The sequence below is a fragment of the Flavobacterium sp. ZE23DGlu08 genome, from assembly GCF_030505335.1.
GTDB classification, from domain to species: Bacteria; Bacteroidota; Bacteroidia; order Flavobacteriales; family Flavobacteriaceae; genus Flavobacterium; species Flavobacterium algoritolerans.
The window spans coordinates 3402068-3459380 of the sequence record NZ_CP130045.1; the positions used below are offsets into that span (position 1 = coordinate 3402068).

A 57313-nucleotide genomic window follows, 5' to 3' on the forward strand; every position below is an offset into this window, starting at 1 on the left:
GATTACAGTTAACTGATAGATCCATCAATAATGCCAGATTTACAATCGATAGGGATTTTGGTTTTCAAGTTCATAATATGAATGAATTCAAAGATAAATTTTCTTATAATTTAAAAACAGCTATATCCACAGGTGAAGGACGTAATATTACAGGAAATGCTGATGCTGGAGTTGCTGTAACCGGAAAAGTGGAGTTGTTGCCTTTTGGTTCATTTTCTAAAGATGGAACTTATTTTGAAGGAGATATTGTAAGAGAGAAAAAGCCAAAATTGATGCTTTCTGGAGCTTTTCAGCAAAATAATCATGCCAAAAGAGTGCAAGGGCAATTAGGAAACGATTTGTTTGAAGAACGCACTATGAAATCAGTTATGCTGGATGCTATGTTGAAATATAATGGCTGGGCCGCAATGTCAAGTTACATGTCTAGAACGACTTCCAGAAATGCTGTTACTGTAAATCCGGATGATATTACACAATCTAATTATGCTTATGTAGGGAACGGATTTGATCATCAGTTGAGTTATAATTTCCCTTCAAACTATGAAATTATTGGGCGATATTCCACTCAAAAAGTAGGAGAGGATATTAGGACTTTGGCTCCAAATTCTAAACAATATACTGTTGGTGTAACCAAGTATATTTGGGAACATACTTTTAAATTACAAAGCGAATTGACTTTTGATACTTTAAATTATTTTGACGGCAGAACCAAGAATAATTGGTATTTGCGTTTTCAGGTAGAAATAGGAATTTAAAAAAAAGCGGTGAAATAAATCACCGCTTTTTTTATGAAGTTTAATTATAAAATTTAGATAGCATTTACAATTGCTAAAAAATCATCTGCTTTTAGGGCAGCACCACCAATAAGACCACCGTCTACATCTGGTTTTGAGAATATTTCTTTAGCATTTTCAGGTTTTACACTTCCGCCATAAAGGATAGATACGTTTTCAGCGATTTCACTTCCAAAAGCTTTACGAACTGTTTCTCTGATAAATTCATGCATTTCTTGTGCTTGTTCCGGTGAAGCTGTTTCTCCAGTTCCAATTGCCCAAACTGGCTCGTAGGCCAAAACAATACTGTCCCAGTCTTTTGATTCAATATGAAATAAACCATCTCGCAATTGGTTTTCTACCACATTAAAATGATTTTTTGATTGACGGTCTTTTAATTCTTCTCCGAAGCAAAAAATAACCATCATATCATGTTCTAAAGCTGTATTTACTTTATTAGCAATCAAAGCATCCGATTCATGAAAAATAGCTCTGCGTTCTGAGTGTCCCAGAATTACAATATCAACACCAACACTTTTTAACATATCAGCTGAAATTTCGCCTGTAAAAGCACCGCTTTCCGCTTGATGTACGTTTTGTGCAGCAACATCGATATTAGTGAATTCCAAATGGTCAACTGCAGAAGCCAAGTTTACAAATGTTGGAGCAACAATTACTTGTGCTTTTGCGTCAGTTGGTATTTTTGCTATTAATTCATTCAATAAATCTTCAGTTTGCTCTGCATTTTTATGCATTTTCCAGTTTCCGGCAACAATCTTCTTTCTCATTTTAGTCGTATTATATTTAGTTTTTGGTTATGTTTTTCAATATTGCAATGAATTATTTTAAATTTTTAAGCGTTTCATTGATTTTATCAAAATCAGTTTCTATGGCGCGGTATAAAACAATTTTTCCGTTTTTGTCAACAACGATGTATCTTGGAATCCAATCCACATCAACGGCTTTTGCAAATACCCCTTTCATTTGGTCATTTGCCATGAAATGATCCCCTTTCAATTCGTGTTTTTCGATTCCGGCTTTCCATTTATCGGCAGTTTTATCCATTGAAATAAATAAGTAACCAACATCAGGATTATTAGCTTGTAATTCTTTTAGTTTTGGCATTGCTTTCACGCAATCCCCACACCAGGAAGCCCAAACTTCTATTACCAGGGTTTTTCCTTTGTGTTTTTGTAAAATGTCCTTAAAAGCAACTTGACTTCCATCAGTGGCTAAAAGGGTTTCAGATAAAGCTTCTTTGGAGAATTTAGTTTTTTGCGCATTTGATGTGCAAGACAATGTTACAACCGCAATAAGTAATACTATTATTTTTTTCATTATAGAAATGTTTTTAAACAAAGTTAAACAAACAATTTGAATGCGTTATACGGATTAAGAAATTTTGAAAGCATTATTCGAAAATGACAAAGCAATATCGTTATAGTTTAAAAATAATGGAATGATTTTGATCCGCCGATTTATTTAGAAAGCATTTATCATTCTTTTAAAGTAAAAAGTCGTAAAGTTTCCTGTTTCGGACTTTACGACTTTAAAGTTTTATAGTTTATTTAGAATTTTAAATCTGCAATATCATTGTGATGAACCTTTTGTTTTATTGTTCCTTTTTCAATTAGTACAATACTTGGATTGGCTCTTTCGATTGTTTTTACAGTTATAGCATCGCAAAAATAGAAATCAAATGTTAATCCGAATTGTTTTTTTGCAGCAGCTATTTCTTCTGGTGAAGAAGCTGTCATTGCAACTACTTTATATCCTTTGGCTTTAGCATCCTGACTCAGTTTTTCTAATTTTGCCATTCCACTGTGATCGGCTTTAACCAAATCATACGCTGTAATCAACATCAATTTTGGTTCTTCTAAAAACTCATCTTTGTAATCTGAACCGTCTTTTTCCATTGTAAAATCATGAATAGGAGGAACGTAACCTTCTGTGATAACCTTGTCTTTTCGGTCTACAAATACGGCACCTTCAGGAATTGACATCAAATCTTTTTCGGTAAACTCTTTATCGACACCACCAACTTTGTAAATAAATACCATTTCTACCACAGATTTTTCTGCTCCATCAGGGATTCGCATTCCTTTTTGAATATTATTCCCTACTTTATAAGGTCTGAAATCGATTAATGGCAAATGGTTTAAAACCCAAACTCCCATAAGTGATGATAAAACAATACTGGCATAAATAACTATGTTTTGTACGTTATTGCTAAACAACGGTTTTACCAATTTTTGATTAAAAAATAATATCAGAATAAAGAAAAGTAAAACAATATCCTTTGTAAAAGATTGCCAAGGTGTCAGTTTTAAAGCGTCTCCAAAACAACCACAGTCTTTTACCACATTAAAATAAGCGGAATAAAAAGTCAGGAAAGTAAACAGTACAATCAAGATTAATAAACTCCAGATAGTGAATTTGGTTTTGTAACCAATGAGCAACATAATACCTAAAACCACTTCAAGAATTACTAAAAACAAAGCAATTCCTAGTGCAAACGGAACGAAAAAGGGCATGTTGAAAACCGGCTCACTGAAATATTCAGCCAGTTTGTATGAAAACCCGATTGGGTCATTCAGTTTGATTAATCCGGAGATAATAAATAGGATTCCAACGAAAATTCTAGAAAATTGAGTAATTATATTTTTCATATGAAGATAATATTTGTTTTTTAATGGAATATGATATCGCCATTCTTGATTCCAGTTTGTGATTTTGGAATCCTGGCGATTTCATTTTTAGTTATTGCTTTTTATTATTTATTTCCAAAACCCATTAGAATCAAGGCAAAAATCGAATAATTAATCATATCCTGATAATTCGCATCGATTCCTTCAGAAACTAATGTTTTTCCTTTGTTGTCTTCAATTTGTTTGACACGAAGTAGTTTTTGTAAAATCAAATCTGTTAGTGAACTCACACGCATGTCGCGCCAAGCTTCACCGTAATCATGATTTTTATCTTCCATTAAATCTTTGGTCAGTTTAACTTTGGCATCGTATAATTCGGTTGCTTTTGCAACTTCTAAATCGGGTTGGTCAGCAACACCTAATTCCAATTGAATCAACGCCATGATAGAATAATTGATAATTCCGATGAATTCACCTGTTTCATCTTCATCAATTTTGCGGACTTCATTTTCTTGTAAGCTTCTAATTCTTTGGGCTTTTATATAGATTTGATCGGTCAACGAAGGCAGTCTTAAAATTCGCCAAGCACATCCGTAATCTTTCATTTTATTGATAAACAGCGTACGACAAGTCGCAATCACAGTATCGTATTCTTTTGAAGTATTCTTCATTATTGGTGTATATTTGTATTCAAATTTTTTCAAAAATAAGATAATTTTTTTGAATGTAGAATTTTGAAGTCTTTAAAACTGTAAACGAATGACTATTAACTGCAAAGGAATACTTGTTGACTTATCAACTCCCAAAGTTATGGGGATTTTGAATGTGACGCCCAACTCTTTTTTTGATGGTGGAAAGTATAAGAATGAAACCGAAATCCTTTCGCAAGTCGAAAAAATGGTACTTGAAGGAGCTACTTTTATAGATATTGGCGCTTATTCCAGTAAACCAAGTGCAGAATTTGTCTCGGAACAAGAAGAAATTGCGAGAATTGTTCCTGTTGTAGATTTGATTTTAAAACATTTTCCAGAAACGATAATTTCGATTGACACCTTTAGAAGTGAAGTGGCAAAAGCTTCGATAGAAAGCGGTGCAGCAATCATCAACGATATTGCAGCAGGAAATCTGGACGAAAAAATGTTTGAGATAATTGCAAAATACAATGTTCCTTATATTATGATGCACATGCGAGGCAATCCACAAACGATGCAAACACTCACGGATTACAATGATATTGTAAAAGAAATGTTGTTCTATTTTTCTGAAAAAGTTGCCAAGGCCAGAAGTTTTGGCATCAATGATTTGATTATCGATCCGGGCTTTGGCTTTGCCAAAACAATAGATCAAAATTATGAAGTTTTCCAGAAAATGGAATTGTTAAATATATTGGAACTGCCACTTCTTGTTGGAATTTCAAGAAAATCGATGATTTATAAAACGCTGAATACGACTATAGAAAATGCGTTAAACGGAACGACGGTTTTGAATACTTTGGCATTGACCAAAGGAACAAAAATCCTTCGTGTCCACGATGTAAAAGAAGCCATGGAATGTGTTGCATTATTCAATAAAATCAATTTATAACGATGAAATATTTCACTCTGATTGTTCTTTTTACTTTGTTTTCTTGTGGGAACAAAGAGGATATTTTATTACCAAAAGCCAATACAACAATTGTCAAAAATGTAGATGATCTCTCTCCAATCTATATTTTTTTTAGAACAAAAGGAAAAGATACGCTAGCTGAAGTAAACAGGAAAAACAGTATTATTTCAACTAATTGGATTCTAAATGTTGACAAACGTTTACCGTTGCGACTTGCCATTCCGGAAATCATGAAGTTGCAGGAGAAAAAGCGTACTGAGAAAGCACACAAGAATGAAAAGGCCGAAAATTATTATTCCTACGCAGATACGATTGGTAAAAATCTCGCTTTTATTCCTTTTACCAATGTGTATTACAAACTGGAAAAATCAAAGTCAGGAATAGTTGTCTTTTTTGCCAAAAACAATGAAATTTTAGTAGATTCTATTGAAGTGAAAAGAGAAGAATTATTAACGTATTTAAATAGATTACCAAGTAACACCTTAAACCAATATGTTTTTTGCTTTGATAAAAACCTAACTTTTGGAGGTTATATTCAAAATAAAATTTTTATTGAAAGTTTAAAAGTAGAAATGAAAAGCACTCAAGAATTTATTTATTAAACTTCAAACAGAACAATTATTGATGATGATACGGTTCATTTCTTAAAATCGTGAAACCACGATACAATTGTTCGATAAAAAACAACCGCACCATTTGATGCGAAAAAGTCATTAAAGACAGCGATATTTTTCCTTGCGCTTTGGCATAAACCGTTTCCGAAAAACCATAAGGACCACCAATTACGAAAACCAAAGTTTTTACTCCAGAGTTCATTTTCTTTTGTAATTCCTCTGAAAAACCTACACTGGAAAAATTTTTTCCGTTTTCGTCCAATAAAATAAGTTGGTCCGTTGGTGTAATTTTTGCCAAAATCAATTCGCCTTCTTTCTCTTTTTGTTGACTTTCAGATAAGTTTTTTACGTTCTTGATATCAGGAATGATATCCAAATCGAACTTGATATAAAAAGACAATCGCTTAGTATAATCGTCTATTAAAGATTGTAAGGCTTTGTTATCGGTTTTACCGATAGCAATCAATTTGATGTTCATTTTTGTTGGATTTCAGAGGCGCAAAGATAGAAAATTGACATTGTATTTGATTGAAGAAAAAGCTATTTAAGATTGTTTATTTAGAATTTTTGAGGAATTTTTTCTTTAACCTTTAAGCAATTAGCTGAAGTAATAGTTCTTAGTATTTATTCATTAAGCTCTTTTGGAAATCTGTCAAGAACTAAATTTAGCTGAATGTTGTGTTCCAAGTAGGCTTTTAAACCCGCTAAAACTAATGTAAATCCTTCAGTAGAATCCCGTATTTGTGAGATAATTTTTTCTGTTTCTCCATGAAATCCGGTATTAACGATGCTTACAAAAGTTCCAACTTCTCCTAAATTTTTAAATGTCCATTCCACCGTTGAAATTTCATCGAGGCTTCCCCATTCAATCACAATTTTTTTATTCAGTTCTACGGTTCTAGTATTAACCACAATAGAATGGTTGTACATTTCCCAAGTCCATTCTGTTTCTTTTCCTTCTTCAAGTTTTCCGGAGCTTTTAGTGAACCAAAATTTAGTCGTGATTTCGGGATTTATAAATGCTTGAAAAACAAGTTCAATGGGTTTTCTAATTAACATTTCGGCTTTTGCGAAGTATTTGGTTTCCATAGCCATAATCTTTATTTTCAAACGGATTTACACCAATTTTGCATGAATGCTTTTGTAATTCAAATTATGATTTAGGCAATGGCGCACCCACAGCAATATCACATCGGTGATTGGCTTGACCATGTGGTGGATTCATTCCTTCTGGAGTAGGTGTCGTAGCAACTGGTGTTGTCGTAGTTACAGTGGATGTAGGAACGGGTTGATTCTGTTGCTGAACAGCTGTTTTGTTTGTAGTTGCGGCTGGTGGAGAATTCAATGGAGCACCTACAGGAATATCACAACGGTGCGATGGCTGACCGTGCGCAGGATTCATTCCGGCAGCTACAGGACCGGAAGTAGCCACTGCATTATTTGGATTTATAGTATTTGTAGTTTGTTGAACCTGAGTTGCCGTCGAAGTTTCGCTCTTCATTTGTTTACCAACTTCAGTAAAGGGAACTACATTTGTAGGAGTTGCGGTATTTTGTGGTTCAACTTCTTTTTTGCAAGAAGTCATTAGTATCGAAGATACAAAAAGAAGGCTTAAAAAAGATTTCATAATCAGCGTTTTAGTTACTAGTTCAAATATAAGATTTTAAATAATACACCACAGTATAAAAGAATTGATTTTATTGGATGAAAATATAAGAATAGGTGTTAAATTAATAGTACCGATATTCTTATCTTAATTAAAATGTAATACTCTGTTAAAACACATTGATTTACCTCTTTTTTTCAAAGAACCAAGCATACATATTTTCAAATCCACAAAATAAATCTTACTTTAGCATTCCATAAATTTCCTATAAAATGATTAGCGACATACAGTTTAAAAACGAGTTAGACATACTAATACAAAATGCCATTCGGGAAGATGTAGGTCCTGGCGATTACAGTTCTTTAGCTTGTATTCCAGCTACAGCAAATGGAAAAGCGAAGTTGCTTGTAAAAGAAGATGGCATAATTGGAGGAGTGGCTTTCGCTAAAATGATTTTTGAATATGTAGACCCTAATTTGAAAATAGAAACTTTTATCGAGGATGGTACTCCAGTAAAAAAAGGAGATGTTGTTTTTCATGTTTCGGGGAGTTCACAATCCATTTTGAAATCGGAACGTGTCGTTTTGAATTCAATGCAGCGAATGTCAGCCATTGCCACTAAAACCAAGGAATACGTTCGTTTATTAGAAGGAACCAAAACTAAAATTCTCGACACTCGTAAAACCACACCGGGATTCAGAGCTTGTGAGAAATGGGCGGTGAAAATTGGCGGAGGCGAAAATCATCGTTTTGCTTTGTATGACATGATTATGCTCAAAGACAATCACAACGATTTTGCCGGCGGAATTACTTTGGCTATAGCCAAAACCAAAGCTTTCTTAAAAGAAAATAATCTGGATTTAAAAATTATTGTCGAAGCCAGAAACCTGGATGAAATCAAAGAAATATTGGAAAGTGAAGGTGTTTTTAGAATTTTAATAGACAATTTTAATTATGACGACACTAAAAAAGCAGTAGCTTTGATTGGCGATAAATGCCAAACAGAATCTTCGGGAAATATTAATGAAAACACCATTCGCCATTATGCAGAATGTGGCGTAGATTATATTTCATCAGGAGCATTGACACATTCTATTTATAACATGGATTTGAGCTTAAAAGCGATATGAGTAAAGAAATAGAAGTTAAATTACAAAGAATTCCAATAGTACGGAATCTGGTTAATGTGCTAAAAAAAATCGAGCTTCCTTGGTTACAAGGATTGTCGTTATATGATTTATTGGAATTATACGGCTTAGGAATTGTCGAAAGCGCTTTGACATATCATGCCAGTGCGATTGCATTTAGTTTCTTCATGGCTTTATTTCCTTTTGCGCTGTTCATTTTAAACCTTATTCCATACATTCCTATTGAAGGTTTTCAAGATGATTTTTTACTGTTTGTAAAGGAAGGTGTACCGCCCAATACGTATGATGCTATTTATAAAATCATCAATGATATTCTTAATAACAGTCACTCAGGATTAGTATCTTATGGGTTTTTATTGTCTATTTTGTTGATGGCAAACGGTTTAAACGGAATCCTTGGAGGATTTGAATTGTCCCGTCATGTTCTCATAAAAAGAGGGTTTATCAGGCAATATTTAGTGGCTTTGGGAATGTCCTTATTGTTGTCCTTTTTATTGATTGTAACTGTGGCAACAATAGTAGTTTTTGAAGTTTTTATTCAAAAAACAATACTGAGTGATCAAATAGCGTTAATTGTTTTAGGAAGATATGCATTTGTAATTTTAATGATTTTAGGAACAACGTCTATACTTTTCAAGTTTGGTACAAAACACGATAAAAACAGAGCATTTATATCGATAGGGTCCGTATTCACTACTATATTGATTCTTTTGGATTCGTATGCTTTTGGTATTTGGGTCATAAAATTTTCTAAGTACAATGAATTATATGGGTCGATAGGAACATTGTTGATTTTGATGTTTTACATTTGGATTAACTGCATGATATTGCTGTTGGGTTTCGAATTGAATGCTACAGTAAATAAATTGAAAGCAAAAAAAGAATGATTTTTTAAATCAAAATAGTTTCAAAATTAGGAGCTATTTCCTGCTATTCGTTCCTAGCAATGATTGGGTTACTACGTCTAACAGGGCTAAAAAATGACAACAATGAAAAATAGCATTACAATACTCGCATTATTTATTTCGATGGTTTTTTATGGTCAAAACCATACTGTTGTTGGCAAATGGAAAACTATTGATGATCAGAGTGGGAAAGCCAAATCGATCGTGGAAATCTACGAGCGTTCCGGAAAAATTTATGGAAAAATCATCGACATTTTAGATGCTGAAAAGAAAAAGAACTTATGCGTAAATTGTCCCGGTGACGAAAAAAACAAACCAGTTCTAGGTCTTGTCATTATTAAAGGACTGACAAAAGATGGCAATGAATACAATTCAGGAAAAATTCTTGACCCAACATCAGGTAAATTATACAAATGCTTTTTGGCTCTCGAAGGAAATGACAAGTTAAAAGTACGCGGATATATAGGTGTAGCATTATTTGGAAGAACACAAACCTGGAATAGAGTAAAATAATTATAAATTGTGAGTTATGAGTTCAAAGTAAAGAATCACCATAACTCAAAACTCATAATAAAATAAAAATGCATTTCGTCGAAGTAATTTTACCCCTTTCTTTAGCCAAAACCTTTACCTATAGCGTCTCTGAAGCGGAGTTCCATTATATAAAAATTGGAATGCGGTTGGCTGTTCCTTTTGGGAAAAGTAAAATTTACACGGCATTAGTTATTGAAATTCATCAAAACAAACCCACTTTATACGAAGCCAAGGAAATTCATCAAATTCTGGATGAAAAACCCATTGTGACTGAAATCCAAATTGCACACTGGCAATGGATTGCTTCCTATTATATGTGTGCTATTGGTGATGTATATCGTGGTGCCATGCCAAGTGCACTTTTGCTGGAAAGCGAAACCATAATTTCTCAAAAAACAGATTTGGTTATTGATGCAAGTCTGCTTTCGGATGATGAATTTTTGGTTTATGAAGCCTTGCAACAGCAAAGTTCCTTGAAAGTCCAGGATATAATGGCTATTTTAAATAAGAAGAATATCTTTCCTGTTATTCAAAAATTGATAGACAAAAACATATTAGTGCTTCAGGAAGAAATACAGGAAACCTACAAACCTAAGTTAGTGCGTTATGTTCGTTTGCATCCTAAATATGAATCAAACGAGGGATTGAGCGAATTACTCGAAACACTAAAAAGTGCCAACAAGCAAAAAGAAATCGTATTGAATTATTTTCAATTGAGTGCTGTGGAGAAAAAACCTATTACCGTAAAAAAACTGGTAGAAGCGGCTAATTCTTCTTCGGCAGTTGTAAAGGCTTTAATTGAAAAAGAAATATTCGAAGATTATTTTCTTCAGGAAGACCGAGTAAATTTTACAGGAAAAATACGCGAGGATCAATTGCAGTTGAGTTTGGCTCAGCAAAAAGCTTTTGAGGAAATCAAAGAAAGTTTTACTCAAAAAGAAGTGTGTTTGTTGCATGGTGTCACTTCGAGCGGAAAAACAGAAATCTATATCAAACTCATCGAAGAGTATTTGGAAACTGGAAAACAAATCTTGTATTTATTGCCGGAAATTGCTTTGACTACTCAATTAGTGGGGAGATTAAGGACTTATTTTGGAAATAAAGTAGCTGTTTTTCATTCGAAATATAATAATAATGAACGCATCGAAGTTTGGAATCAAGTTTTGGTGAATTCAGAAAAAGCGCAAGTGGTAATAGGGGCGAGGTCATCTTTGTTTTTACCATTTTATAATCTAGGATTCATAATTGTAGATGAAGAACATGAACAAACTTTTAAGCAAGTAGATCCTGCACCGCGTTATCATGCTCGCGATGCGGCTATAGTTTTGGCTCATTCGCATAAAGCAAAAGTACTTTTGGGTTCGGCTACGCCAAGTATTGAAACATATTTCAATGCCAAATCGGATAAATTTGGTTTAGTCGAAATTTCGGAGCGATTTGGAAATGTCATGATGCCGAATATTGAATTGGTGGATTTGAAAGATAAATACTTTCGCAAAAAAATGACGGGACATTTTAGTGATGTTTTAATTGAAGAAATCAATATTGCTTTGTCATTGGGTGAACAAGTCATTTTATTTCAAAACAGACGTGGGTATTCTCCGGTAATAGAATGTATGACTTGCGGCCACGTACCGCAATGTCAGCAGTGTGATGTGAGTTTGACCTATCATAAACATAAAAATCAGTTGCGCTGTCATTATTGTGGATATACAATGGCAAAACCTACTCATTGTCATTCCTGTTCCAGTGTTGATTTGACTACAAAAGGTTTTGGAACCGAACAAATTGAACAAGAGTTAGTATCTATTTTTCCAAATTCTAAAATTGGAAGAATGGATCAGGATACGACTCGAGGGAAATTTGGATTCGAAAAAATTATCGATAGCTTTAAGAATAGAGAAATGGATATTTTAGTAGGAACTCAGATGTTGGCCAAAGGATTGGATTTTGATAACGTGAGTTTGGTAGGAATCATGAATGCGGATAATATGTTGTATCATCCTGATTTTAGGGCCTTCGAAAGGAGTTTTCAAATGATGACTCAAGTTGCGGGAAGAGCTGGACGTTCAGAAAAACAAGGAAAAGTTGTTATCCAGACGTATAATCCGAATCATAATACAATACAGCAAGTTACTAATAATGATTATTTGGGCATGTATAAAGAACAATTGTATGACCGCCAGATATATAAATACCCGCCGTATTTCAGAATTATAAAGCTTACTTTGAAACAACGTGATTTTGATAAATTAAAAGAAGGTTCGATGTGGTTGTATCAAGTGATGAGCCAGAATCTTAATATGCCAGTGCTGGGACCTGAAGAGCCTGCAATCAGCAGAATTAGAAACGAATACATTCGTACGATTATAATAAAGATTCCTCAGAATGCATCAATTGTAAGCACAAAAAAAACTATCCAGAAAATGTTGAATAGTTTTGAAGCTGTTGCTCAATACAGAGCTATAAAAGTTACGTCAAACGTCGATTTTTACTAAAATTCAGTTGCCTATGAAAAGGCAAGTGCTTTTACTAAATCTTCTTTTTTATGTCGGCTTAAAGGAATTTTTGTAACTCCAATTTCGGCAAATTTACTGTTGAAACGTTCTACTTTATCAATGTTGATAATATAGGACTTGTGTACACGTACAAATTTTTCTTTTGATAAGTCATTTTCAAAAGATTTCATGGTAGAGAGTACCAGATTGCTGTCTTCCTCTGTAACTACTCTTACGTAATCACCAAAAGCTTCAATCCATTTTATTTTAGAAGTAAATATTTTCAATTTTTTCAAATTGCTTTTAATGAAAATATGTTCTCCTTCTTCTTCTTTGTTTTCTTTTTTAAGTAGATGTAAATCAATAGCTCTTTTTACCGAAGCGTTGAATCTGTCGATTGCAATTGGTTTTTGAAGGTAGTCCGTAGCATCATAATCAAACGCTTTCATAGCATACTCAGCTTTTGAGGTTATGAAAATAATTTGAGGTTTTACTTTTAAACCATCCAAAAAGTCAAAGCCGCTAATTACCGGCATTTCGATGTCCAAAAAGATAAGGTCTACATTGTGTATAGACATACAGCTTCTGGCTTCGATTGCATTAGAAAAATCACCGATTAAGTGTAAATTTTGATGATTATTAACTAACTTTGCGATAATCATTCTTTGAATAGAACTATCATCTACTACAACACAGTTTAGTTTCATAATTTTAGTATTTTAGATTTGGCTGAGTAAATATATTACTTTTTTATTTAAAAAAAACTAATTGGGCGGATTTTTTTACCTTACGTCGAATAAAATGAAATAAGACTTGTTTAATCAGATTAATTGATTACTTTTGCACCCAAAATAACAAATAAATATATATTTATGAATCATTATGAAACTGTTTTCATTTTAAATCCCGTTTTATCTGAAGTTCAGGTAAAGGAAACAGTAAGCAAATTTGAAGATTTTCTTACTAGTAGAGGAGCAGAAATGGTATCTAAAGAAGACTGGGGTCTTAAAAAGATGGCTTACGAAATCCAAAACAAGAAAAGTGGTTTTTACCATTTGTTCGAATTTAAAGTATCAGGAGAAGTTCTTATCGCTTTTGAAACTGAATTTAGACGTGACGAAAGAGTTATGCGTTTCTTAACTGTAAGTCTTGACAAACATGCTATCTCTTGGGCTGAAAGAAGAAGAGCAAAACTTAAATCTCAAAAAGCTTAATTATCATGGCAACATTACAACAATCTGCTTCAGGAAAAAAAGACGGGGATATCAGATATCTTACGCCTTTGAACATAGAAACTAACAAAACTAAAAAGTATTGTCGTTTCAAAAAATCAGGTATCAAATATATTGACTATAAAGATGCTGATTTCTTATTGAAATTCGTAAACGAGCAAGGGAAAATTCTTCCTCGTCGTTTAACAGGTACTTCATTGAAATACCAAAGAAAAGTGTCTGTAGCTGTAAAAAGAGCGCGTCACTTAGCTTTAATGCCATATGTGGCAGATTTACTAAAATAATAATTAAAACTCAGTTGTTGGTTTTCTGAGACATGAAACCTAACTTCTATAACAAAGGACAACAACATGGAACTTATATTAAGACAAGACGTTCAAAATTTAGGATTTAAAGATGATATTGTAACGGTAAAAAATGGTTACGGTCGTAACTTTTTGATCCCTCAAGGTCATGCACATTTAGCAACATCTTCTGCAAAGAAAGTATTAGCTGAAAACCTAAAACAAAGAGCGCACAAAGAAGCTAAAGTTGTAGCAGATGCAAAAGCATTAGCTGAAGCTTTGAAAGCTATCGAAATTAAAATCTTTGCAAAAGCAGGTGGTGAAAAATTATTCGGTTCAATCACGAATATTGATATCGCTGAATCTTTAGCTAAAGGTGGACAACAAATCGAAAGAAAATTCATTACTAGCGGAATCGTTAAACGTACTGGTAAATATACTGCTAGTGTTCGTTTACACAGAGATGTTATCGTTGAATTAGACTACGAAATCGTTGCTGAAAAATAACATTTGGTTAACATTTTGTTAATAAAATATAAAAATCACTCTTAGGAGTGATTTTTTTTTTGTCTAATTTTGACCCACAAATAACACATATTCAAACAAATGAAAAAAATTATTACATTATTACTAATCTTTAGTAGTTTTTACTCAGTCATTGGGCAAACGACTACTTCTAGTATTAAAGGGATTGTTAAAAGTTCTAATAATGAGACGCTTCCCGGAGCAACAGTATTGGCAGTTCATACTCCAACAGGATCTAAGTATTCCGCTTTATCGAATGAAGATGGAAGATTCAGTATCTTGAACATGAGAATTGGTGGTCCATATAAAATTACAGTAACTTTTGTAGGTTATCAAAGTGAAGAATTCAATGATGTTTACCTTGATTTAGGTAAAGTATTCAGTTTAGATGTTCTTTTAAAAGATGAAAGTCAGAAATTAGAAGAAGTAAAAGTTGTTGGAACCAAAAATAAAGTTTTTCAAAGTGGAAGAACTGGTGCAGAAACAACAATTGGACGTAGAGAATTATCTGCATTACCTTCTATTTCAAGATCAGCCGATGATTTTACCCGTTTAGAGCCAACTGCAAGTGGAGGTTCTTTTGGAGGAAGAAATGATCAGTACAATAATTATTCATTAAATGGTGCAATATTCAATAATCCTTTCGGATTAGATGCTGCAACTCCTGGTGGACAAACTGGTTCTCAGCCAATTTCATTGGATGCAATCGAACAAATTCAAGTGGCGACTGCTCCTTATGATGTTACTTTATCTGGTTTTACTGGAGCTTCTGTGAATGCAGTTACTAAATCCGGTTCAAATGAGTTTCATGGTACAGCTTATGCTTTCTATAGAAATCAAGACATGACGGGTAATAAAATAAAAGGAGAAAAGATATTTGTGCCTTCATTAGAGCAAACACAAGCAGGTTTTAGTGTTGGTGGACCAATTATTAAAAATAAATTATTCTTCTTTACCAATTTTGAAATTGACGAAAGAAGTGATTTTGGGTCAAACTTTGTGGCTAATAACGGTGATGCTGTTACAGGTGTTAACGAATCAAGAGTTTTAGAGACAGATTTGATCAATGTTTCAAATGCGTTGTCTTCATTAGGATATAATACGGGTGCTTATCAAGGTTTCTCTCATAATTCAAATTCAAGAAAAGGAATTGTAAAATTAGATTGGAATATTGATGATAATAATAAATTAGCCGTTATTTATAACTTTTTGGATGCTTCCAAAGACAAACCGGCTCACCCGTCAGCTTTAGGATTTAGAGGTCCGAATGCTTCTACTTTGCAATTTCAAAATTCAGGATATCAAATCAATAATAAATTGAGTTCTTTCTTGTTAGAGTTGAACTCTAAGATTAATGAAAAAGTATCTAATAAATTACAGGCTGGTTACACGCATTTTGATGACTTTAGAAATCCATTTTCTTCACCGGCTCCAGTAATTAATATTCAAGACGGAGCAGGATCAAATTATATTATTGCAGGGCATGAGCCATTTTCTATCAATAATACATTAGATCAAAAAGTTTTTCAAATTACAGATAACTTAAATTATACTGTAGGGAATCACTCTTTTACTTTTGGTGCATCATTTGAAAAATTTCAATTTCAGAATTCATTTAACTTAGCTGGTTATGATAATTTTGGTAATCCTAATGGTTATGCAGGAACTTTTTATACACCATATTCAAATGTAGCAGCATTTTTAGCTGATGCAGCTAAGCCTTTTGCAACAAGTATAATTGCTCAGAATTTACTTTATGCGCAAAATCAATTTGAAGCTAAAAACTCTTTTGGAGTAGGAGAAGATAATGGATGGAAATTATCAGAATTAAACGTAGGTCAAGTTGCATTCTACATGCAGGATGACTGGAGTGTTAACGATAATTTTAAACTGTCTTTTGGTTTAAGAGCAGATAAACCATTGTATTTTAATACAGCTGATTTGATTCAAAAGTATATTGATACAGATAATGGTGCTACGAGAAATAATGCGACTCAGTATTATGACCCGGAAACAGGAAATCAAGTTCCTTTAATATCAACAAAATTACCAAGTGATAAATTACTTTGGTCTCCAAGACTTGGATTTAACTGGGACGTTAATGGAAATAAAACTACACAAATTCGTGGAGGAACCGGAATTTTTACAGGAAGAATTCCTTTTGTTTGGTTAGGAAATCAAGTGAGCGGTGCTGATGATAGTTTTTTCCAAATTATGGATCCAGATTATAAATGGCCGCAAGTATGGAGAACAAGTTTAGGTGTTGACCATAAATTTGAAAGCAATTACATTGTCACTGTTGACATGTCTTATAACAAAGATATCAATGGAGTTCACGTGCAAAACTGGGGTTTAAGAACGCCTTCAGGAACTCTTGCAGGTGTTGATAACAGGTTAATTTATGACAATGCTTCTGATAAGCAAAGTAACAGTGCTTACGTAATGACAAATTCTGATAAAGGAAGTGCATTTAACTCTTCTATCAAAGTACAAAAGAATTTTGATAACGGATTGTTCGCAAGTTTAGCGTATAACTATTTGAAATCTCAAGATGTGAATTCAATTGAGGCGGAAATTACAGGTGATGCTTTCGCTTTTAACCCAGCCTTAGGAAACGTAAATAATGCCGTTTTATCTGATTCTAAATATGGAGATACACACCGTTTTATTGGTGTAGCTTCAAAAAAATGGAAATATGGTAATGACAAATGGGCGACTACTGTATCTACTTTCTTTGAATATGCTCAAGGAGGTCGTTTTAACTATATTTATGGTGGAGACATCAACAATGATGGGTCAGGAACAAACGATTTGATTTATATTCCAACAACTGCTGAAATCAGTGCTATGGCTTTTTCTGGAGCAGGACAAGGAGCGGCTTTTGATGCATTTATCAGTCAAGATGATTATTTGAATGAAAGAAGAGGTCAGTATGCAGAGCGTTACGGAGCTTTATCTCCATGGAGAGGGAAATGGGATCTTAAAGTAATGCAAGATTATAACTTTAAAGTTTCTTCTGCTTCTACTAAAACAAACACTATTCAATTTAGTATCGATGTATTGAATTTAGGAAATTTGATTAATTCTGATTGGGGATTGGTTCAAGTACCAACAAGTGTTCAACCAATTGGTGTATCTGTAGATCAAACTACAAAAATACCAACATACACTTTTAATGGAACTCAAACTAAAACGTTCAACTATGATGCAAGTTTATTGTCAAGATGGCAAGCACAGTTTGGAGTTAGATATATTTTCTAAAAAAAAGATAAAAATAGATTAAATTTGCCCTCTCATTTGAGAGGGCTTTTTTTTGGTTTAAAAATTTCAAAAGAGACTTAAGACAAAAGTTAAATATTAAAATACAATAATGAAATACTCAAGATTAACAAAAGAACAATTTGAAGAATTGAATCAGGAATTCAGTACTTTTTTAGCAACTCAAGCAATTGATAAAGCAGAGTGGGATAAAATAAAAGCTGAAAAACCAGAAGTTGCCGAACAAGAATTAGACGTTTTTTCTGATTTAATTTGGGAAGGAGTTCTTTCGAAAGCAACGTATTTAGAACATTTTTCTAAAAATCATATTTTCCTTTTTCATTGTTTTGATACCCATGTTCAATCTATAGTTTTGAAATCATTGGTTCCTGAAGTGGATTTTTTAACTAAAGATGGATTGCAATGGCTTAGCGATAATATGTTTACAGATACTATTGAAATGAAAGTAGGAAAAAAAGAGTTTACGGATGAGCGTAATGCTTCCATTTTTGAATTGATACAACAAGGTTCGTTTTTGAGCGACGGCCTTTTATACCAGCAAATAAATACTATTATAGCATCGTAATTGTATTGCTATTTATTTTTAATTGGTTATTTTAGTACACTTTTTCAAAACTAAAATAGCCAATTTTTATTTTCTATGGATATTCAAAATACGATTCAAAAATTAAGGGAAGAATTAAATCAGCACAATTATAATTATTATGTGTTAGATACACCCACAATTTCCGATTTTGAATTTGATTTAAAATTAAAACAACTTCAGGATTTAGAAAATAAATACCCGGAATACTTTGACGAAAATTCGCCTTCTCAACGAGTAGGAGGTACGATTACAAAAAATTTTCAAACCGTTCCGCATGAACACCGCATGTATTCTCTTGATAATTCCTATTCTAAGGAAGAATTGATGGATTGGGAAAAACGTGTTCAAAAAGTTTTAGGAGATGTTCCATTAGAATATACTTGTGAACTAAAATACGATGGTGCATCTATTAGTATTACTTACGAAAACGGAAAATTAAAACGTGCGGTAACGCGTGGAGATGGTTTTCAAGGAGACGATGTGACTAATAATATCAAAACTATAAAATCCATTCCGTTAAAATTAAAAGGGAATTTCCCTGCTACATTTGATGTGCGTGGGGAGATCATTTTGCCTTTTGCAGGTTTCGAAAAAATGAATCAGGATTTAATCGAAATTGGAGAATTACCGTATTCAAATCCTAGAAATACAGCTTCGGGAAGTTTAAAATTACAGGATAGTGCTGAAGTTGCAAAACGGCCTTTGGATTGTTTGTTGTATTTTTTAATTGGAAATAATCTTCCTTTCAAATCACAGTTTGAAGGATTAGAAACGGCCAGAAATTGGGGTTTCAAAGTGCCAAAAGAAGCAAAATTAGCAAGTAATTTAACCGAAGTTTTCGAGTTTATAGATTATTGGGATATTCATAGACATGACCTTCCCTATGAAACGGATGGTGTAGTGGTTAAAGTAAATTCATTCCACTATCAGGATGAATTGGGCTTTACAGCCAAATCTCCGCGTTGGGCAATTGCTTATAAATTCAAATCAGAACAAGTTTCAACACAATTAAATTCAATTTCGTATCAAGTAGGACGAACGGGTTCCATTACTCCTGTGGCCAACTTAGAACCGGTACAATTAGCAGGAACCATTGTGAAACGAGCTTCTTTACATAACGCTGATCAAATTGAGAAATTGGATATTCGTGTAGGAGATACTGTTTTTGTAGAAAAAGGTGGAGAGATAATTCCTAAGATTATTGCTGTTGATTTGAGTAAGCGTCCAGAAAATACAGAGCCAACAAAATACATCACGCATTGCCCGGAATGTAATACGGCATTAGTGAGAACCGAAGGCGAAGCAAATCATTATTGTCCTAATTTTTATGGTTGTCCACCGCAGATTATAGGAAGGATTCAGCATTATATTTCTCGAAAAGCAATGGATATTGAAGGTTTAGGAGGCGAAACTGTTGCTTTGCTTTTTAATAATGGATTGGTTCACAATTATGCTGATTTGTATGAACTGACTGTGGATCAAATTCTTCCTTTGGAACGAATGGCTCAAAAATCTGCTGAAAATTTGGTGAAAGGTGTAGAAAATTCAAAAAATATTCCTTTTGAGCGCGTTTTGTTCGCTATTGGAATTAGATTTGTCGGTGAAACGGTTGCCAAAAAACTAGCCAAACATTATAAAAACATTGATGCATTGCGTCAGGCTACATTGATGGATTTGATTTTGGTGGACGAAATTGGAGAACGAATTGCACAAAGTGTAATTGACTTTTTCGAAAATCAAGAAAATAGAATTATAATTGAAAGACTAAAAAGTTTTGGTGTTCAATTTGAAATTATTGAACATATAAATCCAAACGCCACAGATAAACTTTCTGGGAAAACATTTGTTGTTTCAGGAGTCTTTGAGAAATTTTCAAGAGATGATTTAAAAAAGGCAATCGAAGATAATGGAGGAAAAGTGGGAAGTTCTATTTCGGCAAAGACGGATTATGTTGTTGCTGGAGATAATATGGGACCTGCAAAATTAGATAAAGCAACCAAGTTGAACATACCAATAATCTCTGAAGATGATTTTATGAATCTAATTAATAACGCTAATGCAGCTACTGACTAAAAAGTATAATTTTTTACAGGAAAATGCAATCCTTGGTTTGCTGTTTTCTTTTTCAATTATTGAAGTTCTAGCAGAATTATTTTCATTCAAAGTAATTCTGTTTGCATTTAGACCTTTGGTAGCCATACTGCTAATTTATCTTTATTGGGTCACTTCTAAGGAAAGAAATGTGCTTTTTTATATGACTGTATTTTTTTTACTCCTTACCAGTATTTTCATTCTTTTTGAATCAATACTTTTTTTGATTTTGGGTTTAATAGGTATTTTTACGCATCGAATTTTACTTATATTTTATATTATAAAGTTGAATAAGATTAAGGATTTTGTACCAATACTAATAGCAATTATTCCTTTTGTTTTTATTTTTTCCTATTTGCTTTCTATTTCGGATGAAATTCCAAAAGGCAGTTATTATCCTTTGGTAGCTCAAAACATTTTAGTATCGATTCTTGCCGGTGTTATTTTGTCTAATTATTTCATGAACGACAGTAATAATTCGCCCTGGCTGGCTATTTTTGGATTATTATCTACAGCGCTCTATTTTACAGTTTTTATTGAAAAATGCTTTTTGTCTAATCTGCCACCCACATATTTCAGGCCACTGGCAATGATTTTGTATGTCACAAGTTATTATTCCTTTTATAGATTTGTGATTGATGCAGAAACGATAAATGCAAAAAAAGAATCGATTACTGTTATACAATAATCGATTTTCCTTCAAATGCTTTAGCTTTATCGTTATCCAGATAAAAATCAATTCTTCCCAGATTTATACCGTAACAACCCACTTGATTTACAAGAACCTCTTTACCTGCAAGGTTCTTTACAACAGTAGGTTTTTCCAAAAAAGTATGTGTATGTCCACCAATAATCAAATCGATGTCTTGCGTAAGTTCCGCTAATTTTAAATCACATATTTTATTAGGTTCGTCTCTGTATTTATAGCCTAAATGCGACAAACAAATCACTAAATCACACTTTAGTTCTTTCTTTAAAATCCGAACCATATCTTGAGCCGTTTCGACTGGATTGTTGTAAACGGTTTCTTTGTACATTCCTTTATCAACTAATCCTTCAAGCTCTATTCCAAGTCCAAAAACACCCACTTTTATGCCATTTTTGTTGAATATTTTATACGGTTTTACAAAACCATCCATCACGGTGTTTTTAAAATCGTAGTTGGCAGATAGGAACTCAAATTTAGCATGTGGCATTTGCGCATGTAAACCTTCAACACCGTTATCAAAATCGTGATTTCCTATCGTAGAAGCATCATATTGCATCATGCTCATTAACTTGAATTCTAACTCTCCACCATAATAATTAAAATAAGGCGTTCCTTGAAAAATATCACCTGCATCCAGTAATAATACATTTGGATTCTCTTTTCGAATCGTTTCAATCAAGGCTGCTCTTCGTGCCACGCCACCCATATTTGCATTTCTGGGATGATCCGCAGGAAATGGATCAATGTAACTGTGCACATCATTCGTATGTAAAATAGTAAGATGTCTTTTTTGTGAAGATTCAAAGCTGCTTAATGATAAACCTAAACTTAGTAAAGCTGAACTCGCAGCTGTTTTTTCTATAAATTCTCTTCTTTTCATTTTATATTTATTTTTAATCCAATTGCCATTGCTAGGAACGAAGCAATCAGGAGCTATTTCCCGCTTTTCGTTGCAATATTTTTTATCGTGAAAAACGATAAAAAATGATTTTCACTTCACTCGGGGCTAGGGCTTTACGTTTTCTAAAACTATTTTGTTATTCAAATTACTTATTCAACCGTAATTCTAACATCATTTATCACAGGAATTGTATCTACTTCTTTAAAATAATCAATAAGAATATTTCGTAGTTTATAGTCTAAATCAAATTTCTGAACCCCTTTTTTAAAGAAATTCATATTGTCACCACCATTAGACAAATAATCATTGGTTCCTACGTAATAAATAGTCTCTTTTTGAACAGGTTTCCCTTGTACTAATATGTTTTTTGGAAGATTATTTTTGTCAATGGTAAAAGTTATTCCAGCCAGAGGATGTGGTTTTTTTTCGGCGATAAAATAATCGACCATTTCAAGAATTTGCTCACCTTTTAAAGCAATTACAACCAAACTATTTTCAAAAGGCATAATTTCAAAAGCCGTTCGTGCTGTTACATTTCCTTTTGGAAGTATGGAACGAATTCCCCCGCTATTGAGCAAACAAATATCAATGTTCTTTTTTTCTCTCGCTTGAAACACGGTGTTTCCTCTCATTAAGGTAACATCAGCCATCAAATTACCAATTGTAGTTTGCCATTTCCCAGTGCTTTTGTCTAATGTTTCCGGACAATACGCTAGAACGCTGTCTAAATCTTTATTGATGTGTTCTCTGTAAGGTTTGATAAAATTTTCAATTTGAGGGACTTGAATTTCCTTTTCGGTGATAGGAATTCGTTTGCCTTCTATCTTAGTAACGTAGTAATTTTGTTTGCTGCAGGAAGCAACAAAAAAAAATGTTAAGAATATAACAAAAAGTTTAGAAACATCGTTATACTTTTTTAGATTTACCATTTTAAATGCGACTTAATTAATTAATTTTGTAATCAAGTAAAAGTAATATGTTTTTGAATTATATAAAGGATTTTTTTGTAAAAAAAACATTAAAAAAAAGCTTTCAAAATTTAAAAAATATTGAGTCAGTTAATGTTGTAAAAACAATTGGTTTACTGGTTGATGCCACTCGTTTTGCTGAAACGGAATTATTAATTCAACAGCTCATAGCAAACGGAATTGCACCAGAAAATATAACAACAATTGTATACAGAGATAAACTTAAAAAAACAGTAGAGCGAACATATCCTGTATTTAATTCAGGAGATTTAAATTGGAATGGAGAAATTTCTTCTTCGGAAGTAAATGATTTTGTCACTGAAAAATTTGATTTGTTAATCAGTTATTACGACATAGAAAAAGCAATTTTATTAAAAATCACTCATATTTCAAAAGCGCAATTTAAAGTTGGTTTTTCATCAATAGACAAAAGACTAAATCATTTTATGATTAAAACAGATGTCGATAATTATACACTTTTTGTAAGTGAGCTATTCAAATATTTAAAAATATTAAACAAAATATAAATCTAATATGCAATCATTAATAGGTACTGGTGTTGCTCTTGTAACCCCGTTTAAAGAAGATTTTTCAATTGACACCGAAGCATTAAAAAGAATTGTGAATTTTTCAATCGACGGAGGAATTGAATATCTTGTAGTCTTGGGTACAACTGCCGAAAATGCAACATTGTCTCCAGACGAAAAAGAATTAGTTATTAGTACCGTAATCGAAGCTAATAATGGAAGTTTGCCATTGGTGCTTGGAGTAGGAGGAAACAATACTTTAAGAGTAGTAGAAGAGTTGAAAACAAGAGATTTGTCTGCATTTACAGCAATATTATCGGTTTCTCCGTATTATAATAAACCTACACAAGAAGGTATTTACCAACATTTTAAAGCTGTAGCCGAAGCATCTCCAATTCCGGTTATTTTATATAATGTTCCAGGAAGAACAGCCAGCAATATGTTGCCTTCAACCGTTATCCGTTTGGCTAATGATTTTGAAAATGTCGTAGCCATAAAAGAAGCTGCCGGTGATATTGTTCAAGCGATGCAATTGCTGAAAGATAAACCAAAAGATTTTCTGGTAATTTCTGGGGATGATATGATCGCTTTGCCAATGGTTTTAGCAGGAGGATCAGGTGTTATATCTGTAATTGGACAAGGTTTTCCTAAAGAATTTTCTGAAATGATTCGATTAGGGTTGAATCGTAAAGTGGACGAAGCATTCAAATCACAATACCTTTTAGCAAATTGTATTGATATGATTTTTGAACAAGGAAATCCAGCAGGAATCAAACAAGTGTTTCTATCACTGGGAATTTCAGAAAACACAGTACGTTTACCATTAGTAAAAGTAGATGATTCATTAGCAGAAAGAATTGATCAATTTGTCAAAAAAGTCAATAAACAAGGATAAAAAAAGAGTCTTTTTTTAAACAAAAAATATATTTTGAAGTCGCTAAATTAATAACTAAATTTGCCACCGAAACTTCGGTATGATTTTATGGGTTGTTTCAACCAAGAAATCATAAAAAAAGTAAAAAAATGAAAAAAATAATATCTCTATTGCTTCTTGTAGCTTTATTCAGTTCTTGTAGTGAATACCAAAAAGCATTAAAAACCGAAGATGTCGCTGTTAAATTTGAAATGGCCACTAAATTATACGACGCAGAGAAATATTCTAAAGCGATTCGTATTTTTGAACAAATTGCTCCAGCGTACAGAGGGAAACCTCAAGCTGAAAAATTGTTTTATATGTTTGCTCAATCGTATTACAAAACAAAACAATATTACTTGGCAGGATATCAATTTGAGAGTTTTGTTTCAGGATATCCAAAAAGTGAAAAACTGGAAGAAGCAGCTTATTTGGGAGCAAAAAGCTATTCTATGTTATCGCCAGTTTACAGTTTAGATCAAACGGATACTACTAAAGCATTAGATAAGTTACAAACATTTATTGATAATAATCCTAATTCTCAGTACTTGGCAGAAGCAAATGCAACTGTAAAAGTTTTGAGCGAGAAAATAGAACAAAAGGTTTTCGAGAATGCTAAAGGATACAATACGATTTCGGATTATAAATCAGCAATTGTTGCTTTAGACAATTTTGTAGCAGATTATCCGGGAACTCCATTCAAAGAAGATGCTTTATATTACAAGTTAGATTCAGCCTATCAATTGGCAATTAATAGTATTCCATCAAAAATGGAAGACCGATTGAATGTTGCAAAAGCCGCTCAATTGAACTTGATTAAATTTAAAGCGGATACTAAATACAAGCAAGTAGCAAACGAAATGTTAGCTCGAATAGACAAAGATTTACAACAATTTAATAAATAAAGTCATGGATTTAAAGAAGACGAATGCTCCAGTAAATACAATAACATACAACAAAACTGTTATTGAAGAACCTACTGGTAATGTGTATGAAGCGATAACCATTATGGCTAAAAGAGCAAACCAAATCAATTCTGAAATTAAAAAAGAATTGACTGAGAAATTGGAAGAATTTGCTACATATAATGACAGTCTTGAAGAAGTTTTTGAAAACAAAGAGCAAATTGAGGTTTCAAAATTTTACGAAAAACTACCTAAGCCACACGCTTTAGCAGTTCAAGAATGGTTAGACGGAAAAATCTACCACAGAGATTCAAATAAATAATAGTTACTATGTCAGTTTTAAGCGGTAAGAAAATTCTACTTGGAGTTTCTGGTGGAATTGCAGCCTATAAAACAGCCACATTAGTACGACTTTTCATAAAAGCAGGTGCACATGTCCAAGTGATAATGACACCTGCTTCTAAGGATTTTGTAACTCCTCTTACGTTATCAACGTTATCCAAAAATCCTGTTCATTCCAGTTTTTATAATCAAGACGACGAGAATGAAAAATGGAATAATCATGTTGAATTAGCACTTTGGGCTGATTTGATGGTTATTGCTCCAGCAACTGCAAATACTTTGTCTAAAATGACAAATGGTACTTGTGATAATCTTCTGATTGCGGCTTATTTATCTGCAAAATGTCCAGTATATTTTGCTCCTGCAATGGATTTAGACATGTACAAACATCCTTCTACTATTGCTAATTTCTCTTCTCTGACTCAATTTGGTAATGTCATAATTCCTGCGGAAAGCGGTGAATTGGCAAGCGGATTATCCGGTGAAGGAAGAATGGCGGAACCTGAAAACATTATCGCTTTTCTGGAAGCAGATTTAAACAGTAAATTGCCTCTTAAAGGAAAAAAAATATTAATTACTGCCGGTCCCACATACGAAGCAATAGATCCTGTGCGTTTTATAGGAAATCATTCTTCGGGGAAAATGGGTTTTGATATAGCGATTAGCGCTGCAAATCTAGGTGCTTCGGTGATTTTGGTTTCGGGACCTACAAATTGTAAAGTTTCAAATCCATTGATAAATGTGATTAATGTTGTGTCTGCAGAAGAAATGTATGTGGCTTGTCATCAGTTTTATGCTGATGTGGATGTTGCGATTGCAGCTGCGGCCGTTGCAGATTATAAACCCAAGAATGTTGCGCATCAAAAAATAAAAAAAGCGGCTGATGATTTTACAATAGAACTCGAAAAAACGAAGGATATTTTAGCTTCTTTGGGTGAACAAAAGAAAAATCAGTTTTTGATAGGTTTTGCTTTAGAAACAGAAAATGAAATTGAAAATGCGACCTTGAAAATTCAGAAAAAAAACTTAGATTTGATTGTTTTAAATTCGCTTCAAGATCAAGGTGCTGGTTTTGGTAAAGCAACGAATAAAGTTACCTTTATTGATAAGTATTTCAATATTGAACCAATGGAATTGAAATCGAAAGAAGCTGTTGCTGATGATATTCTAGTAAAGGTGAAAGTACATTTTATGAAATAGGGTAACGGATTTGTAATACAAATGCAATTTTTGAATTATTGTTAACCGTTAAGAAACAATACAAATCTACAGATGAATAAAATAATTATTTTTTTTCTGCTTTTTACTTTTGGGCTTACACAAGCGCAACAATTAAACTGTACGGTAACGGTTGATTCACAAAAATTAAGTGTTACAAATCAGCAGGTTTTTAAAACATTGCAAACTTCAATAAGTGAGTTTGTAAATAAAACGGATTGGACCGGACAAGCTGTAAAGCAGAATGAAAAAATTAATTGTTCGATGTATATTACAGTTTCTTCAAACAATTCAGACCAATTTACTGCAACTATTCAAGTGCAATCTTCAAGACCTATTTTTAATTCTTCTTATTCCTCTCCAGTATTAAATTATAACGATAAAGACTTTAATTTTAGATATACTGAGTTTGAAAATCTAATTTTTAACCCAACTACATTCGATTCTAATTTAGTTTCAGTTTTGGCTTTTTACAGTTATATGATTTTAGGAATGGATGCAGATACTTTTGTTTCTGAATCGGGAAATTCTTATTTTGAAACAGCTCAAAACATCTCGAATGTCGCTCAACAAGGCGGTTCTAAAGGATGGAGTCAAGCTGATGGAAACCAAAATCGCTACTTTTTGATAAATGATATTTTATCCCCGGCATTCAAACAAATACGTCAAACTATGCTTGATTATCATACTGGTTTAGATGTAATGAACCAGGATTTAAAAGCATCTAAAGAAAAAATAAAAGGATCATTAATCGATTTGAGTAAACTAAATGCCTCGAGACCCAACGCATTTTTAACCCGCGTTTTTTTCGATGCTAAATCAGATGAAATAGTTTCTATATTTTCTGGCGGACCTAGTATTACAATCTCAGATTTAGTCGATAATCTGAATAAAATTTCTCCTTTGAATTCAAGTAAATGGATGCTGATGAAATATTAATTGATTTTCAATTTTTAGTTTCATTCAGCCTTACATCACAAAATAATATAGTAAATGATAACGTCACTTTCGATAAAAAACTATGCCTTAATAGAAAAATTGTCTATTGATTTTTCAAAAGGATTTTCAATAATTACAGGAGAAACCGGAGCTGGAAAATCGATAATATTAGGCGCAATAGGTTTGGTTTTAGGAAAAAGAGCCGACTTAACTTCTTTGAAAAATAAAGAAGAAAAGTGTGTCATTGAAGCTCATTTCGAAATTTCTAAATATAATTTGCTTCCTTTTTTTGAAGAAAATGATTTAGATTATGAAAATGACACCATAATTAGACGAGAAATTCTTCCTTCGGGAAAATCTAGGGCTTTTATAAATGACAGTCCTGTGAATCTTCAGGAATTGCAGGAATTGAGCTTATTCTTGATAGATATTCATTCGCAACAGCAAACTCAAGAACTTTCGGATGAAACTGTACAGTTCGAAATTATTGATGCAATTGCCAATAATAAAGAAACAATTCAGGAATATCAATCTCTTTTAAAAAGTTATAAATCGGATAAATCCAAATTAAATTCGCTGTTGAAAAGACAAAGCGAATCTAAGAAAGAGCAAGAATACAATACTTTTTTATTAGATGAATTAGTTGCTGCTCAATTAAAAGCTGGCGAGCAAGAATCTCTTGAGGCTGATTTTGAGAAGTTGAATAACGTTGAGATTATAAAAGAATCTATTGATAAATCTTTGGCTATTGCCAATGAAGAGCAAATAGGTGTCATGCATAATTTGAATGAAATTAAGGCTTCATTGCAAAAAATCGCGTCTTTTTCGACGGAATATCATTCTTTGTTAGAGAGAATTTCAAGCTTAACAATTGAGTTTGATGATATTTCAGATGAAATGAATCGCTGTTCAGAGAAACTGATTAATGATCCGGAGCAATTGGATTTAATCAGTCAAAAATTGCAAGTGATTTTTAATTTGCAAAAGAAACATCAGGTTTCCTCTGTGGAGGAATTACTGGAAATTCAAGCTAATCTGGAAAATTCAGTTTTAGCTTTAGGCAATATGGAAGAAGAAATTGCGGCACTGACGATTTCTATCGAACAAAAAACAGTTGAATTAGATGCTTTTTCGACTACAATTCATACGAATAGATTAGATTCGATTCCAGTTTTATCTCGAAAGTTGATTACCATTTTAGAAACTTTGGGAATGCCAAATGTTCGCTTTAATATTGACATTACTACTACTGAAACTTATTTTCAAAATGGAAAAGATGAGCTTCAGTTTTTATTCTCGGCTAATAAAGGAACTGATTTTGGTTTATTGAAAAAAGTGGCTTCCGGTGGAGAAATGTCAAGGATTATGCTTGCTGTTAAGGCGATATTGGCACAATATTCAAAATTACCAACCTTAATTTTTGATGAAATTGATACTGGTGTTTCCGGAGAAATCGCCATTAGGATGGGGGAAATCATGAAAGAGATGAGTCAGGAAATGCAAATTTTTGCCATTACCCATTTACCTCAAATTGCAGCAAAAGGAAATGCACATTTCAAAGTGTTTAAATCAACTGTTGGCGAAGACACACTGTCTGAATTGAAGTTGTTAAATGGAGAGGAAAGACTGGTTGAAATTGCTCAAATGTTATCTGGAACTGTTGTTTCTGATTCGGCCTTAAATCATGCTAAAGCCTTGCTGAACTAATTTTTTACTTTATATTTGTTTCCTTTAAAAGCAAGTCTTTTGCAGCAGCGATAAAACGATTACACGAATAAATAAAAAACGAATAACCAAGAATATGATTATAGAACCTAGAATGAGAGGATTTATTTGTACGACATCTCACCCAAAAGGATGCGAACAAAATGTTAAAAATCAAATAGAATATATTAAATCAAAAGGACCTATAAACGGGGCTAAAAAAGTTTTGGTAATTGGAGCTTCAACCGGATTTGGTTTGGCTTCAAGAATTACAAGTGCTTTTGGTTCTGATGCAGGAACTATTGGTGTATTTTTTGAAAAACCTCCAACAGAAGGTAAAACAGCTTCTCCAGGTTGGTATAATTCTGCAGCTTTTGAAACTGAAGCGCATAAAGCGGGTTTATATGCAAAAAGTATCAATGGAGATGCGTTTTCAAATGAAGTAAAGCAACAAACATTAGATCTTATAAAAGCTGATTTAGGGCAAGTAGACTTAGTAATCTACAGTTTGGCTTCTCCTGTTCGTATGCATCCGGTTACTGGAGTTTTGCATCGCTCAGTATTGAAACCTATCGGAGGAACTTTTACCAATAAAACAGTTGATTTCCATTCTGGTAAAGTTTCAGAAATTTCAATTGAGCCTTGTAGTGGTGACGATATTGAAAATACTATTGCCGTAATGGGTGGTGAAGATTGGGCGATGTGGATTGATGCTTTAAAAGCTCAAAATCTACTGGCTCCAGGGGCTACAACTGTTGCTTATTCTTATATTGGGCCATCATTGACTGAAGCCGTTTATAGAAAAGGTACAATTGGTCGTGCTAAAGATCATCTTGAAGCGACAGCATTTGCTATCACTGACAGTTTAGCTGCTATTGATGGTAAAGCATTCGTTTCGGTAAATAAAGCATTGGTTACACAAGCAAGTTCGGCCATTCCGGTTATTCCATTGTATATTTCTTTGTTGTATAAAATAATGAAAGAAGAAGGAATTCACGAAGGGTGCATCGAACAAATTCAACGTTTGTACCAAGAAAGATTATATACTGGAAATGAAGTTCCAGTTGATGAAAAAGGAAGAATCCGTATTGACGATTTAGAAATGCGTCCTGATGTTCAAGAGAAAGTAGCTAAATTATGGATTGAAGCTGTAACTGAAAATTTATCTGAAATAGGGGATTTAGAAGGTTACAGAAAAGATTTTTACAATCTATTTGGCTTTGACGTAGCAGGAGTAGATTATAAAGCAGATGCTAACGAACTGGTAAACATCGAAAGTATTGCTTAATCCCAATTACTAAATTAAATATTTATAAAACCATCAATTAATAGTTGATGGTTTTTTTATGGATAAAGATTATATTTGTTAAAATTTTTTGAGCCTAAAAAAGATCTTTAATACCACAGTCATAATTTATGTTATTTTCCCTAATTATACCAGTTTACAATCGCCCGGATGAAGTTGATGAACTTTTAGAGAGCTTGTCTCATTCAACGTTTAACGAAATTTTTGAAATTGTTCTTATTGAAGATGGCTCTTCCATAGTTTGCAAAGATGTAGCTCAAAAATATGGTGACAGATTGGATATTTCATACTACTACAAAGAAAATTCTGGGCCTGGGGATTCCAGAAATTACGGAATGAAAAAAGCCAGAGGTGATTATTTTATCATTTTCGATTCGGATTGTATTATTCCAAAAGAATATTTATCAGAGGTTGATAAAGCTTTAAAACAGAATTATGTAGATTGTTTTGGTGGGCCAGATAAGGCTTTAGACAGTTTTTCGGATATACAAAAAGCAATTAATTTTGCGATGACTTCTTTTTTGACCACGGGAGGAATCAGAGGTGGTTCTGAAAAAATAGATAAGTTTCAGCCAAGAAGTTTTAATATGGGATTGTCTCGTAAAGCTTTTGAAGCATCAAAAGGTTTTGGAAATATTCATCCCGGTGAAGATCCAGATTTGTCAATTAGACTGTGGAATTTAGGTTTTGAGACTAAACTGTTTCCTAATGCATTTGTATATCACAAGAGAAGAATTGATTGGGATAAGTTTTCTATTCAGGTAAATAAATTTGGAAAAGCACGACCAATTCTAAATAGTTGGTATCCTAAATACAATAAGCTTACTTTTTTCTTTCCTTCGGTATTTATAATTGGATTTTTTATTTCCTTTTTATTGATGTTGATTTTTAATTTTGATTTACTGCTTCAATTGTATTTTGCTTACTTTTTGGTACTGTTTTTGGTGTCTTCTTATCAAAATAAAAGCTTAAAAATAGGGTATTTATCATTGATAGCTGTTTGGAAACAATTTTACGGTTACGGAACTGGTTTTATTGTATCCTTTTTTAAAATTATCATTTTGAAGCAAAAGCCTCAAGAAGCTTTCCCTGAATTATTTTTCAAAGTTTAATATGACAAAAATAATTGGTTTAACTGGCGGTATCGGAAGTGGGAAAACCACCATTGCAAATTATTTTAAATCATTTGGCATTCCAGTGTACATTGCTGATGACGAAGCCAGAAAAATCATGCAATCTGTAGAGATTATTAGCGCTATTAAAAACGTATTTGGGGATGAAGTCTTTGAAAATGAGAAGTTGAACAGAGAAGAATTAGCCAAAATTGTTTTTAATAACCCCGAAAAATTAGAAAAACTTAACAATATTGTTCATCCTGCTGTAAAAAAACATTTTGAGCAATGGCTTTTACAACATACTACAGCTCCTTATGTTATTTACGAAGCTGCAATTTTATTTGAAAGTGGAAGTTATAAAAACTGTGATTTGATTATAACTGTCACAGCACCAATAGAATCAAGGATCAAGAGAGTTGTTGAACGTGATAAAACGACACGCGAACTTGTTTTGAAAAGAATAAATGCACAATGGACTGATGAACAACGTATCTCAAAAAGCGATTTCATCATAGAAAATACTTCTATGGAAACTACAAAATTAGAAGTTGTTAAAATTCTTAAAATTTTAAAGATTAAACAAAATGTGGTATAGGTGTTAATGTTTGGTTAATCTATTATTTAATATATTGTTAAAATACTAAATTTGTTTCGATGAATAAACTTTTTTTTAGATTACTTGTTTTATTGATGAGCCTGTCCTTAATAGGGATAATTCTTGTTCAAGTGTATTGGTTTAATACTTCATTCAAAAACAATGATGAGCAGTTTAAATTCCATGTTAAGCAAGTAATTGGTAATGTGGCAGATAAGATTCAAAAGCAAGAAACATATAGTTTTTATGATAAAATAAATCATTATAAAGACAGTACCGGAAAAGTGCCTGAAAAGGATGATATATTAGAGTTTTATTATGTTCAAAAAAATCCAAGAACAAATAAAACAATTATATATTCTAACAGTATAATTTCTGAAGATTATAATATTTCACCAACGTTCTTTGATAAAAAATTTGATAGTGAAAAATTTAAAAGCTTTAGTTCCAAAAGGGTAACTGAAGTTTATAATAATAATTCGATGGATAAATCAGGAGTGAGTCAAAGTTTGATTCCTGATGTTAGAATTGAAAAATCAGGTAATCTTGATATTTTGGATGACGCTCTTTTTGAAATTTCCGCGAAGGATGTTTTGTCTGCAATGCCGCTCGAAGAACGCGTTACCAGTGATGTTTTACAGAAACTGATTAAAAAAGAATTAGGAGAATATGGTATTGAAACAAGATTTGAGTTTGGTATTTACAGCAATAATTTAGCGACCAAAATTAAATCAAATGCCTTTAAATATGATAAAGAAGCAACGTATTCAATTCCTATTTTTACTGATAATGAAGGAAATAGTAAATACCAATTGCTGGTTACATTTCCGCTCAAAAAGAAATTTTTATTGTCAGAACTCGTTAGTATAACTGTTCTTTCTATTGTTTTTACGCTGATTATTTTAATTGCCTATACAAGTGCATTGAATCAATTAATTCGTCAACGTCAAATTTCTGAAATCAAAAATGATTTCATTAATAATATGACACATGAATTTAAAACGCCAATTGCAACTATCAATTTAGCTTTGGATGCGATTAGAAATCCAAAAATAATAGATGACAAAGAGAAGGTTTTGCGATACCTTCAAATGATTAAGGATGAAAATAAACGCATGCATGCACAAGTAGAAAATGTGCTTCGAATTTCTAAATTAGAAAAGAAAGAATTAGATATTACTAAGGAATCAAATAATATTCATGAAATTATTGAAGATGCAATAGATCATGTGAATTTGATTTTAGAAGACAGGCAAGGAACAATTACGTGCCATTTTAAAGCCATTAGAACCACAGTTTTAATCAATGATGTTCATTTTACCAATGTCATTGTGAATATTTTAGAAAACGCGATAAAATACTCGCCTAATGTTCCTGAAATTGAAATTTTCACTGAAAATATCAAAGATATGGTCATTATTAAAGTGAAAGATAGTGGTTTGGGAATGAGTAAAATAGCTCAAAAAAGAATTTTCGAAAAATTCTATAGAGAACATACCGGAGACATTCATAATGTTAAAGGGCACGGTTTAGGATTAGCTTACGTAAAAAGAATTGTTGACGACCATAACGGTCAAGTATATGTTGAAAGTGAAAAGGGAAAAGGGAGTACCTTCATAATAAAATTACCATTAATAAATTAGAATATGGAAAATGTAAATAAAAAAATACTTCTAGTCGAAGATGACCTTAATTTTGGTGCAGTTTTAAAAGATTATTTAATGCTAAATGATTTTGATGTTACTTTAGCCAAAAACGGAATGGAAGGATTCGAAAAATTCAAAAAGGATACTTATGATTTATGTATTCTGGATGTAATGATGCCTTACAAAGATGGTTATACTTTGGCAAAAGAAATCAGAGAAAAAAATAATGAAGTGCCAATTATATTCTTGACAGCAAAATCTATGAAAGAAGATGTGTTGAAAGGGTATAAAGCAGGTGCTGACGATTACTTGAATAAACCTTTTGATTCTGAAGTATTGTTGATGAAAATCAAGGCAATAATCCAAAGAAAATCATCGGATACTAAAGCAGAACAAGTACAATTTGAATTTAATATTGGTAAATTTCATTTGAATTCAAAACTTCGTTTTTTAACTTTTAATAATGATGAACCAATAAAGTTATCTCCGAAAGAGAATGAATTATTGAAAATGTTGATTCTTCACGAAAATGACTTGATGCCAAGAGAATTGGCCTTGACAAAAATTTGGAGAGATGATAACTATTTTACTTCAAGAAGTATGGATGTGTACATCGCTAAGTTGAGAAAATATTTGAAACTTGATGAGGATGTAGAAATTTTAAATATCCACGGAGAAGGATTCAGATTAGTGGTTAAGAATAAAGTAGCAGAATAAATAGATAAGCCTCAAGAAATTGAGGCTTTTTTTTGTAGCAAAAGTAGGTGTTCTATTTCCAGTTCAATTGTAAAGCAAAACTCGTCTTATCATCTTTTGTAATGCTAAAAACTGTTTCGCTCTCAGAAATACTTTCATGAATAATCACTTTATCTTTTAGTGATAATTCCTTTAAGAAATTCATTTCAAAACTTTCAATTTTTTGTTTCAGGATTAATTGTTCATCTACCAAATCCAAGCACCATTCCAGATATTTGACATTATTGACATGATTCACAATGTCTAAATCAGATAAAAACACACTTTTTTCGAAAACTATTTCTTTCTCATGATTGAAATTGATTTTAGAAAAACCCTCTAGCGTAGCTCTTTTTTCGGGATATAATTCAAAATGTTCAAACGGCAAAGCCAATCCTTCCGGACGACGTTTTTTAGTGTTAAATACAGCCCAGAAAGTCTCAGAACCCACAATTTTTTCTCCATTTACGTGCATTTCAAGTGCTCGTACTGAACGTGAGTTTTCTAAGGAATTGATCCATGTTTTTACGGTTACAGTATCTCCCCATTTTGGTAATTTAGTGACTTCAACACGCATTCTGCTCAAAACCCATGCTTGGTCGAACTCCTGCATATCAGTAAAACTAATGCCACCAGTTTCTGAATGTGCAGCAGCAGTTAACTGCAAGATATTACACAAATCAGTGTATTTTAAAAATCCATTTGGTGCGCATTGTGTAAAATTGATTTCCCAATCTTTGCTTAAAACTGAAGTGAAATTTGGAGAGATAGGCATATAAATAATTATGAATTATGAATTTGTATTCTTAGATATAAGATGTATTGTTTTATTTTTTTGAATTGATGTAATCCACAATAGTTTCATACGGAGTTTCAAAATCAAACCATTTCGTATTTTCATTTCTTTTGAACCAAGTCAATTGACGTTTTGAAAATCGTCGCGTGTTTTTCTTTATTTCTTCGATGGCAAATTCCAATGAAATTTCTCTGTCAAAATAGCTGAATAATTCTCTGTAACCAACGGTTTGCAGTGCATTCAAATCTTTATTTGGGAATAATTTTTTTGCTTCAGCCTGAAGTCCTTCATTCATCATAATATCAACGCGTTGATTGATTCGGTTGTAAATGATTTTTCTGTCGGCTTCCAGACCAATTAAAATAGGAGTGAAGTTTCGACTGTTTTTTTTCAGGTTTAAAAAAGAAGAATACGGTTTCCCGGCACCAATACACACTTCTACGAAACGCATCATTCGTTGAGGATTTTGCAAGGTTTGTGGATTTTCGATAGTCAAGCTTTTATAATAATCTGGATCTAAAACTTCGAGTTTTTGTTGCAAATATCCAATTCCCAGTTTTTCATAATTCGTATTTATTTCAGTTCGGACTGAAGTGTCTATTTCTGGAAATTCATCAAAACCTTTTAAAATTGCATCAACATACAATCCGGAACCACCAACTAAAATGGCGTAATCATTGGTCAAAAATAATTCGTCAAGTTTAGCAATAGCCTCTTTCTCGAAATCACCAACAGTATAATTTTCGAATACGGATTTGTTTTGTATAAAATGATGGGTAGCCGCTGCTAATTCGGCTTTGTTTGGTACAGCTGTTCCAATGGTCATTTCCTTGAAAAACTGCCGGCTGTCACAGGAAATAATATCACATTTAAAATAATTAGCTAATACAATACTCAGGGAAGTTTTGCCTATGGCTGTGGGTCCGATAATGGTGATTAAGTATTTCATGTTTTTTAGCCCAGATGGAAACGAAAACCCCGGAGTTATGAAAGTTAGTTTTTCTTGGTGTAAAAGAGCGACTCCCGAAGTCTCGGGATAAGCTCCTTTTATGCCTTAGAAAAACAACTGGAATAACGAGGAGTTAAAGTGTACAGCTGGAATTGCTTCAAATTAATATTATTTTAAATCCTTACCGCAATGATAGCAGTATTTTGCATTATGTTCATGTCCCTCGGTACCACAATTAGCACACGGATCAATTCTTTCTTCTGTTGGTTTTTTGCGATTATTGTTTGCAAATTCAGCAGAAACAATTCCTGTAGGAACGGCAATGATTCCGTAACCCATTATCATTACTATCGAAGCAATGGCCTGACCTAGCGGGGTTATGGGCGAAATATCTCCATATCCTACTGTTGTGAGTGTCACGATGGTCCAATAAATACTGATGGGAATACTGGTGAAACCGCCCTCTTTTCCTTCGACAATATACATTATAGAACCTATGAGGATGCTGCTGATTAACATGAAATAAATGAAAATAAGTATTTTTCCTCGGCTGGCAATCAAGGCTTCTTTTAGATGAGTGGATTGACTTGAGAATTTTGGATGTTTTAAAATCTTAAATAATCGCAACAATCGTAAAGCTCTGACAACGGTTAAAACGCTGGTTCCAACAATAAACAAAGAGAAATACATGGGTAATGTTGCTATCAAATCAATTATACCATAGAAACTGAAAATGTATTTCAATGGCTTTTTGATCGATATAATTCTAAGAAGGTATTCTAAGGTGAAGAAAATGGTTATAATCCATTCTAATACTATGAGTTCATAATGGTATTTTGTATCAAAACCTTTGACCGTTTCGAGCATAACTATGATGACACTCAATAGAATAACGCCTAAAAGAATAAGGTCAAATAATCTTCCTGAAGCGGTATTAGTACCGTAAATTACGACATTAGTTCTATGTCTAAAAGTGTCAAATTTTGACTTTAATCTTTGCATAATTATGTTGTAATTATTAGCATGCGATTAGAATTTTACGATTTTCAACGTTTTGCTTTTTCGAACATGACCTTGAATAATATTGCGTACATCCCTATTGTTTTGCATCGGGATGATGATGTTTTTAAGAATTTCGATGTTGTTGATTTGATAATTTAAGTCATAGAAAGCATAGCCTTTATAGATTCCGTTTTCAATCAAAACAGCACTGCGTTCATTGATAGTTCTTCCTCGGTCAACCAATACCATATTTTGATTTTCGAAACTGTTTTTATCTATAAATCCCTGAACTCTTGCGTTATATTCTTCGGCAGAAACCTCGCCAATGCAAGCCCCGTCACATTCTTTTATGCTGTACTGAAAGCAGTTTGTTTTAGAAACATATAAACCGGTAAGTTTTTGGCACAAATTATAATGAGAAGTTATTCTGAACAACGCATTTTTGCCTTCTTGTAAAGAAGTAAATGAGGTGATTTCTTTCTTTCTACCATCCGCTTTTTGAAGTTTTAGGTTGAGATATCCATTTTTATCTTTTTCTGCGTATAAAGCCAATTGGAAAATACTTTTTCGCTGCGCTCTGTTATGTATGGGTTTGTTGATTTTTATTTCTTCACTTTCTTTCAATAAAGCAATCAATTCACTTCCGGTTTCATCATAGGTTACCGTGAAAACTTGGGCTTGTATTTTCTTGCATTTTGTGGAAGTTCCCGTAAAATGCTGATTGACACGTTTTTTTATGTTTCGGCTTTTGCCAATATAGATCAGATTTCCTTTTTCATTGTGAATGTAATAGATGCCTGTTTTAGCGGGTAAACTAGAAACAATATCCAGTAATTTTGGAGCGATTCCTTTTTCGATTTCAAGCTTTATAAAATCTTTTACAATTTCTTTTTCTAAATCTTTTTCTAAAAGAATTTTAAATAATTTCACTGTAGCCAAAGCATCACCACTGGCTCTGTGCCTATCTGCCATTGGGATTCCAAGAGCACGGACCAATTTCCCTAAACTATGGGAAGGTTGCTCAGGCAATAGTTTTTTTGATAATTCAACCGTACAAAGTGTTCTGGCTTCAAAATCATACCCTAATCGTCTGAATTCAGTTCGTAGTATTCTGTAATCAAAAGAGGCATTATGGGCTACAATAACACAGTCGTTTGTCATTTCAATGATGCGTTTCGCAACTTCAAAAAACTTGGGTGCCGATTGCAGCATGGCGTTATTAATACCAGTAAGTTTCACTACAAATGGCTGAATTGGAATTTCAGGATTTACCAAACTGATAAATTGATCCACCACCTCATGACCATCAAATTTATAGATAGCGATTTCAGTGATACCTTCTTCGTTGAATTGTCCTCCAGTGGTTTCTATGTCTAGTATTGCGTACAAATTTTTTGTTTAATGTTTAATGTCTCAAGTTACGAAACATCTGAAATTAAAAATCGTTAATCTGAAATCAAAAATCAAATTATCTTCCTCCAAAGATACTACTTCCAATTCGAACCATGGTGCTTCCGCATTCAATTGCAAGTTGATAATCGCCGGACATTCCCATAGAAAGAATGGTAAATTGTGAATTATGAATTGTGAGTTGATCAAAAATCGATTTCAAATGAGAGAATTCTTTCTTGATTTGATCTTTATTGTCTGTAAAAGTTGCCATTCCCATTAGTCCAACAATTCGAATATTTTTCATTTCCTCGAATTCACTTGAGGATAGGAGTGAAGCCAGTTCTTGCTCGTCAAGACCAAATTTAGTTTCTTCTTCGGCAATATGCATTTGTAATAAACAATCAATAATTCTGTTGTGTTTTAGTGCTTGTTTGTTGATTTCCTGTAGTAATTTCAAACTATCGACGCCATGAATCAAGCTCACAAATTGTGCCATAAATTTGACTTTATTTGTTTGAACGTGACCTATCATGTGCCATTGAATGTCTTTGGGCATTTGTTCCCATTTTTCGGACATTTCCTGGATTTTGTTTTCTCCAAAAATGCGTTGACCGGCTTCATAGGCTTCCATTAAATCCGAAACTGGTTTAGTTTTTGAAACCGCAACCAAGGTTACATGTTCCGGTAAAGTGGATTTTATTTGGAGTAAATTATTTTTTATTGACATTTTAATATTTTGATTTTAAAGCGTTACTAAAACCTAAAGTTCATAAACGACTAATCCGCTTCTAAATTTTGGCTCAATATATGTACTTTTTGGAGGCATTATTAGATTGGCATCGGCCAAGGCTTTTATTTCTCCAATGTTTGAGGGGAATAGTATAAAACCGATTTCAAATTCTCCTTGATCAATTTTGTTCTTTACTTCCAATACAGATTGTTTTCCTGAAAGGTATTCTATTCGCTCATCATTGCGTAAATCCTCGATGGCTAGAATAGGCAACAATACTTTTTTGTATAAAATTTGTGTGTCTAGACTATCCAAAGCTGTCTGGAAAACTTCATTTTCTTTTCGTAAAATTAAGCTATAAAATTCATTGTCCAGATACATTCCGAATTGATGTTTTTGACAAGGCTGAAAAGGTTGCTGAAATTTATTTTCAAGTATAAAATTCTTTTCTAACTCCTTTAAGAAATCTTCTTTTGAAAAACCGTTTAAATCTTTTACTAAACGATTGAATTCATATATTTTGACATTATTTTCGGAAATCAAATAGCTCAGAATGTGATTTTTAGCAGTGTTTTCTGGGTCATCATTTTCCTCTGATAATAATTTCAGTGCTTCAGTACGATGATGACCGTCAGCAATGTAAAGATTATTTGTTTTTTCAAATATATTTTGCAACCAATTAATTTCTAATGCATCTTCAATTTTCCACAAATAATGAATCTCTTTTTTTGTGGTTGAAAATTCAAAATCAGCTAATTTTTGGGTACAATTAAAAATCCAGTTTTCAATTGTTTTATTATCAGGATAGGTCATTAAAACCGGTTCCGTATTAAACTCTGAATATTTCATGTAGTCTTTGAGTAATCGAACTCTGAAAGCAATAATATCTTCATGTTTTTTGATGATATTATTACAATAATCTGCTACACTTGTCCCCGCAATAATCCCTGTGAATGAATGTGTTTTGGTAACAATCTTATGAATATAAATAGCAGGTTTTTTATCTTTTACTAAAATGATTTCATTTTTGAAATCCTCGTATTTTTGATGTACTTGTCGGTATCTTTTTTCAAAAGAAACGCTTTCCTGATTGGTATAAGCGGGTTTTAGAATATGCAAAAAAGATAACGGATTGAAATCCAATTGCGCCGCTAATTCAGCATTTACATATTCTTCATAAGAACGGCAAGTAACAAGGCAAACCTTATCACGAGTAGGACGAACTGCTTTGAAAGGAACTATTTTAGCCATAATTATGTCAAAAGTCAAAAGCCAAAAGTCGAGAGTTTAAAGTAATTAACTTCAGACTCTCGACTTTTAAACATAGAGACTATATAAATTGTTTAGAAATTTTCTCTGCTTTTTTGCTTTCAGAATAATCGTAGAAACCTTCACCGGATTTTACACCCATTTTTCCTGCACGAACCATATTTACCAATAATGGGCAAGGAGCATATTTTGGATTTTTGAAACCGTCGTACATTACATTTAAAATGGCTAAACATACGTCAAGACCAATAAAATCTGCTAATTGCAAAGGTCCCATTGGGTGACCCATTCCAAGTTTCATAACTGTGTCAATTTCATAAACACCGGCCACTTTATTGTATAATGTTTCGATAGCTTCGTTAATCATTGGCATCAAAATTCTATTGGCAACAAAACCAGGATAATCGTTTACTTCAACAGGAGTTTTTCCTAATTTCTCAGAAAGATTCATGATGATTTTTGTTACTTCGTCAGAAGTATTATAACCGCGGATGATTTCCACCAATTTCATAATTGGCACCGGATTCATAAAATGCATACCGATAACGCGTTCCGGATGCGCCACAACTGCTCCAATTTGAGTAATTGAAATCGAAGAAGTATTGGTTGCTAAAATCGTATTATGAGAACAAGCCTCGTTTAATTGTTTGAAGATATTTAATTTCAATTCAACATTTTCAGTTGCAGCTTCAACCACTAAATCTACACCTACAACACCATCTTTGATATCCGTATACGTTATAATATTAGTAATCGTTTTTGCTTTATCTTCTTGGGTAATGCTCCCTTTTGCAATCATTCGGTCTAAATTTGCAGCGATAGTTGCCATTCCTTTATCCAAAGATTTCTCTGAAACATCTATTAATTTTACGGTAAAACCACTTTGTGCAAAGGTGTGGGCAATTCCATTCCCCATTGTTCCTGCTCCGATTACGGCTATTGTTTTCATATTTTTTATTTTAAAGTTTAAAAGTTTAAAGTTTAAAGTTCTCTCGAGCAACTTTAAACCTTAAACTTTAAACAAATTTTATTTACTTTTTAAAACAATTTATAATTTGATACGCCACTCTTAGCGCCTCTGTAGCCTGTTCCAATGTTACAACAGGTTCTGTATCATTGATTATAGCATCTGCAAATGATTCTAATTCATCAAGAATTGCGTTGTTTTGTTCTACCTCTGGATTAGAGAAATAGATTTGTTTTTTTACACCTTCGGCATTTTGTAAAATCATATCGAAATCGCCGGGAACTTCAGGTGCATCTTTCATTTTTACCACTTCACATTTCTTTTCCAAGAAATCCACTGAAATGTAAGCGTCTTTCTGGAAAAAACGAGATTTACGCATATTTTTCATCGAAATTCGGCTCGCCGTTAAATTGGCAACACAACCGTTTTCGAATTCTATTCTTGCATTGGCAATATCCGGTGTATCACTGATAACAGAAACGCCACTGGCATTGATGTTTTTTACTTTTGATTTTACAACGCTCAAAATAGCATCAATATCATGAATCATCAAATCCAATACTACAGGAACATCGGTTCCACGAGGATTGAATTCAGCAAGACGATGGGTTTCAATAAACATAGGGTTTTCAATCATGTTTTTGGTAGCAATGAACGCTGGATTGAAACGCTCCACATGTCCAACTTGACCTTTTACATTGTACTCTTTTGCCAAAGCGATAATTTCTTCGGCTTCTTCAACCGTATTTGAAATGGGTTTTTCAATAAAAACATGCTTGCCGGATTTGATGGCTACTTTAGCACATTTGTAGTGAGAAAGAGTTGGTGTTACAATGTCAATTACATCAACTGCATGAATAAGAGTTGCAATTGTGCTAAAATGTTTATATCCAAATTCTTTAGAAACCTTCTCGGCATTCTCTTGATTTGGGTCATAAAAACCAACTAATTCATATTTATCAGATTGTTGTAATAAACGCAAATGTATTTTTCCTAGATGACCAGCACCTAATACTCCAATTTTCAGCATAACGATGTAATTTTTACAAAAATAGCAATAAAATGATTAATCTATTATTGATGTGGGACAATTATTCAGTTAATTTAAAATTTAAAATCCAACATTTGAATTCAGAAATTCTTTTCTATTTTTACCAAAATAAAATAGTAAATTTTGAAAGACACAGCCAAGCATCAAGGACTTCGGAATCAATTAGTAAGCGTTTTAGAGCAAAAAGGGATTACTGATAAAAGTGTTTTGGATGCGATAAAAAAGATTCCAAGACATTTATTTTTAAATTCCAGTTTTGAAGATTATGCTTATCAAGATAAAGCATTTCCCATTGGAGCTGGTCAAACGATATCACAACCCTACACTGTAGCTTTTCAATCCCAATTATTAGAAGTTAAAAAAGAACATAAAATTTTAGAAATAGGAACAGGTTCAGGATATCAAACAGCAGTTTTATGCATGTTAGGAGCCAAGGTTTTTAGTGTTGAAAGACAGAAAGAATTGTTCAAGCAAACTTCTGTATTATTTCCAAAATTGAGTATCCGTCCTAAACATCTCTCTTTTGGAGATGGTTATAAAGGATTACCAGGTTATGCACCTTTTGATAGTATTATTGTTACTGCCGGTGCTCCGTTTATTCCCCAGCCTTTGATGGCACAGTTAAAAATAGGAGGAAGGCTCGTTATTCCATTAGGGGAAGAGGTGCAAATTATGACTTTGCTAATCAGAAAAAATGAAACACAATTTGAAAAACATGAGTTTGGTGAATTTCGATTCGTTCCTTTATTAGAAGATAAAAATTAAAATAGAAACCTGTCTCGCTTAAATAACGAGACGGGTTTTTTATTGACCAATAATATTCAAATAGCGTTCTAAGCTTTCTTTTTCCATTTGCGCAATGAACAATAAAAAATCTTCTTTATTATTTTTAGTTTGAGCTGTTTCCAATGCTTGGTAATATTGCATTCTACTATCATAATCACCTTTTATATTAGCAATAATGTAGCCATGCTGTAATAAAACCAAGTTCATAACCAAACGCGAAGTTCTGCCATTTCCATCAATAAATGGATGGATCGTGACTAATCGTTCGTGTATTTCAGCAGCCAATACAATAGGATGAAGGATAGATTTATTGCTTTCATACCAAATAAAAAAATCTTCCATTTCTTTGGCAACCAGAAACGGTTGCGGTGGCATATGGCTGCTTCCTTGAATCATCACCTGCACTTTTCTATACCGACCTGCATCTTCAGGATGAATCCCTCTCAAAATAAGATTATGAATGGATAATATTTCACGTTCATTTATGGAACTATTTCTTTGCATTAAATCTTTGATGTAGGCAATCGCTTCTTGATGATTTATTACTTCAAGGTGTTCCCGCATACTTTTCCCAGAAATAGTTAAACCTTCATTGATAACCAAATCTGTTTCACGCAAAGTCATGGTATTTCCTTCGATACGGTTACTTTCAAAAGTATATTCTAGCTCTAAAGCTTGTGCAATACGATAGCTGTCAAATTGACGAAATCCATCTAGTTTTATCTTCAGAGTATCTATTTCATCTAAAATTTTCTGAAGTGTAGTGGATAGTTTTTTCTTGGAAGGTTTACTTAGATATCTAATTTCTTCTTCTGCAACCAATAATGCTTTTAATGCAAATTCGTCTTCGCCAATTTCATAAAGAATTTTTTCTTTAAGCCAAACGACCATTATTGTTTCTAAATCTATCTCCAGCAATGATGCTAGTTTTACAACTTGTTCTCTGGTAGGTTTTCTGGTCCCGCTTTCAAATTTACTTATTAAGGCTTGGTCAATTCCTAAAAGTTGAGCCACTTCTCTGGTTTTGAGTCCTTTTTGTTCTCTTGCGTTTTTGAGTAGTGTTTTCATTTCTTAAAAATGTTTTTTATTGTCTTGACAAATTTAGTCATTTTTAAAAGAAAAAATATTTTATTTTAATATTTTTTTAATTTAAAATGATTTTTTGATTCTATCCAGATCGCGTTTGGTATCTTGTTCTTTAAGAGATTCACGCTTGTCATAGGTTTTTTTCCCTTTACAAAGACCGATTTGTAGTTTAGCCATTCCTTTTTCATTGGTAAACAATTTCAAAGGAATTATTGTTAATCCTTTCGCTTGAACGCTTCTTGCTAAGCTTTTTAGCTCTCTTTTATTTAAAAGTAATTTACGTTCGCTTCTGGCTTTGTGGTTAAACTGATTACCAAAAGTATACTCTTCAATGTAAGTATTTATCGCAAAAAGTTCATTATTGCTAAATTCACAAAAACTCTCTGTAATATTTGCTTTTCCTAATCGAATGGATTTGATTTCGGTTCCGGCTAAAACAATTCCAGCAGTGAAAGTTTCGATTATTTCATAGTCAAATCGAGCTCTTTTGTTTAATATGTTTATTGTTTTTAGCATAGTGCAAATGTAGCAAAAATTAAAGGTTTAGCAATAACTTATGGCAATTTCAGAAGTTGGTGAGTAATTGTATCACCATTTACTGTTACTATATAAAGATTACCAAAACGTGTATCTTCTATATCTGCATATATCTTTTGATTAATAATTTGATTAACAAAATTAGGTGTGGTGTTACTATGACCTACAATCAAAACTTTTTTGCCGAGCGTTTCTTTTTTGAATGAATCTATGGCTGTAGTTTTAGGATTGTACAGTTTAATTTGGATATTCTTAGCTGTAGCAGTAGGACTTGCGGTTTGTGTTGTTCTTTTATAATCCGTTGAGTAGATTTCATCAAAACCAACTTCTGAGAATATTTTACTCCAAAGATTAGCTCTTTGAAGACCAATTTCTGATAAATCAGGATTTTGAGAATTATCAACTTTTTCAGCGTGGCGTATGAAGTAATAAGTAGTTGTGCTTTGTTGTCCAAAACTAATCTGTAAAACAAATAGAGCGATTATTAATAGATACTTTTTCATATAAATAAATTTAAAAATTAGTATTTACCGATTTTATATATTTGCAAAATGGAAAACTCAAAATCGAAAGACCCGCTTCACGGAATTACGCTTCAAAAAATCGTAGAACAATTAGTTGATTATTATGGGTTCGATACTCTTGGAGAATTAATAAAAATTAAATGTTTTACAGATAATCCAAGTATAAAATCCAGTTTGACTTTTTTGAGAAAAACGGATTGGGCAAGAAAACAAGTGGAAGATTTGTATATAAAATCAGTAGTTAAATTCCCCAAATAAATCTAGTTGAGCTTATAAGAAACCATAATTCCACCTCTATAAGGCAACCATTCACCACTTTTGTTGTAATCTTTAGCCCCATCATAACGTTCACCTGTGCTTATTAAGTAGCCTTTGTAAAAACCTTGATGCCAACCGCCACCTAGATAACAATCAATCATAAATTTATCATTGATTTTTACTTGATATCCAATAGTTGAACCTATGAAATATCCAAAACCTTTTTCATAGTTGTCAGTGTTTATATAATTCCATTTTTGAAAATTAAAAATACTAGCACCAATATGCGCACCTGCATAAAAACCATTGTATTTCTCTTTAAAATGATATCTGTATTCTGGTGTGAAGGTATAAAATTCTCTAGGATTGCCATTTACTGATTTCCAAAAAGATGCTAAAACATCAAATTGTAAAGTTGATTTTTCTCCTATACTGGTTTCAATACCAACATTTGGAACTGTCAATAAAGTAGTAAAAGCATTTGCTTTTATGTAAGTTTGACTTTGTGATAAAAAGGAAAAGAACAGAAATGTGGCAATAAATAATTTTTTCATAAAGAGTGGATTCTACTTTTTTTGGTCAAAAATTGACTAAAAACAGCGGCAAATATAGCTATTAATGTTTGATTGCCTTTTATGTTTAAAGTAAATATTGTCAGTTTAAACGTATTTTAACATTATAAAATAAGACGTCATTAAAGACTATTTGTTTAAAATAGAATAAATAACGGTATCCAAAAATTGTCCTTCAAAAAATTCATTTTCTTTTAAATGTGCTTCTTTAACAAAGCCATTTTTTTCTAAAACTTTTGCAGATCCATGATTTTCAGGAGCTATAATTGCTTCAATAGAATGCAATTTCATTATTTTAAAACCATAATTTACAGCTTCGCTCACCGCTTCTGAAATAATTCCTTTTCCATTGTATTCTGGAAGTAACATATATCCAATTTCGGCTCGATAATGTTCTGGTTTTATTCTGTAATGACCAATTATTCCAATTAATTTTGGATTGTCTTTCAACGTAATCGCCCAATTTATACCTTCATTAGCTTCTATTTTTGTATCTATCATTGCAATATGTTCCAAGGCATCTTCATCAGTTTTCACTAAAGGTCTTGGAATATATTTCATCGTTTCGGGATCAGATCGCAATGCGAAAATCTCCTTTACATCATTAGAATCCACTCTTCTTAAAAGCAAACGTTCAGTTTCTAAATTTGGGAATGGACTGAAATTTATAGTTAACATATTTTATTTTTTTAATTAAAGGATTTCGATACTGAATTTTGAATGGAAAGTTTCATCGGCTTTTAAAATTTGAATACCTTCTTTCTCCAATAGATTTCCGGAATTCTCATTGGTATCCGAATAACCAAACCAAGGCTCGATACAAAGAAAGGGCGCGTTCATTTTGGTCCAAATTCCTAAACTTGGAAAATCTTTAAAATGCACTCTCAAAATTGGATTTTCATTTTCTAAAATCGTCAATGAATCAGATTGTAATGTTTTGAAAATTAAAGCGTCGTTTTCGAATAAGTCATACGTTAGCGGAATCTGTTTATTATGTACTTCTAATTGCTTCGTTTTATTTGAAATAAGATCATTCTCCAAAAGGTAATATTCTAAAGATTCTTCTTTTTCGAAAGCAACAGCATAATTTTCGAATTGATTTGGCAAAGCAAAAGCAGGATGTGCTCCAATAGCAAACGGCATCGTAGATTTTCCTTTGTTAATTACTTTATATACAATCGATAAATTGTTTTCCTCTAATGTATAAATCAGATGTAATTCAAATTCAAAAGGATATACTTTTAAGGTCTCGTCAGAAGATTGTATGGAGAAAGTAGCACTATTTTCTGTTGCATCAATTAATTCAAACTCCATGTCTCTGGCAAATCCATGTCGAGACAAATGATATTCCATTCCATTATGATGAAAGGAATTTTTTTTTAATGTTCCAACAATTGGAAACAAAATAGGAGAGTGCTTGCCCCAAAAATCAGGATTTCCTTCCCAAATGTATTCTTTATTCAGATTTGTTTTTAAGGAAATTAATTCGGCACCGAAATGTTTGATTTCAGCGGTTAGAACGGAGTTTTTTATTATAGTTGTCAAAATTGTTCTTCGTTAATTTAAAAATTGATTTTGTATGGTAAATATATTTTATAATTTTTAATTCTGATGACGTTTAAGCTGGATTTTATTTATTTAAAATGGAATCTATCCTTTTAAAATAGTTTAAAATCCTCTTTTTTTTCATTAATTTGTGATATAAACTATAAGAAAAATGAAAAACAGTCGCTTCAGAGTCATGCTACATTTGGCTTTATTATTAGGAGTTACGTCTACTTGGGCGCAACAAACCCCTGTAAATGTATCAAGTAACCCAATCTCAAAGTATGATTATCATGATGCTTTTGCTCCACATTTTTACTCTAAAAATGGAACAAGTACGCGTTCAGCAAGTGGTCAGCCAGGAGCTGAATATTGGCAAAACAGAGCTGATTATCAATTAACAGCTAAATTGGATGAGAAAAACAATGAAATTTCCGGAACAGGAATCATCACGTATACGAACAACAGTCCTGATAAATTGGCTTTTGTTTGGATGAACTTAGACCAGAATTTATTCAAAGCAGATTCCCGCGGAAATGCAGTTGTGCCTTTGACTGGCAGTCGAAATGGGGCTCAAGGCCAAATTTTTGATGGTGGTCATAAAATAAAATCGGTGAAAGTTATCACTAATGTAAAAGGTGTTGCTACTGAAAAAGAAGCAAAATATGTAATTACTGATACTAGAATGCAGGTTTTTCTTCCGCAGGAATTAAATGCTAAAGGCGGTTCCGTTAAAATTAAAATGGATTTTTCTTTTATAGCTCCTTTTGAAGGTTCGGACAGAATGGGAGTATTGGAAACTAAAAACGGAAAAGTTTTCACCATAGCGCAGTGGTATCCGCGTATGTGTGTGTATGATGATGTACGAGGCTGGAATACTAATCCGTATTTAGGAGCTTCGGAATTTTACTTGGAATACGGTGATTTTGATGTGAGTATTACAGCGCCATCCAATCATATTGTGGTAGCTTCTGGTGAATTACTAAATCCTACAGCGGTTTATTCTACTGTAGAACAAAACAGATTGGCACAAGCTAAACAAAGTGATAAAACGGTTTTTATCCGTACTGCTGCCGAAGTTGAAAATTCATCAAAAACAGTTGCTACAGCTACTAAAACTTGGAATTATAAAATCAAAAATGCCCGAGATTTTTCTTGGTCATCATCAGCGGCATTTATTTTAGACGCAGCAAAAATCAATTTACCAAGCGGAAAGAAATCATTGGCTATCTCAGTTTATCCTGTAGAAAGTGCAGGTGATGCCGCTTGGGGACGTTCAACAGAATATACAAAAGCTTCCATAGAAAATTATTCTAAAAGATGGTTGGAATATCCGTATCCAGCGGCTACAAATGTTGCCGGAAACGAAGGCGGAATGGAATATCCAGGAATTGTTTTTTGTAGCTGGGAATCCAAAGGAGAAGATTTATGGGGCGTTACAGATCATGAATTCGGACACATTTGGTTTCCTATGATTGTTGGTTCAAACGAAAGAATGTTTGCTTGGATGGATGAAGGTTTTAATACTTTTATTAATTCATTGAGTTCAGTAGATTTTAATAATGGCGAGTACAAAGATAAACCGGTTGATATGCATCAAAGAGCTGAAGTGTATACAAGTCCGAATCTTGAAACCATAATGAGTTCTCCGGACAACATGAAAGAAGCTAATATTGGTCTTTTGGCGTATTCAAAACCAAGTTCAGGATTAGTGATTTTGCGTGAACAAGTTCTTGGACCGGAGCGTTTCGATTTAGCTTTGAAAACTTATGTAGAACGTTGGGCATACAAACATCCGCAACCGGACGATTTCTTTAGAACAATCGAAAATGTTGCAGGGGAAGATTTGAGTTGGTTTTGGAGAGGTTGGTTCCAATACAATTGGCGATTAGACCAAGGAATTAATTCGATAAAATATGTGAAAAACGATCCTAAACAAGGAGTTGTGATTTCGATTGAAAACTTCGAAAAAATGGCTATGCCAGTAAGTTTAGACGTAAAAACGAAAAGCGGAAAAACAACACGTGTTAAATTGCCGGTTGAAGTTTGGCAAAGAAACAAAGCGTGGTCATTCAAACACAATTCGACAGAAGAAATTGAAAGCATCACGCTGGATCCGGATCATGTTTTACCGGATACAAATACAGCAAACAACTCTTGGACAGCAAGCAAAGGTTTGATTGAAAAAGATGTTATTCTGGATGGTTATTTAGGAACGTATTCGACTAAAATGGCACCTCTAAAAATTACTTTTTCAGAGAAAAATGGGGTGCTAAATGTTTTGATAACTAATTATCCAAGTTTTACGGTGGAACCAACTGGAAAAAACAGTTTTGAATCGAAACAAGCAGGACTTAAATTTGAATTTAATGACAGCCTAAACGGATTTGATATGTTGATACCTGAAGGACAAAAAATACCATTTACCAAAGACAAATAGTATTTTGGTTTTAATAAAATAAAAAAGACTTGTAGCCAACTAAAGCTACAAGTCTTTTTTTTATTTACTCTATTTTCTATTCTAAATTTACTCTGGAATTTGCTGGCTTAGGCAATGTAATGTTCCAAAACCCCAAATAAAATCAGTAGCGCTAATCCCAATGATTTCTCTATCAGGAAAACATTCTGAAAGTATGTTTAAAGCTACTCTGTCGTTACTGTCGTTAAAAGTAGGAACCAAAACACAATTGTTCAAAATCAGGAAATTGGCATAACTCGCTGGCAATCGCAAGCCGTCAAATTCTAGACGTTTTGGCATTGGTAGAACTACAATTACTGGAGATTTACCATTTTCCAGTTTGGCGTTTTGCAAGCGTTTTAAATTGTCTTGCAATGGTTTGTAGTTATTATCCGTTGGATCTGTTTCTACAATAGTCACAATAGTATCTTCGTTTACAAATCGGCATAAATCATCAATGTGTCCGTGTGTATCGTCACCTTCTATTCCATCGCCTAACCAAATCACATTCGTAATTCCAAGGTATTCCTTGAAAACAGCTTCGTAGTCTGCTTTGGTGAAATTTGGATTTCGAACCTGAATATCAGGATGCATCAAACATTCTTCGGAAGTCAGTAAAGTACCGCGTCCATTGGTATCAATAGCACCACCTTCTACAATTACCGGTTTTCCTTTGTACATGACCTGAGTCACAGGAATATTTAGAAATTTGCCCACTTTCGCAGGAACAAACTTGTCCAACTGAATGTTTTTATATTTTGCCCAACCATTAAAATTAAAGTTTAACGCTTCTCTTTCGGTTCCGTTTTTAACGATTATCGGACCCGAATCACGCATCCAACTTCTATTGGTTTTATGAATGATGTAGGAAACATTTGTTAGCACAACATGAGCTGTTTCCAGCATCGTATTGACTTTATCTTTTTGGTTATCATCGGCAACTACTAAAAAGACTTGTTCGAAAGTAGCCACTTTTTTAATGAACTCCACAAAAGCCCATTGAACTGCTTCGTATTTCCCTGGCCAATCCTTACCGTTGTGAGGAAAACACAGTAAAATCCCTTGTTGCTTTTCCCATTCGGCAGGAAATCTTCTATTATTTGTAGTCATACAGCGTTTCTAATTTTAAAGACTGCAAATATAAACATTCAGTAGGATTTTAAAATAGTTAGCAACCATTCATTTTGGGCAACTCATAAATTTATAAGAATAGTTTTAGTAATGATTATATAATATTTAGTTAATTCTAGTCGGGTTTCAGCTAGTTATTTTTGAAAAAATTTAAAAATTACAGTTATGAAAAAATATGGTATTACACTACTCGCGGCAATTATGATATTGTCAAGTTGCGAAAATGACTCTAATAAGGAGGATTCTCCAGAGTTAGTTGTAAATGAAAATGCAGCAACTTTCAAAGAAATTGGTTCCATTACGATTGGTGGTGCCGGAGCTGCTGAAATAAGCGCGTATGATGAAGTTTCTAAAAAGTTATTTACCGTAAACAACAGTAATACGAACAGAATTGATGTTATTGATTTGTCTAATCCATCCAGTCCAGTTTTTCTAACAAGTATTGATTTAACCCCATTTAATGGAGCTTCAAACAGTGTTGCTACCTATAATGGAAAGTTAGCAGTGGCATTAGAAGCAAAACCAAATAAACAAGATGCAGGAAAAGTGGTTGTTTTTGATACCGCTAATTACAGTGTAATCAAAGAAATTACGGTTGGTGCTTTGCCAGACATGATTACATTTTCTCCTGATGGGAATTATATCATGACTGCTAATGAAGGAGAGCCAAATGATACGTATTCGATAGACCCGGACGGTTCTGTTTCTATTATTGCGGTCAACAATAATTATGCGGTGACGACTTTAAATTTTGGAAGTTTTAGCAGTCAATTGAGTACACTGAAAACAAAAGGATTCAGAATTGCAAGTCCAACAAATAATTTCACTTCTGATATTGAACCGGAATACATCACGATTTCTGCTGATTCTAAAACGGCTTGGGTTACTTTACAGGAGAATAACGGAGTAGCTAAAATTGATTTGGCAACTAAAACAATCACGAATGTATTTCCATTAGGCTACAAAGATTACAATCTTGCCGAAAATGCTATAGATATCAGCGATAAAGATGGTGGTGTTTTGATGGGTACTTGGAAAGCGAAAGGAATGTTTCAACCGGATGCTATCAGTAGTTTTGAAATCAATAAAATTCCTTATTTTGTTACTGCAAATGAAGGAGACGCCAGAGAATATTCAGCTTTTGTAGATGTAAAAAGAATCAGCAGTTCGTCTGTTATTTTGGATCCAATTGCATTTCCAAACGCGGCTGCTTTAAAAGTTGAGGCAAGCATGGGAAGATTGAATATCAATACCAAAATGGGTGATACAGATGGTGATGGTGATTTTGATGAATTAGTTTCTTTTGGAGCCCGCTCTTTCTCCATTTGGAATGGAAACACAGGAGAATTGGTATTCGACAGTAAAAATGAATTAGACAAGAAAGCACAAGAATTTGGTGTGTATGATGACACCAGAAGTGATGATAAATCAGTAGCACCAGAATCAGTTGTGGTTACTAAAATGGGTGATAAAACGATTCTTTTTGTTGGATTGGAAAGAGTGGATGCCGTTATGGTATATGATGTTACCAATCCAGCTGCTCCAAAATTTTTACAGACTTTCAAAACAGGTGATGCTCCAGAAGGATTGCTTTTTATTCCAGCTTCCAAAAGTCCTACCAAAAGAAGTTTAGTCGTGGTAAGCAGTGAAGGGGATGGTGTGGTTAAAATATTCCAACCAGATTTGAATTAGAGGTTTGTTTTTTAAATAAAAATCCTTGCTAAGAATTTATTTCTCAGCAGGGATTTTTTAATTATATAAAGACAATTTAGTCGATTGCTCTCTTTGTAATATCACCAAAAGCGTCTATTCTTCTGTCTCTGAAAAATGGCCAGTTCTGACGCACATTTTCCTGTAAGTCTAAATCTACTTCGGCAATCAGGATTTCTTCTTTATCGTGTGAGGCTTGCGCCAAAATTTCGCCTTGTGGTCCCGCAATAAACGAAGATCCCCAAAACTGAATTCCCGCCGTATCAGGTAAGTATTGCTCTAAACCAATTCTATTTGCTGCTGCAACATAAACACCATTTGCAACTGCGTGTCCTTTCATTACACTCATCCAAGCGCCATGTTGGTTTTCACCGTATTGCTCTTTTTCTTGTGGATGCCATCCAATTGCTGTTGGGTAAAACAACACTTCAGCACCTTGTAAAGCCGTCAAACGAGCTGCTTCAGGATACCATTGATCCCAACAAATTAGTGTTCCTATTTTTCCTTTTTTGGTTGGAATAGTTTTAAAACCTAAATCACCAGGCGTGAAATAGAATTTTTCATAAAAATGAGGGTCGTCCGGAATGTGCATTTTGCGATACAATCCCGCTTCTGAACCGTCTGTGTCAATTATATACGCACTATTGTGGTAGATTCCTGCCATTCTTTTTTCGAAGAAAGGAACAATAATCACTACGCCTAACTCTTTTGCCAAAGCGCTAAAAGCAATAAACGAAGTGCTGTATAATGGTTCTGCCAAAGCAAAATTATCTACATCTTCACTTTGACAAAAATAATGACTGCTGTATAATTCCGGCAACGAAATCACTTCGGCACCAAGGTTGGCGGCATCACGAACCCAACTAATACATTTTTTCAAGTTGTTTTCGGCAATATCATTAAGATTCAATTGAATGACCGCTATTTTGTATTTCTTGTTTGGCATGACTAAAATTTTAGATTGCAAAAATAGTGAATTTTATAAAGAGTAGAAAATAGGGGTAATGTGTTTTTTAGGATTTAAATAGTCTTTGGACCTATTATGTTTTAAGAACTTCAATGAAGTAGGTAGAAGTTATCTAAGAGGATAGATAATAATTGCCGATACGAGCAATACTTTGTGCTGGAGAAAAATTAATATAAAATTGGCATTAACAAAATCAGGAGGTTTTATTTTTGTATATTGTATTATAGTTAACAAAACAGGTTAAGTTTTTGCTCTGCTACAATAGTGTAATTTATAATTCATTAAATTTTACAATTATGACAGAAGAATTCAAAATCATCGATAAAGAAGACATCGCTCTTCTTAAATTTCCGACAACAGATGTTCTTGACGATGTGGACGAAATAAAAACGAGAATAAGCGATATCAATAGGGCTTTATCATTGGGTAATTTAGAGCATTCAAAAATTAAAATTTTCTTTGAAGATAGCGAATCCAAAAAAATAGTAGATACTACGGTTTGGGGTGTTACAGACAAAAATGTGATGCTAAAGCTAGGTGTGATGATTCCAATTCACCGAATATACAAGTTGTTTTAGTATCGTATTCTTTACTTATCTGGAGCGTTTTTTTATCGCTAAGAGTTGTTTTTTTACGGATTATTTATCCATTTTATTTGCCGAGCCAATTAAAGTGACATCTACAAGTTCCAGAGATTTGACCATATCTTTAACAGTCTCTTTGTATTTTTTAAAATGAGTTGTTTCTATGTGTGATTTGTATGCCGTTGTATCCGCATATATTTCAAGTATGGTGATGTGTGATGGTTCGGTTTTGTCTGCAACGGCGTAATACGTTAATACACCTGGCTCAAGACGAACTGCAGTAGTCATTTGTTCTTTTAGTGCATTATTATATTTGTCCAATTGCAATGGATCAACTTTAATTTTTGCCAATCTTACCATTTGAATTTTTTCCTGAGCCACAGTATTTGTACTAAAGGAAAGTATAAACAAAGTGACTATTACAGTCAATAATGTATGGGTTGGTTTAAATGTTTTCATATCTATTGTGTTGAAGTTTAAATTATGATAGTCAAGAGTCCTTTTTGATATTTATCAATAAGTTGCTTGTTTTTGTTTGTTCAGGAGCGGTTTTTAGGTTTTAAATAATCTGCGGATATTTCTTATTTGGGTTTCTTTATGACGGTTCCGGACTTATTTTTTCACTCTGTTTAATACTTCTCTAAAATATTTATTTAATAATCCGATTCCATTATATTTTTTCAAAATTATTGCTAAAGATTTTAATTTCAATTCTTCATATTCTGAAGGCTTATCTTGTAAATCACCAAAATAAGCCATTTTATATATTGGATTTTCTGAATCGATGTTAATGGCATTAGTTATTAATTCTTTACTTAGTTTTTCATAAACTTCATTATTTCCAAATTCATATGGAAAGATTGACATTGTATATCCAACAATAAAATTAAATTCGGCATTACCGTCAAAATTTACTTTTCCTTCAACAAACATTTTCTGCAAACGGTTTTCTCTATTTATTTTTTCAATAAACTCATTCGGCATATCTTCGATTATAATCCAAAGAAAAAAGTAAAAGTGCTTCCAAACATCAAAATTATCGCTATTTGTAGCGTATAAATTTTCGTAAGATTTGAAAGCTAAATCAAACTCTTTTTTTTCTTCTAATTCAACGATTCTCTTTAATTCTGAGTTCATATACAACAATTAGTTATTCTTGTGGAAAGCTTACGGATAACGTTCTGCTACTAAAGCCCTATTTTTGTATTTGCCACCCGAGCCTTTACTTTGTGTTAGAGTAAAAAACATTAAATTTATTCAAAGGAAAGCAGAGGTGAACTTTCACCCGAGCTAAGCTTAAGACTTAACTATCGCATTAGTCCTCTGCCTTCTCCTTGAACCCGTTGAATTGCTTCAAATAGAATGATAGACATCAAGGTCTAATAAAGGCTCTAAAGAAGTTCAACATTTTTGTTTATCCTAAATCCAAAGTTATGAAAAACTATTTATTTTATGTGGGTATTGATATTTCAAAACTAAAATTAGATATCACTATTCTTGATGTTTCTTCTTTGAAATCGGAACATTTTGTTGTTGAAAACAACATAAAAAGCATTAGTCTGTTTGTCAAAAATCTAAGCAAGAAGATTGACATAAATCAAACTCTTTTTTGTTGTGAAAACACAGGGGTTTATACCAATCATCTTTCGTCTGCTTCAATGGATTTAAAGTTAGATTTATGGATTGTCCCAGCCGTTGAAATAAAAAGATCAAAGGGGATTTCAAGAGGAAAAACCGATAAATCAGACGCTAAAGATATTGCCTATTACAGCTATAGAAATATTGACAAACTCAAACTTTTTACTTTGACAGCTATAGACATTCAAAAACTAAAAATTCTGTATACCGAAAGAGAAAAAATGCTTAAATCATTATTGCTTTTAGAAACAACTAAGGAAAATAAGGGTTTTGCAAGTAAAGAAGTTTTCAAGGAAGTATCATCAATCAATCAAAGTTTAACCAAAACCATTAGAAATGCTATCCGCAAAATAGAAACCAAGATGAAAGAAATCATCAAAGCAAATGCTCAGTTGAACAAACAGACTCAACTCATCAGAACCATTCCTGGAATAGGGGAACAAACCAGCATATATTTAATCATTGCCACAAAAGGATTTACGGCTTTTAAAAATTGGAGACAATTTGCCT

General features: G+C 32.9%; 60 protein-coding genes (2 of these 60 cut by a window edge). 32 read left to right on the plus strand and 28 right to left on the minus strand.

Annotated features, from left to right (window positions below; all coding sequences use genetic code 11):
* Nucleotides 1-755 carry the 3' portion of a porin gene (locus tag Q1W72_RS14825; protein WP_099715076.1) on the plus strand. 469 nt of this gene lie to the left of the window's left edge, so only the last 755 of its 1224 coding nucleotides appear in the window; the start codon falls outside the window, past its left edge; its stop codon occupies nt 753-755.
* A 53-nt stretch (nt 756-808) separates the two neighbouring features.
* On the opposite strand, the gene tpiA is transcribed toward Q1W72_RS14825, so the two are convergent.
* From tpiA to Q1W72_RS14845, 4 genes are all read right to left on the minus strand, one after another.
* Nucleotides 809-1561: a triose-phosphate isomerase gene (gene tpiA / locus Q1W72_RS14830; protein WP_099715077.1), complete on the minus strand. Its 753-nt coding sequence runs from the start codon at nt 1559-1561 to the stop codon at nt 809-811.
* A 52-nt stretch (nt 1562-1613) separates the two neighbouring features.
* Nucleotides 1614-2111: a TlpA disulfide reductase family protein gene (locus tag Q1W72_RS14835; protein WP_099715078.1), complete on the minus strand. Its 498-nt coding sequence runs from the start codon at nt 2109-2111 to the stop codon at nt 1614-1616.
* A gap of 230 nt (nt 2112-2341) precedes the next feature.
* Entirely contained in the window at nt 2342-3442 is a 1101-nt protein-coding gene (locus Q1W72_RS14840; RefSeq protein ID WP_099715079.1) for a BT_3928 family protein, read from the minus strand.
* Between the two features lie 104 nt (nt 3443-3546).
* Nucleotides 3547-4092, minus strand: a complete 546-nt coding sequence (locus tag Q1W72_RS14845) for a DUF1599 domain-containing protein (RefSeq protein ID WP_099715080.1) — start codon at nt 4090-4092, stop codon at nt 3547-3549.
* An 88-nt stretch (nt 4093-4180) separates the two neighbouring features.
* Between Q1W72_RS14845 and folP the strand changes: the two genes are divergently transcribed.
* Nucleotides 4181-5005, plus strand: coding sequence for a dihydropteroate synthase (gene folP / locus Q1W72_RS14850; protein ID WP_099715081.1), 825 nt, complete (start codon nt 4181-4183; stop codon nt 5003-5005).
* Between the two features lie 2 nt (nt 5006-5007).
* Nucleotides 5008-5628: a hypothetical protein gene (locus Q1W72_RS14855; protein ID WP_099715082.1), complete on the plus strand. Its 621-nt coding sequence runs from the start codon at nt 5008-5010 to the stop codon at nt 5626-5628.
* 16 nt (nt 5629-5644) lie between these two features.
* Here Q1W72_RS14855 and rlmH read toward each other — a convergent pair whose 3' ends face one another.
* From rlmH to Q1W72_RS14870, 3 genes are all read right to left on the minus strand, one after another.
* The gene (gene rlmH / locus Q1W72_RS14860; RefSeq protein ID WP_039109797.1) at nt 5645-6118 is read right to left on the minus strand and encodes a 23S rRNA (pseudouridine(1915)-N(3))-methyltransferase RlmH; all 474 of its coding nucleotides are present in this window, start codon (nt 6116-6118) and stop codon (nt 5645-5647) included.
* Between the two features lie 146 nt (nt 6119-6264).
* Nucleotides 6265-6729: an SRPBCC family protein gene (locus tag Q1W72_RS14865; protein ID WP_199074794.1), complete on the minus strand. Its 465-nt coding sequence runs from the start codon at nt 6727-6729 to the stop codon at nt 6265-6267.
* A gap of 64 nt (nt 6730-6793) precedes the next feature.
* Nucleotides 6794-7267 (minus strand): hypothetical protein, encoded by a 474-nt coding sequence (locus tag Q1W72_RS14870; protein WP_099715084.1) that lies wholly within the window; start codon nt 7265-7267, stop codon nt 6794-6796.
* A gap of 251 nt (nt 7268-7518) precedes the next feature.
* Here Q1W72_RS14870 and nadC point away from each other — a divergent pair, with 251 nt between their 5' ends.
* The 4 genes from nadC (at nt 7519) to priA (ending at nt 12331) form a co-directional block, all read left to right on the plus strand.
* On the plus strand, nt 7519-8376 hold the full coding sequence (nadC, locus tag Q1W72_RS14875; RefSeq protein WP_099715085.1) for a carboxylating nicotinate-nucleotide diphosphorylase: 858 nt from the start codon (nt 7519-7521) through the stop codon (nt 8374-8376).
* Complete coding sequence (locus tag Q1W72_RS14880; RefSeq protein WP_302136062.1) at nt 8373-9281, plus strand: YihY/virulence factor BrkB family protein; 909 nt, start codon at nt 8373-8375, stop codon at nt 9279-9281. Before nadC ends, Q1W72_RS14880 begins: the two co-directional genes overlap by 4 nt.
* Nucleotides 9282-9383: 102 nt before the next feature.
* The gene (locus Q1W72_RS14885; RefSeq protein ID WP_099716308.1) at nt 9384-9812 is read left to right on the plus strand and encodes a DUF2147 domain-containing protein; all 429 of its coding nucleotides are present in this window, start codon (nt 9384-9386) and stop codon (nt 9810-9812) included.
* A 68-nt stretch (nt 9813-9880) separates the two neighbouring features.
* On the plus strand, nt 9881-12331 hold the full coding sequence (priA, locus tag Q1W72_RS14890; protein ID WP_099715087.1) for a primosomal protein N': 2451 nt from the start codon (nt 9881-9883) through the stop codon (nt 12329-12331).
* 11 nt (nt 12332-12342) lie between these two features.
* Here the strand turns inward: priA and Q1W72_RS14895 are convergent, their stop codons facing one another.
* Entirely contained in the window at nt 12343-13038 is a 696-nt protein-coding gene (locus tag Q1W72_RS14895; RefSeq protein ID WP_099715088.1) for a LytTR family DNA-binding domain-containing protein, read from the minus strand.
* 165 nt (nt 13039-13203) lie between these two features.
* Here Q1W72_RS14895 and rpsF point away from each other — a divergent pair, with 165 nt between their 5' ends.
* The 7 genes from rpsF (at nt 13204) to Q1W72_RS14930 (ending at nt 21016) form a co-directional block, all read left to right on the plus strand.
* Nucleotides 13204-13545 (plus strand): 30S ribosomal protein S6, encoded by a 342-nt coding sequence (gene rpsF / locus Q1W72_RS14900; protein WP_077370382.1) that lies wholly within the window; start codon nt 13204-13206, stop codon nt 13543-13545.
* A 5-nt stretch (nt 13546-13550) separates the two neighbouring features.
* Nucleotides 13551-13847: a 30S ribosomal protein S18 gene (rpsR, locus tag Q1W72_RS14905; protein WP_007138295.1), complete on the plus strand. Its 297-nt coding sequence runs from the start codon at nt 13551-13553 to the stop codon at nt 13845-13847.
* A gap of 66 nt (nt 13848-13913) precedes the next feature.
* Nucleotides 13914-14354 carry a 50S ribosomal protein L9 gene (gene rplI, locus Q1W72_RS14910; protein ID WP_099715089.1) on the plus strand — a complete coding sequence of 147 codons (441 nt, stop codon included), beginning with the start codon at nt 13914-13916 and terminating at the stop codon, nt 14352-14354.
* Between the two features lie 99 nt (nt 14355-14453).
* Nucleotides 14454-17633, plus strand: coding sequence for a carboxypeptidase regulatory-like domain-containing protein (locus Q1W72_RS14915; RefSeq protein ID WP_099715090.1), 3180 nt, complete (start codon nt 14454-14456; stop codon nt 17631-17633).
* Nucleotides 17634-17742: 109 nt separating this feature from the next.
* A complete protein-coding gene (locus tag Q1W72_RS14920; protein ID WP_099715091.1) occupies nt 17743-18216 on the plus strand; it encodes a DUF6495 family protein in 474 nt (157 codons plus the stop codon).
* Between the two features lie 75 nt (nt 18217-18291).
* Nucleotides 18292-20310 (plus strand): NAD-dependent DNA ligase LigA, encoded by a 2019-nt coding sequence (gene ligA, locus Q1W72_RS14925; protein WP_302136099.1) that lies wholly within the window; start codon nt 18292-18294, stop codon nt 20308-20310.
* Entirely contained in the window at nt 20294-21016 is a 723-nt protein-coding gene (locus Q1W72_RS14930) for a hypothetical protein (RefSeq protein WP_302136101.1), read from the plus strand. The genes ligA and Q1W72_RS14930 overlap by 17 nt, the downstream gene beginning before the upstream one ends.
* On the opposite strand, the gene Q1W72_RS14935 is transcribed toward Q1W72_RS14930, so the two are convergent.
* Nucleotides 21006-21917: a bifunctional UDP-sugar hydrolase/5'-nucleotidase gene (locus tag Q1W72_RS14935; RefSeq protein WP_302136103.1), complete on the minus strand. Its 912-nt coding sequence runs from the start codon at nt 21915-21917 to the stop codon at nt 21006-21008. The two genes, Q1W72_RS14930 and Q1W72_RS14935, sit on opposite strands and share 11 nt — an antisense overlap.
* Nucleotides 21918-22087: 170 nt before the next feature.
* The gene (locus Q1W72_RS14940; protein ID WP_302136104.1) at nt 22088-22867 is read right to left on the minus strand and encodes a 5'-nucleotidase C-terminal domain-containing protein; all 780 of its coding nucleotides are present in this window, start codon (nt 22865-22867) and stop codon (nt 22088-22090) included.
* Between the two features lie 47 nt (nt 22868-22914).
* Here Q1W72_RS14940 and Q1W72_RS14945 point away from each other — a divergent pair, with 47 nt between their 5' ends.
* From Q1W72_RS14945 to Q1W72_RS15000, 12 genes are all read left to right on the plus strand, one after another.
* Entirely contained in the window at nt 22915-23433 is a 519-nt protein-coding gene (locus Q1W72_RS14945) for a hypothetical protein (protein ID WP_099715096.1), read from the plus strand.
* Between the two features lie 7 nt (nt 23434-23440).
* On the plus strand, nt 23441-24328 hold the full coding sequence (dapA, locus tag Q1W72_RS14950) for a 4-hydroxy-tetrahydrodipicolinate synthase (protein ID WP_302136106.1): 888 nt from the start codon (nt 23441-23443) through the stop codon (nt 24326-24328).
* 128 nt (nt 24329-24456) lie between these two features.
* On the plus strand, nt 24457-25251 hold the full coding sequence (locus Q1W72_RS14955; RefSeq protein ID WP_099716309.1) for an outer membrane protein assembly factor BamD: 795 nt from the start codon (nt 24457-24459) through the stop codon (nt 25249-25251).
* Nucleotides 25252-25255: 4 nt separating this feature from the next.
* Nucleotides 25256-25573, plus strand: a complete 318-nt coding sequence (locus tag Q1W72_RS14960; RefSeq protein WP_026709525.1) for a DNA-directed RNA polymerase subunit omega — start codon at nt 25256-25258, stop codon at nt 25571-25573.
* Nucleotides 25574-25581: 8 nt separating this feature from the next.
* Complete coding sequence (coaBC, locus tag Q1W72_RS14965) at nt 25582-26793, plus strand: bifunctional phosphopantothenoylcysteine decarboxylase/phosphopantothenate--cysteine ligase CoaBC (protein ID WP_302136117.1); 1212 nt, start codon at nt 25582-25584, stop codon at nt 26791-26793.
* A 72-nt stretch (nt 26794-26865) separates the two neighbouring features.
* Nucleotides 26866-27750 (plus strand): DUF4835 family protein, encoded by an 885-nt coding sequence (locus Q1W72_RS14970; protein WP_302136120.1) that lies wholly within the window; start codon nt 26866-26868, stop codon nt 27748-27750.
* Nucleotides 27751-27804: 54 nt separating this feature from the next.
* Nucleotides 27805-29457, plus strand: a complete 1653-nt coding sequence (gene recN, locus Q1W72_RS14975; protein WP_302136122.1) for a DNA repair protein RecN — start codon at nt 27805-27807, stop codon at nt 29455-29457.
* A 94-nt stretch (nt 29458-29551) separates the two neighbouring features.
* Entirely contained in the window at nt 29552-30742 is a 1191-nt protein-coding gene (gene fabV / locus Q1W72_RS14980; protein ID WP_302136124.1) for an enoyl-ACP reductase FabV, read from the plus strand.
* Nucleotides 30743-30870: 128 nt separating this feature from the next.
* Nucleotides 30871-31872, plus strand: coding sequence for a glycosyltransferase family 2 protein (locus Q1W72_RS14985; RefSeq protein WP_302136126.1), 1002 nt, complete (start codon nt 30871-30873; stop codon nt 31870-31872).
* 1 nt (nt 31873) lies between these two features.
* Complete coding sequence (gene coaE, locus Q1W72_RS14990; protein ID WP_302136127.1) at nt 31874-32470, plus strand: dephospho-CoA kinase; 597 nt, start codon at nt 31874-31876, stop codon at nt 32468-32470.
* A gap of 59 nt (nt 32471-32529) precedes the next feature.
* Nucleotides 32530-34113: a sensor histidine kinase KdpD gene (locus tag Q1W72_RS14995; RefSeq protein ID WP_099715104.1), complete on the plus strand. Its 1584-nt coding sequence runs from the start codon at nt 32530-32532 to the stop codon at nt 34111-34113.
* A 3-nt stretch (nt 34114-34116) separates the two neighbouring features.
* Entirely contained in the window at nt 34117-34833 is a 717-nt protein-coding gene (locus tag Q1W72_RS15000; RefSeq protein WP_099715105.1) for a response regulator transcription factor, read from the plus strand.
* 52 nt (nt 34834-34885) lie between these two features.
* On the opposite strand, the gene Q1W72_RS15005 is transcribed toward Q1W72_RS15000, so the two are convergent.
* The 8 genes from Q1W72_RS15005 to Q1W72_RS15040 form a co-directional block, all read right to left on the minus strand.
* Nucleotides 34886-35626: an acyl-[acyl-carrier-protein] thioesterase gene (locus Q1W72_RS15005; RefSeq protein WP_302136131.1), complete on the minus strand. Its 741-nt coding sequence runs from the start codon at nt 35624-35626 to the stop codon at nt 34886-34888.
* 52 nt (nt 35627-35678) lie between these two features.
* The gene (gene miaA, locus Q1W72_RS15010) at nt 35679-36596 is read right to left on the minus strand and encodes a tRNA (adenosine(37)-N6)-dimethylallyltransferase MiaA (protein WP_302136133.1); all 918 of its coding nucleotides are present in this window, start codon (nt 36594-36596) and stop codon (nt 35679-35681) included.
* Between the two features lie 168 nt (nt 36597-36764).
* Nucleotides 36765-37598 (minus strand): ion transporter, encoded by an 834-nt coding sequence (locus Q1W72_RS15015; protein WP_302136135.1) that lies wholly within the window; start codon nt 37596-37598, stop codon nt 36765-36767.
* Nucleotides 37599-37625: 27 nt separating this feature from the next.
* The gene (locus Q1W72_RS15020) at nt 37626-38987 is read right to left on the minus strand and encodes an exonuclease domain-containing protein (protein WP_099715109.1); all 1362 of its coding nucleotides are present in this window, start codon (nt 38985-38987) and stop codon (nt 37626-37628) included.
* A gap of 79 nt (nt 38988-39066) precedes the next feature.
* Nucleotides 39067-39717 (minus strand): YggS family pyridoxal phosphate-dependent enzyme, encoded by a 651-nt coding sequence (locus Q1W72_RS15025; protein WP_121342350.1) that lies wholly within the window; start codon nt 39715-39717, stop codon nt 39067-39069.
* Between the two features lie 33 nt (nt 39718-39750).
* Nucleotides 39751-40971: a DUF1015 domain-containing protein gene (locus Q1W72_RS15030; RefSeq protein ID WP_302136141.1), complete on the minus strand. Its 1221-nt coding sequence runs from the start codon at nt 40969-40971 to the stop codon at nt 39751-39753.
* 79 nt (nt 40972-41050) lie between these two features.
* Nucleotides 41051-41938: a 3-hydroxyacyl-CoA dehydrogenase family protein gene (locus Q1W72_RS15035; protein ID WP_099715112.1), complete on the minus strand. Its 888-nt coding sequence runs from the start codon at nt 41936-41938 to the stop codon at nt 41051-41053.
* Between the two features lie 82 nt (nt 41939-42020).
* On the minus strand, nt 42021-42986 hold the full coding sequence (locus Q1W72_RS15040) for a Gfo/Idh/MocA family protein (RefSeq protein ID WP_099715113.1): 966 nt from the start codon (nt 42984-42986) through the stop codon (nt 42021-42023).
* A gap of 144 nt (nt 42987-43130) precedes the next feature.
* Here Q1W72_RS15040 and Q1W72_RS15045 point away from each other — a divergent pair, with 144 nt between their 5' ends.
* Nucleotides 43131-43772 (plus strand): protein-L-isoaspartate(D-aspartate) O-methyltransferase, encoded by a 642-nt coding sequence (locus Q1W72_RS15045; RefSeq protein ID WP_099715114.1) that lies wholly within the window; start codon nt 43131-43133, stop codon nt 43770-43772.
* 39 nt (nt 43773-43811) lie between these two features.
* On the opposite strand, the gene Q1W72_RS15050 is transcribed toward Q1W72_RS15045, so the two are convergent.
* The 3 genes from Q1W72_RS15050 to Q1W72_RS15060 all read right to left on the minus strand — a co-directional run bounded on the left by Q1W72_RS15050 (nt 43812) and on the right by Q1W72_RS15060 (nt 45919).
* Nucleotides 43812-44861 carry a Fic family protein gene (locus tag Q1W72_RS15050; RefSeq protein WP_302136146.1) on the minus strand — a complete coding sequence of 350 codons (1050 nt, stop codon included), beginning with the start codon at nt 44859-44861 and terminating at the stop codon, nt 43812-43814.
* A gap of 81 nt (nt 44862-44942) precedes the next feature.
* The gene (smpB, locus tag Q1W72_RS15055) at nt 44943-45395 is read right to left on the minus strand and encodes an SsrA-binding protein SmpB (RefSeq protein ID WP_099715116.1); all 453 of its coding nucleotides are present in this window, start codon (nt 45393-45395) and stop codon (nt 44943-44945) included.
* Nucleotides 45396-45433: 38 nt separating this feature from the next.
* Nucleotides 45434-45919, minus strand: coding sequence for a phosphoglycerate mutase family protein (locus Q1W72_RS15060; protein WP_302136148.1), 486 nt, complete (start codon nt 45917-45919; stop codon nt 45434-45436).
* A gap of 48 nt (nt 45920-45967) precedes the next feature.
* Here Q1W72_RS15060 and Q1W72_RS15065 point away from each other — a divergent pair, with 48 nt between their 5' ends.
* Entirely contained in the window at nt 45968-46198 is a 231-nt protein-coding gene (locus Q1W72_RS15065) for a VF530 family protein (protein WP_302136149.1), read from the plus strand.
* 2 nt (nt 46199-46200) lie between these two features.
* Here Q1W72_RS15065 and Q1W72_RS15070 read toward each other — a convergent pair whose 3' ends face one another.
* From Q1W72_RS15070 to Q1W72_RS15080, 3 genes are all read right to left on the minus strand, one after another.
* The gene (locus Q1W72_RS15070; RefSeq protein ID WP_302136151.1) at nt 46201-46752 is read right to left on the minus strand and encodes a DUF3575 domain-containing protein; all 552 of its coding nucleotides are present in this window, start codon (nt 46750-46752) and stop codon (nt 46201-46203) included.
* A 147-nt stretch (nt 46753-46899) separates the two neighbouring features.
* On the minus strand, nt 46900-47448 hold the full coding sequence (locus Q1W72_RS15075) for a GNAT family N-acetyltransferase (RefSeq protein WP_302136152.1): 549 nt from the start codon (nt 47446-47448) through the stop codon (nt 46900-46902).
* Nucleotides 47449-47463: 15 nt separating this feature from the next.
* Nucleotides 47464-48315, minus strand: a complete 852-nt coding sequence (locus Q1W72_RS15080) for an aldose 1-epimerase family protein (protein ID WP_302136154.1) — start codon at nt 48313-48315, stop codon at nt 47464-47466.
* A gap of 172 nt (nt 48316-48487) precedes the next feature.
* Between Q1W72_RS15080 and Q1W72_RS15085 the strand changes: the two genes are divergently transcribed.
* Nucleotides 48488-50755, plus strand: coding sequence for a M1 family metallopeptidase (locus Q1W72_RS15085; RefSeq protein WP_302136156.1), 2268 nt, complete (start codon nt 48488-48490; stop codon nt 50753-50755).
* A gap of 87 nt (nt 50756-50842) precedes the next feature.
* Here Q1W72_RS15085 and Q1W72_RS15090 read toward each other — a convergent pair whose 3' ends face one another.
* Nucleotides 50843-51883: an agmatine/peptidylarginine deiminase gene (locus Q1W72_RS15090; RefSeq protein WP_302136158.1), complete on the minus strand. Its 1041-nt coding sequence runs from the start codon at nt 51881-51883 to the stop codon at nt 50843-50845.
* Nucleotides 51884-52069: 186 nt separating this feature from the next.
* Here Q1W72_RS15090 and Q1W72_RS15095 point away from each other — a divergent pair, with 186 nt between their 5' ends.
* The gene (locus Q1W72_RS15095; RefSeq protein ID WP_302136160.1) at nt 52070-53596 is read left to right on the plus strand and encodes a choice-of-anchor I family protein; all 1527 of its coding nucleotides are present in this window, start codon (nt 52070-52072) and stop codon (nt 53594-53596) included.
* Between the two features lie 76 nt (nt 53597-53672).
* Here the strand turns inward: Q1W72_RS15095 and Q1W72_RS15100 are convergent, their stop codons facing one another.
* A complete protein-coding gene (locus tag Q1W72_RS15100) occupies nt 53673-54560 on the minus strand; it encodes a carbon-nitrogen hydrolase (RefSeq protein WP_091170395.1) in 888 nt (295 codons plus the stop codon).
* A gap of 317 nt (nt 54561-54877) precedes the next feature.
* On the opposite strand from Q1W72_RS15100, the gene Q1W72_RS15105 reads away from it, so the two are divergent.
* Nucleotides 54878-55159, plus strand: coding sequence for a hypothetical protein (locus tag Q1W72_RS15105; protein ID WP_302136165.1), 282 nt, complete (start codon nt 54878-54880; stop codon nt 55157-55159).
* Nucleotides 55160-55219: 60 nt separating this feature from the next.
* On the opposite strand, the gene Q1W72_RS15110 is transcribed toward Q1W72_RS15105, so the two are convergent.
* Nucleotides 55220-55624 carry a putative quinol monooxygenase gene (locus Q1W72_RS15110; protein WP_282712610.1) on the minus strand — a complete coding sequence of 135 codons (405 nt, stop codon included), beginning with the start codon at nt 55622-55624 and terminating at the stop codon, nt 55220-55222.
* Between the two features lie 153 nt (nt 55625-55777).
* Nucleotides 55778-56302, minus strand: coding sequence for a hypothetical protein (locus Q1W72_RS15115; protein ID WP_302136168.1), 525 nt, complete (start codon nt 56300-56302; stop codon nt 55778-55780).
* A 296-nt stretch (nt 56303-56598) separates the two neighbouring features.
* Between Q1W72_RS15115 and Q1W72_RS15120 the strand changes: the two genes are divergently transcribed.
* Nucleotides 56599-57313, plus strand: partial view of a transposase gene (locus Q1W72_RS15120; protein WP_099714043.1) — the 5' portion only. 287 nt of this gene lie beyond the right edge of the window; the window shows 715 of its 1002 coding nt (coding positions 1-715); the start codon lies at nt 56599-56601; the stop codon falls past the right edge of the window.

Bases quoted from the DNA above. Each gene is read 5' to 3' on its own strand.
- Q1W72_RS15050 (WP_302136146.1), bottom strand. From the start codon at position 44,861: ATGAAAACACTACTCAAAAACGCAAGAGAACAAAAAGGACTCAAAACC.
- Q1W72_RS15000 (WP_099715105.1), top strand. From the start codon at position 34,117: ATGGAAAATGTAAATAAAAAAATACTTCTAGTCGAAGATGACCTTAAT.
- Q1W72_RS15070 (WP_302136151.1), bottom strand. From the start codon at position 46,752: ATGAAAAAATTATTTATTGCCACATTTCTGTTCTTTTCCTTTTTATCA.
- Q1W72_RS14985 (WP_302136126.1), top strand. From the start codon at position 30,871: ATGTTATTTTCCCTAATTATACCAGTTTACAATCGCCCGGATGAAGTT.
- coaE (WP_302136127.1), top strand. From the start codon at position 31,874: ATGACAAAAATAATTGGTTTAACTGGCGGTATCGGAAGTGGGAAAACC.
- smpB (WP_099715116.1), bottom strand. From the start codon at position 45,395: ATGCTAAAAACAATAAACATATTAAACAAAAGAGCTCGATTTGACTAT.
- rplI (WP_099715089.1), top strand. From the start codon at position 13,914: ATGGAACTTATATTAAGACAAGACGTTCAAAATTTAGGATTTAAAGAT.
- Q1W72_RS14915 (WP_099715090.1), top strand. From the start codon at position 14,454: ATGAAAAAAATTATTACATTATTACTAATCTTTAGTAGTTTTTACTCA.
- Q1W72_RS14935 (WP_302136103.1), bottom strand. From the start codon at position 21,917: ATGAAAAGAAGAGAATTTATAGAAAAAACAGCTGCGAGTTCAGCTTTA.
- coaBC (WP_302136117.1), top strand. From the start codon at position 25,582: ATGTCAGTTTTAAGCGGTAAGAAAATTCTACTTGGAGTTTCTGGTGGA.
- rpsR (WP_007138295.1), top strand. From the start codon at position 13,551: ATGGCAACATTACAACAATCTGCTTCAGGAAAAAAAGACGGGGATATC.
- folP (WP_099715081.1), top strand. From the start codon at position 4,181: ATGACTATTAACTGCAAAGGAATACTTGTTGACTTATCAACTCCCAAA.
- Q1W72_RS15030 (WP_302136141.1), bottom strand. From the start codon at position 40,971: ATGGCTAAAATAGTTCCTTTCAAAGCAGTTCGTCCTACTCGTGATAAG.
- Q1W72_RS14840 (WP_099715079.1), bottom strand. From the start codon at position 3,442: ATGAAAAATATAATTACTCAATTTTCTAGAATTTTCGTTGGAATCCTA.
- Q1W72_RS14845 (WP_099715080.1), bottom strand. From the start codon at position 4,092: ATGAAGAATACTTCAAAAGAATACGATACTGTGATTGCGACTTGTCGT.
- Q1W72_RS14945 (WP_099715096.1), top strand. From the start codon at position 22,915: ATGTTTTTGAATTATATAAAGGATTTTTTTGTAAAAAAAACATTAAAA.
- Q1W72_RS15065 (WP_302136149.1), top strand. From the start codon at position 45,968: ATGGAAAACTCAAAATCGAAAGACCCGCTTCACGGAATTACGCTTCAA.
- ligA (WP_302136099.1), top strand. From the start codon at position 18,292: ATGGATATTCAAAATACGATTCAAAAATTAAGGGAAGAATTAAATCAG.
- Q1W72_RS15005 (WP_302136131.1), bottom strand. From the start codon at position 35,626: ATGCCTATCTCTCCAAATTTCACTTCAGTTTTAAGCAAAGATTGGGAA.
- Q1W72_RS14940 (WP_302136104.1), bottom strand. From the start codon at position 22,867: ATGGTAAATCTAAAAAAGTATAACGATGTTTCTAAACTTTTTGTTATA.
- Q1W72_RS14930 (WP_302136101.1), top strand. From the start codon at position 20,294: ATGCAGCTACTGACTAAAAAGTATAATTTTTTACAGGAAAATGCAATC.
- Q1W72_RS15075 (WP_302136152.1), bottom strand. From the start codon at position 47,448: ATGTTAACTATAAATTTCAGTCCATTCCCAAATTTAGAAACTGAACGT.
- dapA (WP_302136106.1), top strand. From the start codon at position 23,441: ATGCAATCATTAATAGGTACTGGTGTTGCTCTTGTAACCCCGTTTAAA.
- Q1W72_RS15105 (WP_302136165.1), top strand. From the start codon at position 54,878: ATGACAGAAGAATTCAAAATCATCGATAAAGAAGACATCGCTCTTCTT.
- Q1W72_RS15040 (WP_099715113.1), bottom strand. From the start codon at position 42,986: ATGCTGAAAATTGGAGTATTAGGTGCTGGTCATCTAGGAAAAATACAT.
- miaA (WP_302136133.1), bottom strand. From the start codon at position 36,596: ATGAAATACTTAATCACCATTATCGGACCCACAGCCATAGGCAAAACT.
- Q1W72_RS14880 (WP_302136062.1), top strand. From the start codon at position 8,373: ATGAGTAAAGAAATAGAAGTTAAATTACAAAGAATTCCAATAGTACGG.
- Q1W72_RS15110 (WP_282712610.1), bottom strand. From the start codon at position 55,624: ATGAAAACATTTAAACCAACCCATACATTATTGACTGTAATAGTCACT.
- priA (WP_099715087.1), top strand. From the start codon at position 9,881: ATGCATTTCGTCGAAGTAATTTTACCCCTTTCTTTAGCCAAAACCTTT.
- Q1W72_RS15060 (WP_302136148.1), bottom strand. From the start codon at position 45,919: ATGAAAAAGTATCTATTAATAATCGCTCTATTTGTTTTACAGATTAGT.
- Q1W72_RS14855 (WP_099715082.1), top strand. From the start codon at position 5,008: ATGAAATATTTCACTCTGATTGTTCTTTTTACTTTGTTTTCTTGTGGG.
- Q1W72_RS15015 (WP_302136135.1), bottom strand. From the start codon at position 37,598: ATGCAAAGATTAAAGTCAAAATTTGACACTTTTAGACATAGAACTAAT.
- Q1W72_RS14970 (WP_302136120.1), top strand. From the start codon at position 26,866: ATGAATAAAATAATTATTTTTTTTCTGCTTTTTACTTTTGGGCTTACA.
- Q1W72_RS15085 (WP_302136156.1), top strand. From the start codon at position 48,488: ATGAAAAACAGTCGCTTCAGAGTCATGCTACATTTGGCTTTATTATTA.
- Q1W72_RS15095 (WP_302136160.1), top strand. From the start codon at position 52,070: ATGAAAAAATATGGTATTACACTACTCGCGGCAATTATGATATTGTCA.
- Q1W72_RS14920 (WP_099715091.1), top strand. From the start codon at position 17,743: ATGAAATACTCAAGATTAACAAAAGAACAATTTGAAGAATTGAATCAG.
- fabV (WP_302136124.1), top strand. From the start codon at position 29,552: ATGATTATAGAACCTAGAATGAGAGGATTTATTTGTACGACATCTCAC.
- Q1W72_RS14995 (WP_099715104.1), top strand. From the start codon at position 32,530: ATGAATAAACTTTTTTTTAGATTACTTGTTTTATTGATGAGCCTGTCC.
- Q1W72_RS14865 (WP_199074794.1), bottom strand. From the start codon at position 6,729: ATGGAAACCAAATACTTCGCAAAAGCCGAAATGTTAATTAGAAAACCC.
- tpiA (WP_099715077.1), bottom strand. From the start codon at position 1,561: ATGAGAAAGAAGATTGTTGCCGGAAACTGGAAAATGCATAAAAATGCA.
- Q1W72_RS14955 (WP_099716309.1), top strand. From the start codon at position 24,457: ATGAAAAAAATAATATCTCTATTGCTTCTTGTAGCTTTATTCAGTTCT.
- rpsF (WP_077370382.1), top strand. From the start codon at position 13,204: ATGAATCATTATGAAACTGTTTTCATTTTAAATCCCGTTTTATCTGAA.
- Q1W72_RS14835 (WP_099715078.1), bottom strand. From the start codon at position 2,111: ATGAAAAAAATAATAGTATTACTTATTGCGGTTGTAACATTGTCTTGC.
- Q1W72_RS15025 (WP_121342350.1), bottom strand. From the start codon at position 39,717: ATGTCAATAAAAAATAATTTACTCCAAATAAAATCCACTTTACCGGAA.
- Q1W72_RS14895 (WP_099715088.1), bottom strand. From the start codon at position 13,038: ATGAAACTAAACTGTGTTGTAGTAGATGATAGTTCTATTCAAAGAATG.
- Q1W72_RS15100 (WP_091170395.1), bottom strand. From the start codon at position 54,560: ATGCCAAACAAGAAATACAAAATAGCGGTCATTCAATTGAATCTTAAT.
- Q1W72_RS15090 (WP_302136158.1), bottom strand. From the start codon at position 51,883: ATGACTACAAATAATAGAAGATTTCCTGCCGAATGGGAAAAGCAACAA.
- Q1W72_RS14870 (WP_099715084.1), bottom strand. From the start codon at position 7,267: ATGAAATCTTTTTTAAGCCTTCTTTTTGTATCTTCGATACTAATGACT.
- Q1W72_RS14885 (WP_099716308.1), top strand. From the start codon at position 9,384: ATGAAAAATAGCATTACAATACTCGCATTATTTATTTCGATGGTTTTT.
- Q1W72_RS15035 (WP_099715112.1), bottom strand. From the start codon at position 41,938: ATGAAAACAATAGCCGTAATCGGAGCAGGAACAATGGGGAATGGAATT.
- nadC (WP_099715085.1), top strand. From the start codon at position 7,519: ATGATTAGCGACATACAGTTTAAAAACGAGTTAGACATACTAATACAA.
- rlmH (WP_039109797.1), bottom strand. From the start codon at position 6,118: ATGAACATCAAATTGATTGCTATCGGTAAAACCGATAACAAAGCCTTA.
- Q1W72_RS14960 (WP_026709525.1), top strand. From the start codon at position 25,256: ATGGATTTAAAGAAGACGAATGCTCCAGTAAATACAATAACATACAAC.
- recN (WP_302136122.1), top strand. From the start codon at position 27,805: ATGATAACGTCACTTTCGATAAAAAACTATGCCTTAATAGAAAAATTG.
- Q1W72_RS15115 (WP_302136168.1), bottom strand. From the start codon at position 56,302: ATGAACTCAGAATTAAAGAGAATCGTTGAATTAGAAGAAAAAAAAGAG.